This is a genomic window from Nocardia sp. XZ_19_231, from assembly GCF_015355705.1.
GTDB lineage: Bacteria > Actinomycetota > Actinomycetes > Mycobacteriales > Mycobacteriaceae > Nocardia > Nocardia salmonicida.
In genome coordinates this window covers 806,722-863,098 of the sequence record NZ_JACUZI010000001.1, presented here as the reverse complement: position 1 = coordinate 863,098, position 56,377 = coordinate 806,722, and the positions used below count along the sequence as shown (strand labels likewise).

The 56,377-nt window shown below is 68.2% G+C and carries 58 protein-coding genes (1 of these 58 cut by a window edge); 13 read left to right on the top strand and 45 right to left on the bottom strand.

What is annotated here, in order from left to right; translation table 11 throughout:
- The first annotated feature begins 16 nt into the window (after positions 1-16).
- A complete protein-coding gene (locus tag IBJ82_RS03800; protein WP_194824523.1) occupies positions 17-628 on the top strand; it encodes a GNAT family N-acetyltransferase in 612 nt (203 codons plus the stop codon).
- Positions 629-635: 7 nt separating this feature from the next.
- Here IBJ82_RS03800 and IBJ82_RS03795 read toward each other — a convergent pair whose 3' ends face one another.
- The 6 genes from IBJ82_RS03795 to IBJ82_RS03770 form a co-directional block, all read right to left on the bottom strand.
- Positions 636-1,208: an adenine phosphoribosyltransferase gene (locus IBJ82_RS03795; RefSeq protein ID WP_194824522.1), complete on the bottom strand. Its 573-nt coding sequence runs from the start codon at positions 1,206-1,208 to the stop codon at positions 636-638.
- A gap of 23 nt (positions 1,209-1,231) precedes the next feature.
- Positions 1,232-2,947, bottom strand: a complete 1,716-nt coding sequence (locus IBJ82_RS03790) for an ABC transporter substrate-binding protein (RefSeq protein ID WP_194824521.1) — start codon at positions 2,945-2,947, stop codon at positions 1,232-1,234.
- A gap of 25 nt (positions 2,948-2,972) precedes the next feature.
- Positions 2,973-4,157 (bottom strand): protein translocase subunit SecF, encoded by a 1,185-nt coding sequence (gene secF, locus IBJ82_RS03785; RefSeq protein WP_194824520.1) that lies wholly within the window; start codon positions 4,155-4,157, stop codon positions 2,973-2,975.
- On the bottom strand, positions 4,154-5,872 hold the full coding sequence (gene secD, locus IBJ82_RS03780) for a protein translocase subunit SecD (protein ID WP_194824519.1): 1,719 nt from the start codon (positions 5,870-5,872) through the stop codon (positions 4,154-4,156). Before secD ends, secF begins: the two co-directional genes overlap by 4 nt.
- Before the next feature lie 99 nt (positions 5,873-5,971).
- Positions 5,972-6,313 carry a preprotein translocase subunit YajC gene (yajC, locus tag IBJ82_RS03775; protein ID WP_194824518.1) on the bottom strand — a complete coding sequence of 114 codons (342 nt, stop codon included), beginning with the start codon at positions 6,311-6,313 and terminating at the stop codon, positions 5,972-5,974.
- Positions 6,314-6,419: 106 nt separating this feature from the next.
- Positions 6,420-7,910, bottom strand: coding sequence for an NAD(P)/FAD-dependent oxidoreductase (locus IBJ82_RS03770; protein WP_194824517.1), 1,491 nt, complete (start codon positions 7,908-7,910; stop codon positions 6,420-6,422).
- Positions 7,911-7,979: 69 nt separating this feature from the next.
- Here IBJ82_RS03770 and IBJ82_RS03765 point away from each other — a divergent pair, with 69 nt between their 5' ends.
- Together IBJ82_RS03765 and IBJ82_RS35175 are read left to right on the top strand one after the other, a co-directional pair.
- Positions 7,980-8,609, top strand: a complete 630-nt coding sequence (locus IBJ82_RS03765; protein ID WP_370585132.1) for a TetR/AcrR family transcriptional regulator — start codon at positions 7,980-7,982, stop codon at positions 8,607-8,609.
- A 36-nt stretch (positions 8,610-8,645) separates the two neighbouring features.
- Complete coding sequence (locus IBJ82_RS35175; protein ID WP_194824515.1) at positions 8,646-9,224, top strand: DivIVA domain-containing protein; 579 nt, start codon at positions 8,646-8,648, stop codon at positions 9,222-9,224.
- A gap of 133 nt (positions 9,225-9,357) precedes the next feature.
- Here the strand turns inward: IBJ82_RS35175 and IBJ82_RS03755 are convergent, their stop codons facing one another.
- From IBJ82_RS03755 to IBJ82_RS03710, 10 genes are all read right to left on the bottom strand, one after another.
- Positions 9,358-9,870 (bottom strand): GtrA family protein, encoded by a 513-nt coding sequence (locus IBJ82_RS03755; RefSeq protein ID WP_235569310.1) that lies wholly within the window; start codon positions 9,868-9,870, stop codon positions 9,358-9,360.
- Positions 9,871-9,924: 54 nt separating this feature from the next.
- Positions 9,925-11,013: a Holliday junction branch migration DNA helicase RuvB gene (gene ruvB, locus IBJ82_RS03750; RefSeq protein ID WP_370585131.1), complete on the bottom strand. Its 1,089-nt coding sequence runs from the start codon at positions 11,011-11,013 to the stop codon at positions 9,925-9,927.
- Positions 11,014-11,016: 3 nt separating this feature from the next.
- Positions 11,017-11,616, bottom strand: a complete 600-nt coding sequence (gene ruvA, locus IBJ82_RS03745) for a Holliday junction branch migration protein RuvA (RefSeq protein ID WP_194824514.1) — start codon at positions 11,614-11,616, stop codon at positions 11,017-11,019.
- On the bottom strand, positions 11,613-12,182 hold the full coding sequence (gene ruvC, locus IBJ82_RS03740) for a crossover junction endodeoxyribonuclease RuvC (protein ID WP_194825156.1): 570 nt from the start codon (positions 12,180-12,182) through the stop codon (positions 11,613-11,615). The genes ruvA and ruvC overlap by 4 nt, the downstream gene beginning before the upstream one ends.
- Positions 12,183-12,261: 79 nt before the next feature.
- Positions 12,262-12,708, bottom strand: coding sequence for a thioesterase family protein (locus tag IBJ82_RS03735; protein WP_194824513.1), 447 nt, complete (start codon positions 12,706-12,708; stop codon positions 12,262-12,264).
- A 54-nt stretch (positions 12,709-12,762) separates the two neighbouring features.
- A complete protein-coding gene (locus tag IBJ82_RS03730) occupies positions 12,763-13,896 on the bottom strand; it encodes an ABC transporter substrate-binding protein (protein WP_194824512.1) in 1,134 nt (377 codons plus the stop codon).
- A gap of 51 nt (positions 13,897-13,947) precedes the next feature.
- Positions 13,948-14,802, bottom strand: a complete 855-nt coding sequence (locus IBJ82_RS03725; protein WP_194824511.1) for an ABC transporter permease — start codon at positions 14,800-14,802, stop codon at positions 13,948-13,950.
- The gene (locus tag IBJ82_RS03720) at positions 14,799-15,611 is read right to left on the bottom strand and encodes an ABC transporter ATP-binding protein (protein ID WP_194824510.1); all 813 of its coding nucleotides are present in this window, start codon (positions 15,609-15,611) and stop codon (positions 14,799-14,801) included. The genes IBJ82_RS03725 and IBJ82_RS03720 overlap by 4 nt, the downstream gene beginning before the upstream one ends.
- A 73-nt stretch (positions 15,612-15,684) precedes the next feature.
- Positions 15,685-16,881: an amidohydrolase gene (locus IBJ82_RS03715; protein ID WP_194824509.1), complete on the bottom strand. Its 1,197-nt coding sequence runs from the start codon at positions 16,879-16,881 to the stop codon at positions 15,685-15,687.
- 49 nt (positions 16,882-16,930) lie between these two features.
- Complete coding sequence (locus IBJ82_RS03710; RefSeq protein ID WP_194824508.1) at positions 16,931-17,677, bottom strand: sulfite exporter TauE/SafE family protein; 747 nt, start codon at positions 17,675-17,677, stop codon at positions 16,931-16,933.
- Positions 17,678-17,881: 204 nt separating this feature from the next.
- On the opposite strand from IBJ82_RS03710, the gene IBJ82_RS03705 reads away from it, so the two are divergent.
- Both IBJ82_RS03705 and IBJ82_RS03700 read left to right on the top strand, forming a co-directional pair.
- Positions 17,882-18,553, top strand: a complete 672-nt coding sequence (locus IBJ82_RS03705) for a GntR family transcriptional regulator (protein WP_194824507.1) — start codon at positions 17,882-17,884, stop codon at positions 18,551-18,553.
- Between the two features lie 122 nt (positions 18,554-18,675).
- Complete coding sequence (locus tag IBJ82_RS03700; protein WP_194824506.1) at positions 18,676-19,941, top strand: amidohydrolase family protein; 1,266 nt, start codon at positions 18,676-18,678, stop codon at positions 19,939-19,941.
- 78 nt (positions 19,942-20,019) lie between these two features.
- On the opposite strand, the gene IBJ82_RS03695 is transcribed toward IBJ82_RS03700, so the two are convergent.
- The 5 genes from IBJ82_RS03695 to IBJ82_RS03675 are packed head-to-tail and all read right to left on the bottom strand — an operon-like array spanning position 20,020 to position 25,183.
- Positions 20,020-20,826, bottom strand: a complete 807-nt coding sequence (locus IBJ82_RS03695) for an ABC transporter ATP-binding protein (protein WP_194824505.1) — start codon at positions 20,824-20,826, stop codon at positions 20,020-20,022.
- 19 nt (positions 20,827-20,845) lie between these two features.
- Positions 20,846-21,715 carry an ABC transporter permease gene (locus tag IBJ82_RS03690; RefSeq protein ID WP_194824504.1) on the bottom strand — a complete coding sequence of 290 codons (870 nt, stop codon included), beginning with the start codon at positions 21,713-21,715 and terminating at the stop codon, positions 20,846-20,848.
- Positions 21,712-22,725, bottom strand: coding sequence for an ABC transporter substrate-binding protein (locus tag IBJ82_RS03685; protein WP_228536416.1), 1,014 nt, complete (start codon positions 22,723-22,725; stop codon positions 21,712-21,714). The genes IBJ82_RS03690 and IBJ82_RS03685 overlap by 4 nt, the downstream gene beginning before the upstream one ends.
- Before the next feature lie 14 nt (positions 22,726-22,739).
- Positions 22,740-24,044, bottom strand: coding sequence for an amidase family protein (locus tag IBJ82_RS03680; protein WP_370585130.1), 1,305 nt, complete (start codon positions 24,042-24,044; stop codon positions 22,740-22,742).
- On the bottom strand, positions 24,041-25,183 hold the full coding sequence (locus IBJ82_RS03675; RefSeq protein ID WP_370585129.1) for an acetamidase/formamidase family protein: 1,143 nt from the start codon (positions 25,181-25,183) through the stop codon (positions 24,041-24,043). The genes IBJ82_RS03680 and IBJ82_RS03675 overlap by 4 nt, the downstream gene beginning before the upstream one ends.
- Before the next feature lie 199 nt (positions 25,184-25,382).
- Between IBJ82_RS03675 and IBJ82_RS03670 the strand changes: the two genes are divergently transcribed.
- Complete coding sequence (locus IBJ82_RS03670; RefSeq protein ID WP_194824503.1) at positions 25,383-26,075, top strand: FadR/GntR family transcriptional regulator; 693 nt, start codon at positions 25,383-25,385, stop codon at positions 26,073-26,075.
- A gap of 20 nt (positions 26,076-26,095) precedes the next feature.
- On the opposite strand, the gene IBJ82_RS03665 is transcribed toward IBJ82_RS03670, so the two are convergent.
- Positions 26,096-26,605, bottom strand: a complete 510-nt coding sequence (locus tag IBJ82_RS03665) for an O-acetyl-ADP-ribose deacetylase (protein ID WP_194824502.1) — start codon at positions 26,603-26,605, stop codon at positions 26,096-26,098.
- A gap of 92 nt (positions 26,606-26,697) precedes the next feature.
- On the opposite strand from IBJ82_RS03665, the gene IBJ82_RS03660 reads away from it, so the two are divergent.
- A complete protein-coding gene (locus tag IBJ82_RS03660) occupies positions 26,698-27,198 on the top strand; it encodes an SRPBCC domain-containing protein (RefSeq protein WP_194824501.1) in 501 nt (166 codons plus the stop codon).
- Between the two features lie 60 nt (positions 27,199-27,258).
- On the opposite strand, the gene IBJ82_RS03655 is transcribed toward IBJ82_RS03660, so the two are convergent.
- From IBJ82_RS03655 to IBJ82_RS03645, 3 genes are all read right to left on the bottom strand, one after another.
- A complete protein-coding gene (locus IBJ82_RS03655; protein ID WP_194824500.1) occupies positions 27,259-28,014 on the bottom strand; it encodes a YebC/PmpR family DNA-binding transcriptional regulator in 756 nt (251 codons plus the stop codon).
- A gap of 92 nt (positions 28,015-28,106) precedes the next feature.
- Complete coding sequence (gene pdxT / locus IBJ82_RS03650) at positions 28,107-28,727, bottom strand: pyridoxal 5'-phosphate synthase glutaminase subunit PdxT (protein ID WP_194824499.1); 621 nt, start codon at positions 28,725-28,727, stop codon at positions 28,107-28,109.
- Between the two features lie 38 nt (positions 28,728-28,765).
- Entirely contained in the window at positions 28,766-29,593 is an 828-nt protein-coding gene (locus IBJ82_RS03645) for an acyl-CoA thioesterase II (protein ID WP_194824498.1), read from the bottom strand.
- A 79-nt stretch (positions 29,594-29,672) separates the two neighbouring features.
- On the opposite strand from IBJ82_RS03645, the gene IBJ82_RS03640 reads away from it, so the two are divergent.
- Positions 29,673-30,281: a hypothetical protein gene (locus tag IBJ82_RS03640; RefSeq protein ID WP_194824497.1), complete on the top strand. Its 609-nt coding sequence runs from the start codon at positions 29,673-29,675 to the stop codon at positions 30,279-30,281.
- 88 nt (positions 30,282-30,369) lie between these two features.
- Here the strand turns inward: IBJ82_RS03640 and IBJ82_RS03635 are convergent, their stop codons facing one another.
- The 3 genes from IBJ82_RS03635 to IBJ82_RS03625 form a co-directional block, all read right to left on the bottom strand.
- On the bottom strand, positions 30,370-30,867 hold the full coding sequence (locus tag IBJ82_RS03635) for a hypothetical protein (protein WP_194824496.1): 498 nt from the start codon (positions 30,865-30,867) through the stop codon (positions 30,370-30,372).
- 176 nt (positions 30,868-31,043) lie between these two features.
- Complete coding sequence (locus IBJ82_RS03630) at positions 31,044-31,832, bottom strand: inositol monophosphatase family protein (RefSeq protein ID WP_194824495.1); 789 nt, start codon at positions 31,830-31,832, stop codon at positions 31,044-31,046.
- Positions 31,833-31,928: 96 nt separating this feature from the next.
- The gene (locus IBJ82_RS03625) at positions 31,929-32,663 is read right to left on the bottom strand and encodes a sulfite exporter TauE/SafE family protein (RefSeq protein WP_194824494.1); all 735 of its coding nucleotides are present in this window, start codon (positions 32,661-32,663) and stop codon (positions 31,929-31,931) included.
- 164 nt (positions 32,664-32,827) lie between these two features.
- Here IBJ82_RS03625 and IBJ82_RS03620 point away from each other — a divergent pair, with 164 nt between their 5' ends.
- Complete coding sequence (locus IBJ82_RS03620) at positions 32,828-33,622, top strand: hypothetical protein (RefSeq protein ID WP_194824493.1); 795 nt, start codon at positions 32,828-32,830, stop codon at positions 33,620-33,622.
- 18 nt (positions 33,623-33,640) lie between these two features.
- Here the strand turns inward: IBJ82_RS03620 and IBJ82_RS03615 are convergent, their stop codons facing one another.
- Complete coding sequence (locus IBJ82_RS03615; protein ID WP_194824492.1) at positions 33,641-34,243, bottom strand: hypothetical protein; 603 nt, start codon at positions 34,241-34,243, stop codon at positions 33,641-33,643.
- Between the two features lie 139 nt (positions 34,244-34,382).
- Between IBJ82_RS03615 and IBJ82_RS03610 the strand changes: the two genes are divergently transcribed.
- Positions 34,383-35,546: a sensor histidine kinase gene (locus IBJ82_RS03610; RefSeq protein WP_194824491.1), complete on the top strand. Its 1,164-nt coding sequence runs from the start codon at positions 34,383-34,385 to the stop codon at positions 35,544-35,546.
- Positions 35,543-36,199, top strand: a complete 657-nt coding sequence (locus tag IBJ82_RS03605) for a response regulator transcription factor (RefSeq protein WP_194824490.1) — start codon at positions 35,543-35,545, stop codon at positions 36,197-36,199. The genes IBJ82_RS03610 and IBJ82_RS03605 overlap by 4 nt, the downstream gene beginning before the upstream one ends.
- A gap of 4 nt (positions 36,200-36,203) precedes the next feature.
- Here IBJ82_RS03605 and IBJ82_RS03600 read toward each other — a convergent pair whose 3' ends face one another.
- Complete coding sequence (locus IBJ82_RS03600; protein ID WP_194824489.1) at positions 36,204-36,776, bottom strand: TetR/AcrR family transcriptional regulator; 573 nt, start codon at positions 36,774-36,776, stop codon at positions 36,204-36,206.
- A gap of 107 nt (positions 36,777-36,883) precedes the next feature.
- Here IBJ82_RS03600 and IBJ82_RS03595 point away from each other — a divergent pair, with 107 nt between their 5' ends.
- Positions 36,884-37,711, top strand: a complete 828-nt coding sequence (locus IBJ82_RS03595) for an SDR family NAD(P)-dependent oxidoreductase (RefSeq protein ID WP_194824488.1) — start codon at positions 36,884-36,886, stop codon at positions 37,709-37,711.
- Positions 37,712-37,804: 93 nt separating this feature from the next.
- Here IBJ82_RS03595 and pdxS read toward each other — a convergent pair whose 3' ends face one another.
- The 13 genes from pdxS to IBJ82_RS03530 form a co-directional block, all read right to left on the bottom strand.
- Positions 37,805-38,725, bottom strand: a complete 921-nt coding sequence (gene pdxS, locus IBJ82_RS03590) for a pyridoxal 5'-phosphate synthase lyase subunit PdxS (RefSeq protein ID WP_194824487.1) — start codon at positions 38,723-38,725, stop codon at positions 37,805-37,807.
- A gap of 166 nt (positions 38,726-38,891) precedes the next feature.
- Positions 38,892-40,079 carry a Cmx/CmrA family chloramphenicol efflux MFS transporter gene (locus IBJ82_RS03585; protein WP_194824486.1) on the bottom strand — a complete coding sequence of 396 codons (1,188 nt, stop codon included), beginning with the start codon at positions 40,077-40,079 and terminating at the stop codon, positions 38,892-38,894.
- 274 nt (positions 40,080-40,353) lie between these two features.
- A complete protein-coding gene (locus IBJ82_RS03580; RefSeq protein ID WP_194825152.1) occupies positions 40,354-41,397 on the bottom strand; it encodes an NUDIX domain-containing protein in 1,044 nt (347 codons plus the stop codon).
- Complete coding sequence (locus IBJ82_RS03575) at positions 41,397-42,521, bottom strand: glycosyltransferase family 4 protein (protein WP_194824485.1); 1,125 nt, start codon at positions 42,519-42,521, stop codon at positions 41,397-41,399. The genes IBJ82_RS03580 and IBJ82_RS03575 overlap by 1 nt, the downstream gene beginning before the upstream one ends.
- Positions 42,518-43,441 carry a phosphatidylinositol mannoside acyltransferase gene (locus IBJ82_RS03570; RefSeq protein ID WP_194824484.1) on the bottom strand — a complete coding sequence of 308 codons (924 nt, stop codon included), beginning with the start codon at positions 43,439-43,441 and terminating at the stop codon, positions 42,518-42,520. Before IBJ82_RS03570 ends, IBJ82_RS03575 begins: the two co-directional genes overlap by 4 nt.
- A complete protein-coding gene (pgsA, locus tag IBJ82_RS03565; RefSeq protein ID WP_370585201.1) occupies positions 43,438-44,115 on the bottom strand; it encodes a phosphatidylinositol phosphate synthase in 678 nt (225 codons plus the stop codon). The genes IBJ82_RS03570 and pgsA overlap by 4 nt, the downstream gene beginning before the upstream one ends.
- Before the next feature lie 5 nt (positions 44,116-44,120).
- Positions 44,121-44,675: an HIT domain-containing protein gene (locus IBJ82_RS03560; protein WP_056810869.1), complete on the bottom strand. Its 555-nt coding sequence runs from the start codon at positions 44,673-44,675 to the stop codon at positions 44,121-44,123.
- Positions 44,672-46,744, bottom strand: a complete 2,073-nt coding sequence (thrS, locus tag IBJ82_RS03555) for a threonine--tRNA ligase (RefSeq protein WP_194824482.1) — start codon at positions 46,742-46,744, stop codon at positions 44,672-44,674. Before thrS ends, IBJ82_RS03560 begins: the two co-directional genes overlap by 4 nt.
- Positions 46,745-46,862: 118 nt before the next feature.
- Positions 46,863-47,534 (bottom strand): (2Fe-2S)-binding protein, encoded by a 672-nt coding sequence (locus tag IBJ82_RS03550; RefSeq protein ID WP_194824481.1) that lies wholly within the window; start codon positions 47,532-47,534, stop codon positions 46,863-46,865.
- Positions 47,531-48,022, bottom strand: coding sequence for a TIGR02611 family protein (locus tag IBJ82_RS03545; protein WP_194824480.1), 492 nt, complete (start codon positions 48,020-48,022; stop codon positions 47,531-47,533). The genes IBJ82_RS03550 and IBJ82_RS03545 overlap by 4 nt, the downstream gene beginning before the upstream one ends.
- Before the next feature lie 48 nt (positions 48,023-48,070).
- Positions 48,071-50,281, bottom strand: a complete 2,211-nt coding sequence (locus IBJ82_RS03540) for a SulP family inorganic anion transporter (protein WP_194824479.1) — start codon at positions 50,279-50,281, stop codon at positions 48,071-48,073.
- A gap of 235 nt (positions 50,282-50,516) precedes the next feature.
- Positions 50,517-52,742, bottom strand: coding sequence for a SulP family inorganic anion transporter (locus IBJ82_RS03535; protein WP_370585128.1), 2,226 nt, complete (start codon positions 52,740-52,742; stop codon positions 50,517-50,519).
- Positions 52,743-52,950: 208 nt separating this feature from the next.
- Positions 52,951-53,736 (bottom strand): tyrosine-protein phosphatase, encoded by a 786-nt coding sequence (locus tag IBJ82_RS03530; protein WP_194824477.1) that lies wholly within the window; start codon positions 53,734-53,736, stop codon positions 52,951-52,953.
- A gap of 235 nt (positions 53,737-53,971) precedes the next feature.
- Between IBJ82_RS03530 and IBJ82_RS03525 the strand changes: the two genes are divergently transcribed.
- Entirely contained in the window at positions 53,972-54,766 is a 795-nt protein-coding gene (locus tag IBJ82_RS03525; protein ID WP_194824476.1) for an MBL fold metallo-hydrolase, read from the top strand.
- Positions 54,767-54,769: 3 nt separating this feature from the next.
- Here IBJ82_RS03525 and IBJ82_RS03520 read toward each other — a convergent pair whose 3' ends face one another.
- Positions 54,770-55,978, bottom strand: coding sequence for a cytochrome P450 (locus IBJ82_RS03520; RefSeq protein ID WP_194824475.1), 1,209 nt, complete (start codon positions 55,976-55,978; stop codon positions 54,770-54,772).
- Positions 55,975-56,377, bottom strand: the 3' end of a protein-coding gene (locus IBJ82_RS03515) for a fatty acyl-AMP ligase (protein ID WP_370585127.1). 1,256 nt of this gene lie beyond the right edge of the window; the window shows 403 of its 1,659 coding nt (coding positions 1,257-1,659); its start codon lies off the right edge, out of view; its stop codon occupies positions 55,975-55,977. The genes IBJ82_RS03520 and IBJ82_RS03515 overlap by 4 nt, the downstream gene beginning before the upstream one ends.

The window sequence follows — 56,377 nt, the reverse complement described above, 5'->3', positions numbered from 1 at the left end:
CTAGTCGAGGAGTGCGATGTCGGAGACGATTGTGGTGCGGACGGCCGGTCAGGGCGACGTCGACGCGGCGGCGCGGACACTGGCCGAAGCCTTCCAGCACGACCCGGTGATGAGCTGGATCCTGCCGGACCCACACCGGCGCGCGCTCGGGCTGCCCCGATTCTTCGCCACCATGGCGCGCCACATCTTCGTCCCCAGCGGTGCGTCGGAGGTGGCCCTCCGCCCGGACGGCACGGTGGGCGGCGCCGCCCTGTGGACCCCACCACACACGGCGCAACCGTCGACGATCAGCGAACTTCGCACGATGCCCGGCATCTGGCGCGCCTTCGGCCGCCGCATCCTGGCGGGCAAGCAGGTCGGCGACCTGCTGAAGAAGAACCACCCCACCGAACCACACTGGTACCTGGGAATGATCGGCACCGCCCCCGATGCCAGAGGCGGCGGCTTCGGCCACGCCCTGCTGCGCACCCAACTCGAGACAGTCGACGCCGAGGGCGCCCTCGCCTATCTCGAATCCAGCAACCCGGTCAACGTTCCGTACTACGAACGCTTCGGCTTCGCGGTGACGGGAGAACTCCATCTCCCGGACGGCCCGCCGCTCTGGCCGATGCTGCGAACGCCGCGCTGAGAACGGGTCAGAGCTTGACGATCGAGGTCACCGGGTAGTCACCCTGGTGCTCGCGCCCCTGCAGGAACTCGAGCTCCATCACCACCGCGGCGGCCACCACCTCGGCGCCGACCTCCTTGAACAGGGCGGCCGCGGCGGCGAGGGTCCCGCCGGTGGCGAGGACGTCGTCGAGCAGCAGGATTCGCTTGCCCTCGAGGTCGACGCCGTCGGCGGGGATTTCCAGTGCGGCGGAACCGTATTCGAGCTCGTACTCGCGCGAGACGACCGGCGGCGGGAGCTTGCCGCCCTTGCGGATGGCGAGCACCCCGGTGCCGAGGGTCGCCGCGACGCCGGCGCCGAGCAGGAAGCCACGCGCGTCGACACCGGCCACGAGGTCTGCGTCGGGGGCGATGGCGGCGAAGCAGTCGATGACCGCGCGGAAACCGGCCGCGTCGGCGAAGACCGGGGTGAGATCGGCGAAACGCACACCCGGCGTGGGGAAGTCGTCGTGCCAACGAGTCAGCCGAGTGACCGCCTCGGCCGCCTCGGCGGTCCGCTCACTGGCCTGGTCCTCGGACTCGACCACCGCGTGCTTGCTCATCAACCCTCTTTCATCACGTCCACTCATCGCTGCAACACCCAGCGATCCATGTTCCACCCGGTACCGGCCTGTGTCGGCCCGGCGATCCCGTTCTGCATCCCGTTACCGAAAGCGATGATGCGCGGCGTCGCGAACAACGGAATGCTCGGTAGCTGCGCCCACAATAGGTTCTCGGCTTCGGTCAGCAAATTCAGCGTCGCGGTCGAATTGGCCTCGCCCGCAAGCTGATCGGTGATCGCATCGTAGCGACCGTTAGCAAAGCCACCGAAATCGAGGCCGCTACCTGCCCGCAACGCGGCGAATGCGACAACACCCGCGCTCGATCCCGCGGGCCCCGGCACCGCACCGGTGCCGCCGAGTACCGCGTCGACGACGCCCTCGGGCAGTCTGAACGGAGTGAAGTCGGGCGCACCCGCGTCGACCACGGTGATCCCCGCCCCACGGCACGACTCGGCGATCATCGCCACGGTCTGCGCACGGCGAGCGTCGGGCCCCTGGTAACCGATCCGCACCGTCGGCTGTGCCGTGCCCGCGGAGGCCAAGGTCGCGGTGGCCGCCGGGATGTCGGCGCCACGATACCGATCGGCGCCCCCGATCACCGCCGGGTAGTACAGCGAATCCTGCTGTACCACATGGGCATTCAGAACGCCCGCGCCGAGTCCTTGCTTCGGCGGCACCTCCCCCGCCTTGCCGAGGGTGTCGAACAGCGCCTGCCGGGGCACGCACTGCGCGAATGCCCGGCGCACCTCCACCCGCGAGAACACCCCGCCGGTGGCGAGCACGAGTTGTTCGGCGCTGCGGCTCGCGACCGTCTGCTCGTCGAAACCGTCGAGCTTCAGATCCGCGACCGACCCGGCCCCGAGATCGACGACCCCGAGCGCGTTCTCCTTCGCCTTGGCGGCGAAGTCGGTGCCCTTGGGCCACACCACGATCCGCTTGGTCTCGGGCGCGTCACCCCACCACTTCTCATTGGCGACCAGCACCAGACCGTCCTTCGCGCCGAAGGATTCGATCCGATACGGCCCCGACGACGGGAACTTGGTCAGGTCGAGGCCCCCGGCCTTCACGGTCCAGCCGCTGTTCCAGAAATCGGCGATCCGGCCGATCACCGCACCGTCGCCGGTCTGCAGGACGTTCACCACGTTCGGCACGCCGACCGCCTGCGCCACCACATGCGCGGGCATCACCTCGGTCGCGGTGAACAGCGTCCGCCACGGCAGGTAGTGCTTGCCCGGCCGGAACACCACGGTGGCGTCCTTGGATCCCGGTTGGCAGTCGATCCGTTCGATCTCGTCGTAGCCCACGGTGCTCGCCGCGTCGAACAGCGGGACGGGCCCGCGATCGCCCGGGCGGGTGAACTTGCCCGAGCGCGCCGACCACGCCAGCACCAGGTCGTCGCAGGAGGTCTTCACCCCGTCGGAGTACACCCCGTCCGGATTGAGCCGGTACTGCACCGTCTGGGTCTCGCCCGGCACTTCCTTGGCCGTGCCGAAGTCGGTGTCGGCCACCTGCTGACCGTCGGGTCCGGTGTAGAAGAACCCGGTCAGCACGCGGCCGAACACCGCGGCGGCGCCACTGCTGGCGCCGAGCGTGCTCGCGCCGTTGTAGCTGGCGATCGAGGCGTCGACGGCGTACCCGATGGAGGGCACCTGGTTCTTCGCCGAGCAGCCGACCACCATAGAGGTTGTCACGGCCGCCGTGGCGAGGACGGTGATCAGTCGAATCGTGCTGCGTCGCATGATGAGACCCCCTGCTTGTCGGTCGTCAGTGCCTTCTCTGCTGACGCTTTCCGCTCGGACGCGAACCCGGCCGCGGCGCACCACTGTCGGTCGGTCGGGCGCCACGGGCCCCCGAGGCGCCGGCGCCCACCGGAACCCGGGTGCCCGCGCCGACACCGGCGCGCTTGTCCAGCACCTTCCTGGTGTGCGCGGCCACCGGACCCCAGCGTTCCTTGATCGAGACCAGCACCGGCACGGCGAGGAAGATCGAGGAGTAGGCGCCGACGATCATGCCGACCAGCTGCACCAGCGCGAGGTCCTTGAGCGTGCCGACCCCGAGCAGCCACACCGCGATCACCAGCATGCCGATGATCGGCAGGATGCCGATGATCGTGGTGCTGATCGAGCGCATCAGAGTCTGGTTGGCGGCCAGGTTGGCCTGTTCTGCGTAGGTGCGTTTGTTCAGGTGCAGCACGCCGCGGGTGTTCTCCTCGACCTTGTCGAAGACCACCACGTTGTCGTAGAGAACGTAACCCAGAATCGTGAGCAAGCCGATCACCGCGGCCGGTGTCACCTCGAACCCGACCAGCGAATAGATACCCGCCGTCACGAACAGGTTGAAGAACAGCGACACGATCGCCGCGATGGACATGTCCCGTTCGAAGCGGATGGCGATGTAGATCATCGTCAACAACACGAACACCGCCAGCGCGATCAACGCCTTCTGGGTGATCTGCCCGCCCCAGGTCTCGCTGATCTCGGCGATGCTGATGGCGTTGCGGCTCACCTGCCCGGACGAGTCCTTGGGCTGGAATTCGTCGTAGAGCGCGGTCTGGACCTGGTCGATCTGTTCCAGGTTGAGGGTTTCCGACCGCACCTGGATGGTGGCCGCGTCCCCGGAACCGACCTTCTGCACCGACACCGGTCCGTGGCCGAGCGCCTGCGAGTAGACGTCTTCCACCTCCTGGGTGGTAACGCCCTCGGCCGCGGGGATCTGGATGCGCGAGCCGCCCTCGAAGTCGATACCGAGGGTGAAACCGCGCACCCCGATGCTGAGCAGCGAGATGAGCAGCAGCACCGCCGACAGCGTGTAGAAGAACTTGCGCCTGCTGACGATGGGGAAGCCGCCGGTGCCGGTGTAGAGACGCTCGAAGAAGCCGTGCTTCGGGCCCTGTGTGGGCTCGTACTTGTCCAGGTTCACCGATTCCTCGGTGGGGTTGTCATTGCTCATCGTGACATCTCCTTCGACCTGGCCTGGCCGCGTTCCCTGGCGATCTGCTGAACCGAGCCGAGTCCGTTCACCGACGGCTTGGCCCAGAACGGCGAGCGCGCGGCGAGCATCAGCAACGGTGCGGTGACCAGGTACAGCACGATCACGTCGAGGACTGTGGTGACACCGAGAGTGAAGGCGAAGCCCTTCACCTGACCGGCGGCGAGCAGGTACAGCACGACCGAGGCGATCAAGCTGACCGTCTTACCGGACAGGTTGGTGCGCTGAGCTCGCTGCCAACCGCGTGGCACCGCCGAGCGGAAGCTGCGGCCTTCGCGCATCTCGTCCTTGATGCGTTCGAAGAACACCACGAACGAGTCGGCCGTCAAACCGATACCGATGATCAGACCCGCGATACCCGCGAGGTCGAGGGTGAAGCCGATCCACCGCCCGAGCAGCACGATGATGCCGTAAACCGCGATACCGGCCGCGATCAGCGAGAACCCGGCCAGCAGGCCGAGCATCCGGTACACGAGCAGGCAGTACAGCAACACCGCGATCAGGCCGACGGCGCCGGCCAGCAGACCCGCCTTCAGCGAGGACAGACCCAGCGTCGCCGAGACCGTCTCCGCTTCGGAGGTCTGGAACGACAGCGGCAGCGAACCGTACTTCAGCGTGTTGGCGAGCTCGTCCGCGCTGTCGGCGGTGAAGCTGCCCGAGATCGAGGTACGACCACCCAGCTGCGGGCCCTGCTGCACCTGCGGCGCGCTGACGACCTTCGAGTCGAGCACGAACGCGACTCGCTTGTTGACGTACTCACCGGTCAGCTTCGACCAGGCATCGGCGCCCGCGGACTTGAACTCGAGGTTCACCTCGTGCCGGGCCTGCTGGGAGTTCAGGCCGGAGGTCGCGTCGGCGATCTCCTGGCCGTCGATGCGGCTCGGGCCGAGCAGGAACACCTCGGTGCCGTCCTGCGAGCAGGTGACCAGGGGAAGGGCCGGGTCGTCGTTACCGGTCAGCGGGTCGGGCTTGGTGCAGTCCATGGCCGCCACGGCGACCTGCTGAACCTGCTGATCGGTGCTCTGGCGCAGTGCCTTGGCGTCGGCGATCTCCTTGGCCTGCTGCTGCTGGGTGGTGAGCCCACCGGGCGGCGGCGTCGGCGTCGGCGGTGCCTGCGCGGGGAACACCCGCGACTGCGGAGCCGGGGTCGTCGCACCCTCGGCGGGCGGGGTCACGTCTTCGGCGGGCGCGGTCGACTCGCCGGGCACGGGTGCCGGAGTCTCCGTGGCCGCGGGGGGCGCGGTGCCACCCGGTGGCGCGGTGCCGGTCGCGGGCGGAGCCGCGCCGCCTGCCTGCGGCTCGGTCGCGAACAGCACCGGGCGGATGTAGAGCTTGGCGGTGGTGGCCAGCGCGCGTGCCTGCTGGCTGTCCTCGCCGGGCACCGTGATGACCAGGTTGTCACCGTCGATGACCACCTCGGAGCCGGAGACGCCGAGACCGTTGACACGGCTCTCGATGATCTCCTGCGCCTTCTTCAGGCTGTCCTGGCTCGGCTTGTTGCCGTCGGGGGTACGCGCGGTCAACGTGACGCGGGTACCGCCCTGCAGGTCGATGCCGAGCTTGGCCGACGGGGAATGGTCACCGGTGAAGAACACCAGCGCGTAGATCACGGCCAGAAGCGCGGCGTAGACGCCGAGCAACCGGAACGGATGCGCCGATCCTTGGGAAGGTGGCACAGCAGGTCATCTCCTAGGCGGGAAGTCGAGGCTGAATCGGTAGGCACAACGGTGCCCGGCCCGGAACGCAGTACGCGCCCGGGCGGGAAAAGGGACTGGTCAGTCCTTGGTCAGCCGGGTCTCGGTCTGTTCCACGGCTTCCTCGGCGGGGGCGTCGGTGACCTCGGCGGTCTCCTCGACCGTCTGCTCATCGGCGCGCACCTCGCGGATCGCCTGGCGCAGCCACGTGGTGACCACATCCTCGGCGATCTCCAGGTCGATGGTGTTCTCGTCGAGATCGACGATGGTGCCGTACAGACCCGAGGTGGTGACGACAGCGTCACCGACCTTCAAGGCCTCCTGCATCGTCGAGACCTTCTCGGCCTCCCGCTTCTGTTTGCGGATACCGAAGAACATCGGCACGAGCAGGGCCAGGATCAGCAGCGGAAACAGGAAGTCCATCGTCGAAGTCAGTCCCTAGTCAGTGGTGGACGTGCAAGTACGCCTGACAGTCTGCCAGTTCCCCGCCGCGGCGACACACCGGACACCGACGCGCGCGTGAAACAGCTCACGCGATGCTGCCGTAGGTGTAGTCGTCGAGCGGGAAGGTGACCGCCTCGCGGTGCGCCGCGGCGGTGCTGGTCGGGCGCAGCAGCGCCGCTTCACCGTGCTGGTTGAAGTAGTAGCTGCGCGCGGTGGCGCAGTCGCCGCCGTAGAACACCGAGGAACCCAGCTTGGCGGTCATCCGGTCGAGGAATTCGGTATTGGCATCCTCGGTGACCTCGAAGGTCTGCTCGCCGCGACGGAACAGCTCGGTGAACAACCTGCCCATGTGCTTCATCTGAGCCTCGATGGTGGTGAAGTACGACAGCCCGCTGTAGGAGTAGGGGCTGTTGAGGCTCAAGAAGTTGGGGAACTTGGGCACGGTGATGCCCTCGTAGGCCTGAAAACGGTTGTCGCGCCAGAACTTCCCGAGGTTCACGCCGTCGCGCCCGACGATCTCGATCGCCGGGAAGTTCACGTCCCAGAGATTGAAGCCGGTCGCGAGCAGCAGCGTGTCGATCTCGGTCTTGTGGCCGTCGGCGGTGACGATGCCGTCGGGCTCCACATGGTCGATCGAGTTCGTCTCCAGCCGCACGTGCGGCTGGTTGAACGTCTTGAAGTACTGATTGGAAAACGTCGGGCGCTTGCAGCCGAAGTCGTAGTGCGGGGTGAGCTTCTGCCTGGTCTCCGGATCGCGGACCTGCGCGAACAGATGGGCCTTCGCCATCGCGGCCGCCGCCCGGTTCAACGGTTTGGCCTGCTTGTAGTGCAGCACGCCGACGACCATCAGCGCCTCCAGCATGCCGGTGTTGACCAGCCGTGCCGCCTTCTGCGTGAGCGGAACCCGGTCGAACAGTTCCCGCACCACCCCCGGAATCGGGGCGTCGACCTTGGGCACCACCCAGATCGGGGTCCGCTGGAACACGGTCAGTGCGTCGACCTTCTTCGCGACCTCCGGCACCAACTGCACCGCGGTGGCGCCGGTGCCGATGATGGCGGCCTTGCGGCCGGTCAGGTCGTAATCGGCGTCCCAGTCGGTGGTGTGGATGATCTTGCCCGCGAAGGTCTCGATGCCGGGAAACGGGGGAGTGTAGGGCTGGGAGAGGAACCCCGTCGCCGCGAGCAGATAGCGCGCGGTCAGCGTCTCGCCGCCGGCGATCGTGACCACCCACTGCTGGTTCTCCGCGTCCCAACGCGCACCGTCGACGACGGTTCCGAACCGCATCCGCCTGCGTAGATCGTATTTGTCGGCCACGTGCTCGGCGTATCTCTTCAGCTCGGCGCCGGGCGCGAAGAGCCGGGTCCAGCGCGGGTTCGGCTCGAAGGAATAGGAGTAGGTCACCGAGGCGATGTCGACGGCCAGACCCGGATACCTGTTCACGTGCCAGGTGCCACCCAGATCGTCCTCACGTTCCAGGATGACGAAATCGCGCAGCCCGAGCCGGTCGAGTTCGATACCCGCGCCGATGCCACCGAAACCCGCTCCGACCACGACCGCGTCGAACTGAGGAACCACGTCGAACCTCCACACTGAGATTTGAGAATGACATGTCATTCTGGTTACGTCGACTGTAACATCGTCAATGTGACGAAGCCACCCTCGCGAATCGACCAGCGCAAAGCCGAATTGCGCAGGGAGATCATCGATACCGCGTTCGACTGCTTCGCCGAGAAGGGCTATCACGCCACCGGAATCGCCGATATCGCCACGCGTCTCGGCATCGGGCACGGCACCTTCTACCGCTATTTCGCGAACAAGCGCGACATCATCGACCATGTCATCGACGAGGTGAGCGGGCGCATCTTCGGCGCGCTCGACAAGAACATGGAGCCCGAGAGCGCCGCCACCATCGAGGAATACGCCGCGCTGATCGATCGGATCGGCGACTCGCTGACCCGCGTGCTGCTAGACGATCCGCGCACGGCGCACCTGCTGCTGTTCCACGCCACCGGTATCGACGAGGAACTCACCGCGCGGGTGTACGGCTTGGTCGACGCCACCGAGATCCTCATGACGCGCTACCTCGAACACGGTGTGCGCGTCGGTTACCTCCGCGCCGATATCGACACCGCCAATACCGCCAAGGCGGCATTGGGCATGATCGTCGCCGGGCTCGTCGCGGGCATGCGAACCCCTGATCCGGCATCGATGTCGGTGTACAGTCACGCCGTGCGGCGGCTTTTCATCGATGGCGTGCGCGCCGCTGCCCGATAACGAAAAGCCGTGGGATAGAAGGGCAATCCTGAGACAATGACCGCTGTGACGCCCGACGATGTGAGCCGCACCCACTTCGCCATGCCGACTCTGGGGCACCGCGGCTACCACGCAGACGAGGTCGACGCCTTCCTGGAACAGGTGTCGGCCACCCTCGACGGGCAGGGCGCGCTCACCGCCGACGACATCCGCCACGTGCACTTCGGCGCACCGCGTTTCGGCGGTCGCGGATATCAGGCCGACCAGGTCGACGACTTCCTCGACCGCGTGCGGACCGAGCTCGAACACCGTCAGAAGGGTGGCCCGCCCGTGCCGGCGGCGCGCGCAGGCGACGATGTCGCCGAGATGCTCACCCCCGACGACGTGCACCGCATGCGTTTCACCCAGTCCGCCGTCGGCAGGCGCGGCTACCACGAGGAAGAGGTCGACGCCTTCCTCGATCTGGTCGCGGCGACCCTGGCCCACAACGGCCCCGGCAGTCTCACCACCTCCGATGTGCGCGGCGTCCGCTTCAACGACACCCGTCTCGGCACCCGCGGCTATGCCCGCGAAGAAGTAGACGCCTTCATCGACCTGGTGATCACCGCTCTGGAGCACCCCGAACGCCGTCAATAGTTATGGCGGCTGGCGCCGCTGGGTTTCGGCCTGGGAACCTTGATCTTCCCTCCCTCCGGGCACTCCTTCGTCGCACCCTCCGGTCAGTCCAGATCAAGGCGGCCGAAACCCCCAGCGGCGAACCCGCCCGTTCCTACCCTTGGATGCTGTGGAGTTCGGCTTCGCGCAGGTCGTCGGGGAAGACGTAGCGGCGGAAGGCCCAGAAGCGGAACGCCATGGCCAGCAGGACGCCCAGGATCTGTCCCGAGATGAAGTTGGCGACCATCTGCACCGTCGGATCCACGTGCGGCACACGCAGATTCAGCGCATAGAGCGATATGGCCTGCGGGATCATGGTGACCACGATGCCCAGCGCGCTGACGGCGAAGAACAGGGCCGCTTCGTGGCTACGCTGCCTGCCGCCGCGCGCGCGGAACGACCACTCGCGATTGAGGATGTAGGAGGCGATGGTCGCGATCAGCGCGCCGAGCAGGCGCGCGGTGAGCGGCTTGTCCCCGAGCACGGTCAGTTTCACCGCGTACACGACCCCGGTGTCGATGAACCAGGTGATCGCGCCGACCACGGCGAATTTCAGAAGTTCCCGATGCTTCATCAGCAGGGAACGCAACGGCTCGGGGAGTCGTTGCACCACTTCTAGGACTGCCACCGAATCGACAGTAGACGACGTTGCGGCGCGATGCCCGTCCGGAGGCGGGGTATTTCAGTCCAAGCCCTCGACACTCGGTTGCGGTTCGCGCCCACGCACTTCGATGGCGCCGATGACCAGGTCGGGCGGTGGCACCAAGCCCAGATGTTCCCAGGCCCCCGCGGTCGCGACCCGGCCACGGGGTGTGCGGGCGACGAGCCCGGCGCGAACGAGGAACGGTTCGCAGACCTCTTCCACGGTGGCCGCTTCCTCGCCGACTGCCACGGCCAGGGTCGACACACCCACCGGTCCCCCACCGAAGCCACGCACGAGCGCGCCGAGGACAGCGCGGTCGAGCCGGTCGAGGCCGAGCGCGTCGACGTCGTAGACCTCGAGCGCCGCCATCACGATCGGGTGGGTGATGAACCCGTCCGCTCTGACCTCGGCGTAGTCGCGGACCCGGCGCAGCAGCCGGTTGGCGATCCGTGGGGTACCGCGGGAGCGCCCGGCGACTTCGGCGGCCGCGTCCTGGTCGATGTGCACGCCGAGGATGCGGGCCGAGCGGGTGAGGATCTGCAACAGCTCGGCGGGGTCGTAGAAGTCCATGTGGCCGGTGAAGCCGAAGCGGTCGCGCAGCGGACCGGTGAGCGCGCCCGAGCGGGTGGTGGCGCCGACCAGGGTGAACGGGGCGATATCGAGGGGGATCGAGGTCGCGCCGGGGCCCTTGCCGACCACCACGTCGACGCGGAAGTCCTCCATCGCCAGGTACAGCATTTCCTCGGCCGGGCGCGCCATTCGGTGGATCTCGTCGATGAACAGGACATCGCCCTCGACCAGGTTGGACAGCATGGCGGCGAGGTCGCCCGCGCGTTCCAGGGCCGGTCCCGAGGTGATGCGAAGGGCGGTGCCGAGTTCGCCCGCGATGATCATCGCCATGCTGGTCTTACCGAGGCCGGGTGGTCCCGACAGCAGGACGTGGTCGGGGGTGGCGCCGCGCTGGCGGGCGCCACGCAGCACGAGTGCGAGCTGTTCGCGCACGCGGGGCTGGCCGATGAACTCGTCGAGCGAGGTCGGACGCAGGCCGGTTTCGGCTTCGCCGTCGGTGCTGAGATACCGGGCGGTGAGGTCGGATTCGTCGGTCTCGTCGATGTCGTCGTCGAACACGGTCTACCTGTTCTTGCCGAGCAGGCCGAGAGCCGCGCGCAATGCCACCGAGGTGGTGGCGGTCGGCTGGTCGGCGAGGACGGTGTCGACGGCCTGTTCGGCCTGCTTCGCGGGGAACCCGAGACCGACCAGCGCTTCGGAAACCTGTTCGCGCACAGGGGTACTCGGTGTTTCCGCGCCGGGCGGCCCGGTGGGAACAGCCACCTGATTCACCTTGTCGCGCAGCTCGACGACCATCCGCTCGGCGCCACGTTTGCCGATGCCGGGGACCCGGGTCAGGGCGGAGACGTTGCTCTCGGCGAGCGCTTTTCGCAGCGCCTCGGGTTCGAGCACGGCGAGCACCGCCATCGCCAGGCGGGGGCCGACGCCGGAGACGGTCTGCAGCAGCCCGAACAGTTCGCGCGCTTCGGTGTCGGCGAACCCGAACAGGGTCATCGAGTCCTCGCGCACGATCATCGCCGTGTAGAGACGGGTCTGTTCGCCACGGGTGAGCCCGGCGAGGGTGGCCGGGGTGGCATTGAGGCGGTACCCGACGCCCGCGGCCTCGATCACCACGTGATCGAGCGCGATCTCGAGTACCTCGCCGCGTACCGACGCGATCACCCGCGCACCACCTTCCGTTGTTCGGCGAGCCGTTGTTCGTAGCGGCGGCGGACCTCCTCCGCCTGCGCCTGCGCGGCCGCCATCCGGTCCATCAGCGGCGCCCGCCAACAATGACAGATCGCCAGCGCGAGCGCGTCGGCGGCATCCGCCGGTTTCGGTGCGACCTGCAATCCGAGAATCCGCGTCACCATGGCGGTCACCTGCGCTTTGTCCGCCGTACCGTTCCCGGTGACAGCGGCTTTCACCTCGCTGGGCGTATGGAAGGCCACCCGGATCCCGCGCCGCGCCGCGGCCAGCGCGATCACCCCACCGGCCTGCGCTGTCCCCATCGCGGTACGCACATTGTGCTGAGCGAATACCCGCTCGATCGCGACGGCTTCGGGCCGATGGGTATCCATCCACTCCTCGGCGGCATCGGCGACAGCCATCAACCGCAATGCCAGCTCGGCGTCCGGCGGCGTCCGCACCACCCCCACATCGAGGGCGACCACCTTCCGGCCAGGTCCGCTGTCCACCATGCTGAGCCCGCACCGGGTAAGCCCCGGATCGACGCCCATCACCCGCACCGGCCACCCCTTCGAAGACACGAACAGTTGTTCGAAAGTCTAGAGCATCCGCAGGTTCGGACCGACCAACGACACGATCTCACGCCGGTCGCGGCGACAGCCCGAGCAGCGCGGGATCGCGGGCGTGCTCGGCCCAGACCCGCGCCGGATCCGCGACCAACTTGCGCGTGCGTAAGTCGAGCAGGCCGCTCACATAGGACACCGTCGCGGCAACCTCACCGTCGCCCCTGGTGAGGGTGTGCTCCACCCGATAGGTCTTGCCCTGCCCCCACTCCCACCGGCAGTCGACCTCGACGGTGTCGTTCGCGCGCAACTCCCGCAGATAGCGAACGTTCAACTCGAGATTGACCGGCCCCACCCCCGCCGCGAGGAAATCCGGCACCGAGACCCCCGCCTCGGTCACGCAGGCGAACCGCGCGTGGTCGGCGAACTGCTGATACGCCGAGCCGGTGACATGCAGTTGCGGGTCGAGATCGGACACCCGAATCGGGATCCGAACCCGAAACGGCACACTGGTTTCCGTCATGCCCGCGAGTGTGCCACCGGGGTCCGACACATTCGCGGGCTCTGGGACCGGCGACTACGGCGTGCTCTTCAGCCCGATCGCCGGGTCGATGAACCTGTTGGTGACGATCGCGTCGGCGGCGAGGCCGTCGGGAACCTCGACTCCACGCTTGCGCAGGATCGGGGTGACGGCACTGATCACCCGGTCGACGCGGGCGGTGTCGAAATCACCGAGGCTGTTGTCGGGGCCGTTGCCGACGATCTTCTGGGCGAGCTGGACTTTCACCGAGTCGGTGTTGCCGCCCGCCGTCATCGGCGGACCGTCGGGAATCGTCTGGGCGATGCGCAGCAGCGCCGCGTTGACCGGTTCCGGATCGCTGATGTAGTCGATCTGGGCCTGCTGCAGCATCGGCACCAGCTTGCTCAGGCAAGGGCCGAGTTTTTCCATCTCCCCGGTGCGCACCGACCAGGCGTGCGGGTAGATCTCGTAGCCGGACTCGTGGATCAGCAGCGATTTCACCGGCTTGAGCCACCCCTTCACGTCGTGTTCCCACCGGTAGGGCTCGTTGGAGACGTAGCCCTGCTGCATCACCCTGCCGCGTTCGGCGACGAACCGGCTCGGGGTGCCGTCGAAGGAGGCATCGGCCTGATCGGGTTTCACGTCGCCGTGGGCGATCAGATAGTCCATGAACAGTTTGCCCTCGCTGTAGACGACGGGTGCGCCCGATGCGGGAACGTCCTTCCATGACGCGATCTGCGGGTAGGTCGCCGGGTCGAACAGGACGATCTGTGGATTGACGTCGAGCGAGGCGAACACTCCGGTCACGGGGAATTTCGACTGTGCCCGCACCGCGTCGTCGGTCGGCACGAAACCGAGGGTGATGCTCTGGTCCTGATACATCTGCGCGGGCACCGGCTGGCCACCGAGGAACGGACCACCGAGGCGCACTTCGATATTCACCCCGGTGTCTCCGAGCGGGCCGGAGTAGGCGCCCTTCTTCACGTCGACCGTGCCGTCCGGTCCGACCAGCTGATAGGCCGCGGCCCGCTCCGGCGTGGCGAACCAGTCCGTCTGGATGACCACGGTCGACGGGCAGACACCCGCCAGGACACCCTGACCGGTGGGGCCGGGCACCGAGGTCGCGCTGTTGCAGGCGGTCAGCACTGTGGCGCCGGCGAATACGGCCGTGGCGAGGAGAGATTTGCGCACCGGAAATCCTTCGTGGTCGAGCGAATGTCGGAGTGGGACAGGGGAAGTGAGCTACTTGCCGCGACGTAGTCCGTGCGCGCGGTCCACGCGCCCGGCCAGGAAGTCGAAGAACCAGAACAGGATCAGGCCGACCAGCGAGGACATCAGCAGCGCGGTGAGTAATTCCTCGGTCGCGAGTTGCTGGCGGTAGACATCGATCATCCGGCCGATGCCGGGTTCGCCCTGGCGGAAGAAGAAGTCGGCCACGATGGAGCCGATGATGGCCAGGCCGCCGGAGATCTTGAAGCCGGAGATCATCGCCGGAAGGGCCGTGGGCAGTTGCAGTTTCACCAATCGCTGCCACCGCGAGGCGCCGTGCAGAGTGAACAGGTCGTGCTCGGCGGGCGCCACCGATTTGAGGCCGAACAGCGTATTGGTGATCACCGGGAACAGCGCCACCATCACGCAGACGATCACCCGGCTGGAGAACTCGTAGCCGAACCAGAACCCGAACAGCGGCACCACCGCGAGGATCGGAATCGTCTGCAGCACCACCGCGTACGGATACAGCGAGTATTCGGCCCAGCGTGCCTGGCTCATGACCACCGCGAAACCGACGCCGAGCGCGATCGCGATCACCAGCCCGACAAGCGCGACCTGCACCGTCGACCACAGCGCGGTCAGGATCGTCGACCGCGCCAGCGGATCGAGCAGCCCCTTGCCGATCACCTGTTCCGGCGCGGGCAGCAGGAACCGGGACTCCTCGGCCAGCAGTTGGTGGCTGACCAGCGACCAGAGTCCGAGGACGGCGACGAACACCAGGATCGGGGCGATGACACGGACCGGGGCGATCCGGAAAGGCCAGCGGTACTTCGGTGTCGCCGCCGATTCCGCGACGGCTCCCCCGGCGATGGCGACGGTGGTCATGCGGCGGTCTCCTGTCCACGCAGCGCTGCCGACACCTCGGCGCAGAGGCGGGCGAATTCGGGGGTGTAGCGCAGCTCCGGGGTGCGCGGGAAGTCGAACGGGACCGGAATGTCGGCGGCTACCCGGCCCGGCTGACCGGTGAGCACAACCACTCGCGTGGACAGGAACACCGCCTCCATCACCGAGTGGGTGACGAACACTCCGGCGAACCCGTCGCGGCGGAACAGGGTGCTCACCTCCTCGTTCAGCCGCTGGCGGGTGATCTCGTCCAGCGCGCCGAACGGCTCGTCGAACAGGAACAGCTCCGGCCGCGACGTGAGGGCGCGCGCGATGGAGGCGCGCATCCGCATGCCGCCGGACAGCTGGGCGGGTTTGTGCTTCTCGAACCCCGCCAGCCCGACCCGTTCGATGGCGTCCGCGGCGGCGGCGCGACGGGTGGTCTTGTCGACACCTTCCAACTCGCCGGGTAGTTCCACGTTCTGCCGCACCGATCGCCATGGCAGCAGGGTGGATTCCTGGAAGACGTAGCCGAGACGGCGGGTGCCGATCCCGACCGTGCCCGCCGTGGGTTTCTCGAATCCTGCGGCCAGGCGGAGCAGGGTCGATTTGCCGCAGCCGGAGGGCCCGACCAGCGAGACGAATTCGCCACTGCGAACGGCGATGTCGATGTCGGCGACGGCGGTGGTGCCGTTGCCGAAGGTCAACGTCACGTGATCGAAGGACAGGGCGGGGCCGGGCTCGTCGCGTTCAGCAGTCGTATACGAGTCCCGGCCCGATAGTGCGGGGGCGGTGGAAACCGTGGCGCTCATGCACTATTTCTAGTGGCATACCATTGCCGCCAGCAGTCGCCGCGATTACGCCCCTGTTTCGTATACGATCACTTCAGCTCTGCGGAACACCCGCCCGCGACACGATCCGGCCGCGCTTCACCACGAGCTGCCGGATGGGCAGTCGCACCACCGCGGCGGCGGGCGTCTCGGCCTCCACCACGAACAGATCGGCGGGTGCGCCGACCGCGAGGCCGTAGTCGTCGAGGCCGAGAATCCTCGCGCCGCCATAGGTTCCCGCGACGAGCGCGAGTTCGATCTCCGCGTCGGCGACAAGGCGGTCACGGTAGGCGACGGTGTTGACGCGGCGCAGCATGTCGCCGTCGCCGTAGGGCGTCCACAGGTCACGGATGCCGTCGTTGCCCAGCGCGAGGGTGGCGCCCGCCTCGTGCATCACACGGACGGGAACGACCGCCGCCTCACCGACCGCGCAGGTCACCATGGCGACACCGGCCTCGGCGAGCGCGTCGGCGATGCGACGCTGTTCGTCGTCGGATTGCTGGCCCATCGCGTAGGCGTGGCTGATGGTGACCCGGCCCGCAAGCCCTGTCGCCTTCGTGCGTTCGATGATCAGGCCGAACTCCCAGGCGCCCATGGCGCCACCGTCGTGCAGGTGGATATCGACCTTGGCGCCGAACTTGTCGGCGAGATCGAAGATCACATCGAGCTGGCCGACCGGATCGTTGTCGTAGCCCGCCGGATCCAAGCCTCCGACGACCTCGACGCCGTCGGCCAGCGCCGCCGCCATCAATTCGGCGGTGCCGGGGCGCGTGATCAGCCCGCCCTGCGGGAAGGCGACCAGTTCCACCTCGACCCGCCCCGCGTGGCGTTCGGCGGCGGCCCGTACCTGCTCGACGCCCCGCAACCCGATGTCGGGATCGATGTCGACGTGGCTGCGCACGTGGGAAGTGCCGTATCCGACCATGGCGCCCAGCAGGTTCGCGGCGTATTCAGCGTTCGGAATACCGAGTTCGGCGCGGCGGCGTTCCCCGTTGGCGATTCGCCCGGCCAGCGTTCGCCCGCCCGAGTTGGCCACCCACGGCGCGCTGTACAAGGTCTTGTCCAGGTGACAGTGGGTTTCCACCAGACCGGGCAGCACCAGCGCGCCACCCAGGTCGATGATCTCGGCGTCAGGAGCGCGGAGCCCGGTGCCGATCGCGGCGATCCGGCCGTCGACGAGATGGAGGTCAGCGAGTTCCGGTGTGGCGCCGGGCGTCCACGGTCGGCCACCGCGCAGGAGTAGGTCGGTCATCAGAGGTCCTTTCGGTCGCGGGGTGTGGCGGTCGTGCGGATGCTTGCGGTCAGCCGGTGATCAACATGGCGGACCCGGCGCCGACGCCGAAGACGATCACCACGGTCCTAAAGACGGCGGGTCGCAGGCGGTCAGCGAACTTCGCGCCGAGGACACCGCCGAGCAGACAGGCCGGTGCGAGGATCGCGACGACGAGCCAGTCCACCGGTCCGAACAGTGCGACGGCCACCATGGCGGTGGTCGAAACAGTCAGTGTGAGCAAGCTTTTCAGCCCGTTGAGCAATTGTGCGGAGGCATCGAGGCCGAGCGCGAGAGCGGTCAGCAGCACGATGCCCATGCCGCCGTTGAAGTAGGCACCGTAGACACTGCCGGCGAAAACCCCCAGGTAAAGGGTGGTGCGCGAATCCGGATGGCGGGCGCCGAGAGTGCGTGAGAGCCAGGGTTGCGCGGCGAACACCGCGGTCGCCCCGAGGACGAGGAACGGCACCAGCGCGGCGAACACCTCAGGTGGCGCGGCGAGCAGCGCGAGCACACCGAGCCCGGCACCGGCGACGCTGATCACGACGAGCCGCGGCAACAGCGCGCGGTAGTCCTCGGCGCGCTTGCGCAGTGCCGCCGCACCACCCAGGTAGCCCGGCCAGACCGCGACCGAATTGGTGACAGTGGCGGTCACCGGGGGCAAGCCGAGTGCGAGTAGCGCGGGGAACGAGAGCAGGCTGCCGCCGCCCGCGATGGCGTTGCAGAAGCCTGCGCCGAGTCCTGCGGCCAGCAGCAGCGCTAGATGCACGGGGTCCATGAAATCCTTCCGACAGAGCGTCGTGCGATCGTATACGAGAGTTGTCACGCGTTCGCGCCGAGCGATATCGGGGCAGAACCCCCGCCCGAATGCCGTAGATTTGGAGCAATTCCTCCGAAAGCTGGGCGCCGGTTGGTAGAAACGACCGGCGCCCGGCTCCGCCATTCGACCGTTGGGGGCGACGTGAGCAGCACCGTCCGACGCATGACACCGCAGCAGGTGTGCCGCGCGATCCGCGACGACATCATTCGTGGCGAGTTCCGGTCCGGCCAGCGCCTCACCGAGGACACCTTGGCCGAGCGGTACGGCGTCTCCCGTGTCCCGGTCCGCGAGGCGCTGCGCACCCTCGAAGCCGAGGGATTCGCCTGGTCACGCCCCTATTCGGGGACTTTCGTCGCCGAGCTCACCGAGGCGGAGGCCGCCGATCTGCTCGAGATCAGGGCGCTACTGGAACCGATGTGCGCCGGTCGCGCCGCGGTCCGCCGAACCCCCGAGCAACTGGGACGACTCAAGGAACTCACCTCGCTGGGCCAGGAAGCGGTGCGCGACGGCAGACTCGGTGAGCTCGCTCGGCTCAACAGCCGCTTCCACGAGGTGCTGGCCGAGGCGTCGGGCAGCGCGCTACTCAGCCAGCTGATCACCCAGCTGAGCTGGAAGATCGCCTGGGTGTACGCGGTCGAACTCCCCCGGCGCGCCGAGGATTCCTGGCACGAGCACGAGCAGATCTGCGCGGCACTGGAGGCGCAGGATCCCGACCGAGCGAGCACGGTGGTTGCCGAGCACATCGCCCACGCCACCTCGGCCTATCGCCTGCGACCCCGCGGCGACGCCGAGGCTCCACCCGAGCCCGCTTCCTCGCCTGTACCTACGCCCTAGCCGCCTCGCCCGCGCCTGTGCGTCTGCGCCGATGACGTAACACGCGCGCAGCAATCGCCGTCATCGCCTGAAACCTCGGAGTCGTATACAAACGGAGTCCCGTTTTGCGACTGGAGGTTTTCATGGCCGATCTGCTGCTGCGCCGCGCGTGTATCGCCGATGACGCCGACCTGGTCGATATCGCCGTCACCGACGGCGTCATCACCGCGATCGGTCCTGCGCTGCCGGAAATCGGGACAACCGAGATCGATTGCGCGACAAGGGTCGTCATTCCTGGCCTGATCGAATCCCATGTGCACTTGGACAAGGCGCTGCTCGATCGCCAACGGAGCGCGCCCGACGGCACCCTCGCGGGCGCGATCGAGGTGACCGGCGAACTCAAACGGGGGTTCACCGCCGACGGGGTGCGCGACCGGGCGCGCCGGGTCCTCGATCAGGCGATCACCCACGGCACCACCGCACTTCGCGCGCACCCGGATGTCGATCCGATCGTCGGGCTGCTCGGTGTCGAGGTGCTGCTGGGCCTGCGGGCGGAATATCGCGACCTGATCGACCTACAGATCGTGGCCTTTCCGCAGGAGGGAATCCTGCGCGCGCCCGGCACCCTCGACCTGTTGCGCGCGGCGCTTCGCCTCGGTGCCGACGTGATCGGCGGGTGCTCCTACAACGAAACCGACGTCACCGCCTGTCGCCGCCACGTCGACCTGGTCTTCGAGCTGGCCGCCGAATTCGGTGTCCCCGTCGACATCCACGCTGATTTCGCCGACGACGCCACCGATCCCCGCTTCGCGATGGCCGACTACATCGCCGATGCCACCCAGCGCGCCGGACTCGGCGGCCGGGTCGCCATCGGCCACGTCACTTCCCTGGCCGGCCGTCCACCGCGCGAGCGACAGGCGACCATGGCCCGCCTCGCCCGGGCCGGCGTCGCCGTGGTTCCGCTGCCTGCCACCGACATGCACCTCGGCGGGCGCGCCGATCAGGCCGCGGTACGTCGAGGCGTCGCGCCGGTCCGCGAGCTGTGGGCAGCCGGCGTGACAACCGCGTACTCCTCCAACAACATTCGCAACGCCTTCACCCCGTACGGCAACACCGATCTCCTCGACATCGGTCTGTTCCTGGCCCAGACCGGCCATCTGTCCGGCGATGCCGACCTGCGCCGGGTCCTCGACATGGCCACCACTGACGCAGCCACGGTGCTCGGCATCGCCGACCGCCACGGCCTGCGCGTCGGGGCCGGAGCCGACCTGGTCGTCCTGGGCACACACCGCCTCGCCGACGCCCTACTCGACCGCCCCGACCGCTGCTATGTCATCAAGGCGGGCCGAATTGTCGCGCGCACCACCCGAGTCACCGAAATCCTCGGCTCTGCGGTCCACGCACACTGATTCGGCGCTTCCTCGCGATGACGCACACGGCTCACCGACCTCGACCGCCTTCCGCATGGCAGATCGCGTGACGACGGATCAGGCCGCGCTGTGGTTGCCGCGATGGACGAGGGCATCGATGCGCCGTTTATAGGCGTTGAATTCCGGTGTGGTGGAGTCGCGTTCGCCGGGCAGGTCGATCTCGACGATCTCGCGCACGTGGCCCGCGTTGCCGTGGGCCGCGCCACCGGCCATCACCACGACGCGGTCGGCCAGGTAGACCGCCTCGTCGATGCTGTGGGTGACGAACACGACGGTCACGGCGGTCTCGTGGTGGATGCGTTTCAGCTCGACCTGCATGTCCGTACGGGTGAGAGCGTCGAGCGCGCCGAACGGTTCGTCCATCAGCAGGACGGCGGGGCTGTTCGCCAGCACCCTGGCGATCGCCACGCGCTGCTGCATTCCACCGGAGAGCTGGTGCGGGAACGACTTGCGCACTCGGGTCAGGCCGACGGTGTCGAGCCAGCGGTCGGTGATCTCGCGGATGTCGGGCCGGGTCATCCTGGCCTGCTTCGGTCCGTAGGCGATGTTCTCGGCGACCGTGAGCCACGGGAACAGCCCGTAGTCCTGGAATACGACGCCGCGCTCGGGGCCCGGCCCGTTGACCGGTTCGTCGGCGACGGTGACCGTGCCGGTGGTGGCTGCCTCCAAACCGGCGAGAATCCGCAGCAACGTGGACTTACCACAACCGCTGGCGCCGACGACACAGATGAATTCGCCTGCGGCGATGTCGAGTTCGACAGGATCGACGGCGAATCCCGGTGCGCTGGAATAGCGCTTACCGACGCTGTCGACGACGATGCGCGCGGGGCGCTGCGGGCGGCGGCGAGTGGAGTAGATCTTCATGAGGGTCCTGTCTGCGCGATCACGGAAGGAGCGGCCTACGGCCCGCGACAAGCTTGACCAGCAGCATCAGCAACCGGTCCGCGACGAATCCGGCCAGCCCGATCGCGATCATCACCGCGATGATCAGGTCGGTGCGTGACTGTTCTCTGGCCTGGGTGATCAACGCCCCCAACCCGATGCGGATGCCGACCGTCTCACCGACGACGAGGATCACCCACGACAGGCCGAGCGCGATCCGCAGCCCCGAGACAATGCTGGGCACGGCGGCGGGTAGTACCACCTTGTACAGCGTGTGCGCGGGGCGGGTGCCCAGCATCGCGGCGGCCTCGAGTAACCGCTCCGGCACCGCGCGCACTCCGGCGATCGTGTTCAGCAGGATCGAGAACACCGCGGCGAGGAACACCAGGAAGATCGTCGAGCGGTCGCCGAAGCCGATGATCAGCAACGACAGCGGGGCCCACGCGGTCACCGGGATCGGTCGGACCAGGTTGATGGTCGGTTCGAGCATCCGGTAGACCAGCCGAGAGCGACCCATCACGATCCCGAGCGGGATCGCGACGGCGGCCGCGAACAAGAACCCCTGCACCACCCGCAGTGTGCTGGCGTAGAGGTGCAACCACAGGGTGCCGCTGTAGGTGTCCCCGATCACTCCGCCGAACGCGAGGTCGGCCAAGCGCCGCGCCACCTCGAACGGTTTCGGCAGGAACTGCATCTGGATACCGAACGGGAGCGTCCACGCGCCTTCGACACCGCGATCCCACAGCAGCCCGAGCAGCAGCGGGACCGGGAGCGCCCACAACACCGTCAGCGCCCGGTCCGGAAACCGCCATCGACTGACGGGCGGCGCCTCGGTGCCGCGGACGACCGGCGGTGCGTCGAGCGCCGTCATCGCCCGATACCCGCGGGGGTCAGGAACCCGGTGTCGAACACCTTCGCCATGTCCGGCGCCTTGGACAGCTGGTCGAAGGCCCGCATCTGCTCGGCGAGGGCGACCACCCGGCCGCGATACTCGTCATCGAGTTCCCACCGCAACCAGACGTTCTTCGTCGCGGTGTCGACGATCGCGCGGTCGAGGCCGAAGGTGGTGACGAGCCCGTCGACCCAAGCGGTGTGATCGCCCTTCATGTACTCGATCGCCTGGACGAAGCTGCGCACCGTCTGCTGCACCCGGTCGCGATCCTGGTCGATCAGCGCGCCCCTGGTACCGAAGACGATGTTCACCGCGCCGATCGCGGTGTCGTACGGCGAGACGATCGGGCGCGCGCCGACCTGCATCACGATCGACGGCGCGGTCTCGGCGCTCAGGAACGCGTCGATCTGGCCGGACTTGTAGGCGTTGGCCATATCCGAGTAGGAGAGGTTGACCAACTGCACGTCGGTGGCCGGGTCGAGGCCGTGCGCGGTCAAGGTGAGCCGCAGCAAAATCTCCTGCGACGAGCCCTGCGGGAATCCGATCTTCTTGCCGCGCAAGCCGTTCACCGTGGCGATCTCGGGCTTGCCGACGAACGCCGACCCGCCGTCGGCGGCGGAGGCGACGATCTTCACATCCTGCCCCGCGGCACTGCCCGCCAGCATCGACGGTGCGCCGAGCACACCGAAATCGATGGCGCCCGAGGCGATCGCGTTCTTGATATCGGGTGAATTCTCGAACAGCACGATCTCGTACGTCGTGCCCGCGGGGGCGAAACGCTGCATGAAGTAGGGCGCGTAGAGGTGCGGCTGCCCACGCAGGGTGCCGATCCGCACCGACGCCGGGTCGCTGGCGCCGCCCGGTGTCGAAACGCAGGCGGTCAGGCCGGTCGCGATGAGCAATGCCGCGAACAGGGCCGAGAGCACCCGGCCGAGTGTGCGATGCATCGCGGGAGTGGTGGTGGTCCACGGCGTGTCGGAGGCAGGCATTGCGGGTCCATTTCTCATAGGTTCGCCAGTCGTGCGGCGCAACGTGTCGCGAGGTGGATGAGGAAACGGTCGGTGTTCGCGGCGCCGACCAGACACAGCCCGGCGGGGAGGCCGTGCCGGTTCGGCAGCGGCAGAGTGACCGCGGGGAGGCCGGCGATCGACGCCAGACAGGTCAGTCGCAGGGTCGCGGTGCGTACGGCATCGCGCGTGCGCTGGTCGGCCGCTCGCAAGGGTGGCGGTCCCGCCGTCGTGGGCAGGACCAGCACACGGTGTCCGACGGTCCCGCGAATCCGCGCGGCGGCCTCGGCCACGACCTTCCGCGCGGCGGCGGCACCGTCGGCGGTAACCGTTGCAGCCCAAGCGAAACGGTCGCCGACCTCGGGTTCGAGCGCGCCGGGATGCGCTCTGAGCCAGTCACCGTGCCCGGCCCAAGCCTCGTGCGCCTGTACTGTCCGAAACGCCGCGAACCAGCGGTCGAGTTCGCCACGCAGGGCAATCGGTCGAGCACCGAGTTCCACGGCGGCCCGCAGACACTGTTCGGCGATCTCGGGCTCCGCTGCGGCCGAGAGGACCGGGTCGAAGACGAGTTCCCTCCCCTCCATCCCGGCTCGCGTCGTCCAGCCGGACTTCGCCGCTGAGGGGCGCTGGGCGGACTCGCGGACATCAGGCTGCGCCGAGTCGGAGACCGGGCCCTGTTGGAGCACGACGGAATTCGCGTACAGCGCATCGGCCACCGTGAGCAGGGCGACGGCGTCACGGGCGAGCCAGCCGATGGTGTCGAACGAGGGTGCCAGCGGCAGCAGGCCGGTGGTGTCGATGCTCTGGTGGGTTGTCCTGATGCCCCAGAGCCCCTGGTAGGAAGCGGGTACGCGGATGGAACCCGCCGTGTCGGTGCCCAGGCCGATGCTTGCCTCGCCGCGGGCGACCGCTACCGCCGGACCGCTCGACGAACCACCCGGAACTCGTTCTGGGGCAGCTGGATTGACCGGCATGCCGGTGCGTCCGTTGCCGCCGGTGATGCTGTAGGCGAACTCGTCGGTCCGGGCGATGCCGGTGATGGTGGCGCCCGCCGCGAGCAGGGCGGCGACGACCGCGGCGTGGCGGGGTTCGGGGGCGCGCTCGGCGAGAAAGTCCTCGACACCCGCGCCGATGGGATGTCCGGCGACCGCGAACAGGTCTTTCACGGCCACCGTGTGCCCGGCGAGTGGGCCTGCCGATGTCGCCCCCACCAGCGGCGAACCGACCACGCGCCACACCGTGGCGTCCACCCCACGGGACTCCCCGATGCCGAACCGCGCCTCACGCGCCGTCGCGGTCACCGCGCCCGCTCCAGGATGTAGCGAGCCAGATCGGTGCCGGTGGTATGCGCGAAGTCGGCGACGCGGATCTTGCCGTGTACCCCGCGGGTCAGATCGACGGCCTGCGAGATGGTGAAATCGGCGGCGGCACTGAGGTAGAGGTAGGCACTGCGCGGATCGGTGTCGAACAGCGCGCCGAGCAGCTCGACAGCGTTGCCCACACACAGCGACAGCGCGGTGTCCAGATCGGGATCGAGCCCGGTCGGGATGACGAGGCCGTGCCCGGCGGCGAACGGCCCTGTGCCCGAACCGATGTCGGTGACCTGTTCCGCCGGAACGAGGTCCAGGGTCACGGTCGCCCGCAGCGGCGCCTCCAGCGCCGTGAGTGCCACCTCCCCGTCGCCCTGCGCGAAATGCGGGTCACCTACGTAGAACAGCGCGTCGGGCACCTGCACCGGCAGGAACAGGGTGGCGCCGGGAGTGAGCAATTTGACGTCGATATTGCCGCCGTGCGCGCCCGGCGGCACGGAGTGCGCGCGATTTTCGGTGTCGGTGGCCACGCCCATGATGCCGAGGAACGGGGCGAGCGGGAAGCGCGCCCGGTGCGGGCTGCCCGGCCCGATCGGCATGCTGCCGAACCATTCGTCGTCCCGCCCGGTCACCGTGCAGAACTGACCGTAGGAACCGTCGTGTGGTGTTCCGGCCAGCATGCCGCGGCCGTGCCGGGTCGAGATGACACCGTAGGGCGCGCGCAGGGCGAGGTGCTCGATCCGCACGGCGAGCAGATCGCCGGGCCTGGCGCCGTCGACGGCGATCGGGCCGGTCACGATGTGCGGCCCGGCTCCGGCCTCGCGAACGCGCCGGGCGACCACCTCGACCGTGTCGTCGAGGATCTGATCGCGGGCCACGCCGTGCCCGCGAAAGTAGGCGACCGGGTCCGAGCCCTGATCGTCGAGGATGCCCTCGTGACTGATCGTGTCGATGACCACGCTCGTGCCCGGCGCGACGGTGGTGACCGGCGTATCACCGCGACGCGGCAGCCTGCCCCACAGCACCTGATCGGGATCGGCGGGCACATAGGTGGTTCCCTGCGTGATGCCGATGCCCTGCTGCAACACCGGGAATGCGGTGGCGATCTGGTCCCCAGCCAACGAGGTCACAGTGGTTCCTCCGGTCTCCGCGACACTCGGCCGAACATTGGTCCGACCATCTGATGCGGTAACGGTATTCCACTATAAACAGTGCGTCTACCGGGAGAAACGTGCGTAACCGAGGCTTTACACCCCGGCAATATCGGGCCGAATACCCTCGTTCGGATATGATTGGCCGGACCAATCAACAAGTGTCGAGAGGAGTCAGGTGTCCGTCGCGCCGATCCCCCCGCTCCGTCGCCGCACCGGCAGCGTCAGCGCCGAAGTCGCCGCGCATCTGGAGCGGCTGATCATCGACGGCGCCCTGCGCGCGGGCGATCGGCTGCCACCCGAACGCGAGCTCGCGGCGCAGTTGAACGTGTCGCGTTCCTCGCTGCGCGAAGCCATGTTCGAGCTGGAATCCAAGAAACTGGTCGACCGCAGACAGGGCCGCGGCAGCACCGTCACCGATCTCCCCCGCGGCGTCGCCGAACTACACGGCAACCTCGCCGACCTCGACACCGAACTCGCCTACGCGACCGAGCTCCGCGAGCTGGTCGAACCGCGCATCGCCCAGCTCGCCGCCCTCCGCGCCGTCGAATCGAATCTGCTGTCGCTGCACGAGATCATCGATCGCTCCGACGAAGCCCTCAGCCCGGAGGACTCGATGGCCCTCGACATCGAATTCCACACGCTCCTGGCGCATTCCGCCCAGAACCCGCTCCTGGTCACCCTCTGCACGATGACCACGGAGTGGACCCGCCACACCCGAGTCCTCTCGCACCGCACTCCGCTCGGTCGCCGCGTCTCCGTCCACGGCCACACCCAGATCCTGCTCGCGGTCGACGACCGAGACGGCCCCGCCGCCGCTGCCGCCATGGAACAACACCTGCGTGAAGTTCGCGAGATCAGCACCCGCTAGCGACACCACAGGACAGACACCTACCCCACAGCGGCGGTGAAGACCTCGAGCGCACGATCGTCGAACAGCACGAACCGCACCTGTGTCACCGCTGTCTCGGCCGCGCGTACCGTCTCGACCGCGATCCGCGCGCCGTCCTCCATCGGCCAGCCGAAGATGCCGGTGGAGATCGCCGGGAAAGCGACCGTCGCCGCCCCCAATTCGTCTGCCACGCGCAGGGATTCGCGGTAACACGAGGCGAGCAGTTCGAAGCGGTCCTCGGTGGCCGACCACACGGGGCCCACCGTGTGGATCACCCAGCGGGCGGGAAGCAGCCCCGCAGTCGTCGCCACCGCCTGCCCGGTTCGCAGACCCTTGCCGTAGTGCGACGCGCGCAGATCACGGCATTCGGACAGGATCTGCGGGCCGCCTTTGCGATGGATCGCCCCGTCGACGCCACCGCCGCCGAGCAGCGAGGAGTTCGCGGCGTTGACCACCGCGTCCACCTGCTGTTCGGTGATGTCGCCTCGGACCGCATCGATTCGCGTCATGATCCCCATTGTGCCGGGGGCAGGCCTTCGACCACGGGTACCGTCGAGGAAGTCAGGCATGGTCGGTCCGTCCGAGACGAGGAGAACCCCACATGGCCATACCCACCGGTGACATCGTGCCGACGACCGACGGGCGGGATCTGGTGATCACCCGGTCGTTGGGGTGGCCGATCGAGGAGGTGTGGGCGCGGTTGACCGACCCGCATCTGACCGCGAGCTGGTACGGCACCTGGGAGGGCGACGCGGGCACCGGCAACACCATCCGGGTGCAGATGCGGTTCGAGGAAGGTGAGCCGTGGTCGTCGATGCGCATCGACGACTGCACCCCGCCGATCCATCTCGGCCTCTCCTCGACCGACCAGATCGGCGTGTGGCGACTCGAGGTGACCTTGCTCGACACCGGCGCGGCCACCGAACTGCGCCTGGTCCACCACCTGACCTCGGAATATCAGCTGGCGGAGATCCCGCAGATCGGTCCGGGCTGGGAGTACTACGCGGACATGTTCGTCGCCGCGAGCACGCACACCGAACTCCCCGATTTCGCCGACTACTACCCGTCGATGTCGAGCTACTACCAGAAGCGCGCATCGTAGCCCGAACGTGAACCGCCCCGGCCGAATTCACGGCCGGGGCGGTTCAACGGGCGGGGGAACCTACTCTTCGTCGAGTTCCGCGGCGACCTCGTCGGAGATGTCGACATTGGTGTACACGTTCTGCACATCGTCGCTGTCTTCGAGCGCGTCGACCAGCTTGAACACCTTGCGAGCGCCCTCGGCGTCCACCGCGACCGAGACCGATGCCTGGAAACCGGACTCGGCGGAGTCGTAGTCGATGTTCGCGGCCTGCAGGGCCGAACGCACCGCGATCAGATCGCCGGGCTCGGAGATGATCTCGAAGAGATCGCCGTGGTCGTTGACGTCTTCGGCGCCCACGTCGAGGACGGTCTCGAGGATGTCGTCCTCGGACAGGCCGTTCTTCTCGAGGGTCACCACGCCCTTGCGGGCGAACAGGTACGACACCGAACCCGGATCGGCCATGTTTCCGCCGTTGCGAGTCATGGCCAGTCGGACCTCGCCCGCGGCGCGGTTGCGGTTGTCGGTGAGGCACTCGATCAGCACGGCGACACCGTTGGGCCCGTAGCCCTCGTACATGATCGTCTGCCAGTCGGCGCCGCCGGCCTCTTCACCACCGCCGCGCTTGCGGGCGCGCTCGATGTTGTCGTTGGGGACCGATGTCTTCTTCGCCTTCTGGATGGCGTCGAACAGCGTCGGATTGCCCGCAGGGTCACTACCACCAGTGCGGGCCGCCACCTCGATGTTCTTGATCAGCTTGGCGAAGAGTTTGCCGCGCTTGGCGTCGATCCCCGCCTTCTTGTGCTTGGTGGTGGCCCATTTGGAGTGGCCGCTCATGCCCTACTTCCTTCAAGTCGGTTGCGCGTCTGCCCGGGCGGACAAGCTCGATCCAGCCTACTCACCGTCCGCCACGCCCGCTGACGCGGGCTTTAGCGCGCTGCGCGAACCAGGTCGACGAACAGTTCGTGCACCCGAAGATCGCCGGTCACCTCGGGGTGGAACGAGGTCGCCACCACGTTGCCCTGCCTGGCAGCCACGATGCGGCCCTCGGCGGGCCCGTGCGGCACCCGCGCCAGCACCTCGACACCGTCACCCACCCGCTCCACCCACGGGGCGCGAATGAACACCGCGCGCACGGGCGTGTCGAGGCCGGCGAAGTCGAGATCGGTCTCGAAGGAATCGACCTGCCGACCGAACGCGTTGCGCCGCACCGTCATATCGATGCCGGACAGGTGCTGGGCGTCGGCCCTGGTGTCGAGGACCTCCGAGGCGAGCAGGATCATGCCCGCGCAGGACCCGAACGCGGGCAGCCCGTCGCGCAGCCGCGCCCGCAACGGTTCCAGCAGGTCGAACGCCTGCAACAGCTTGGAGATCGCGGTCGACTCGCCGCCGGGCAGCACGAGCCCGTCGACCGCCGCCAACTCCGACTCGCGCCGCACCAGCACCGGATCGGCTCCGCAGTGCTCCAGCGCGGCAACGTGTTCGCGCACGTCACCCTGCAACGCGAGGACGCCGATGGTCGGCCGGGTGGTGGTCGAGGTTGCGTTCACAGCCGTTGAGCTTACGAGCGCGCCCGATGTGGGCCCGCTCACGCTCGCTTCTGGCGCGGTGTGCGGATCAGACCTTCCTGGACGACAGCGGCGACCAGGTTGCCCGCGCGGTCCCAGATCTTGCCGCCGGTCAGCGCGCGACCGAAACCGGCCGAGGGTGAGGACTGGTCGTAGAGCAGCCATTCGTCGGCACGGAACGGGCGCAGGAACCACATCGCGTGGTCGAGCGACGCGTTCTGGGTCGGTTCGTCGGGGTGGATCACCTTCGACGAGCCGAGCAGCGTCATATCGCTCATGTAGGCCAGCGTGCAGACGTGGAACATCGGGTCGTCGGGCAGCGGGTGCCGGTACCGGAACCACACCTGCTGCGGCGAGACGGCGCCGTCGCGCGCGACGACCTGCTCCTGCGGGACCGTGCGGATGTCCCAGTGCTCCCATTCACGCATGGCCCACAGGCGCTCGGGGGTCATGGTCACGCTGGCGTCGGGCAGGTCGTCGGGACCGTCGACCGAGGGCATCACGTCCTGGTGTTCGGGCCCTTCGTCACCGTGATGGAACGAGGCCGACATCGTGAATATCGCCTGCCCGTCCTGCACGCCGGTGACCCGCCTCGTGCAGAACGACCGGCCGTCGCGGATGCGTTCCACCAGGTAGACGGTGGGTTCCTCTGGATTGCCCGGTCGCAGGAAGTAGCCGTGCAGGGAATGCACCTGGAAGCTGCGATCAACGGTGCGGACCGCCGAGACCAGCGCCTGCCCGGCCACCTGACCGCCGAAGGTGCGCGGTAGCTGAGACTCCGTGGAAGCACCGCGGAAGATGTCGCGCTCCAGTCGCTCGATCGCGAGCGCCTCTTCGATTGTCGCCATGCGCTCGAGATTATCGCCTTGCCGACCGGGCGGTATGTCCGGCTCTGCGCAGCGGCCCGGAATTTGCTGAGATGGTCCGGTGCCGACGTTCACTCCCACCTCCCCCGCCGCCCTCGCCCGGCTCGTCGCCGACCGGCTCGTGGCGCTGCCGGGGCGACGGCTGCTCGCGGTGGACGGTGCCGATGCCGCGATGCCTGTCGAACTCGGCCGCGAGATCGCGCAGACGCTCTCGGATCGGGGCCGATCGGCGGCGGTGGTATCGGTGCACGACTACGTGCGCCCCGCGTCGCTGCGCATGGAATACGGACGCGATGACGAATGGTCCTATCGCACAGCATGGTTCGACTACGAGGCGATACGGCGCGAGATCGTGGACGCGATGCGCACCGAGGGGCGTTGGCTGCCCGCGCTGTGGGACGAGCAGCGAGACAGGTCCGCTCGGGCGGCGATTCGCGCGGCGCAGGCCGATCTGGTGCTGGTGCTCGCCGGGCCGATGCTGCTGGGTCGCGGTCTGGATTTCGATCTCACGGTCCGCTTGGAGCTCAGTGCGCCAGCGGCGCTGCGGCGCACGCCCGCCGAGCAGCACTGGACGTTGCCCGCTGTGCGCGATCACACAGCCGACCATCCCGAGGAAGCGACGTGGACCGTTCGCTGGGATCATCCCGATCGGGCGGCGCTGCGCAGCTGAGATCGCGGAAACCGAGGCGGACCGGGCGCGCGGGCGCCGACGCGAAAGCCCCGTCCGCGAAGAGCGAACGGGGCTTCGGCGAGAACGATCAGGCGCAGGCGACCGAGGTCTGACCCAGGTTGGTCAGCATGCCGCAGGCCCACGACTTCTGGACCTTCCACTTGCCCTCTTCGGCCACGAACGGCACGTCGACGACATTGGTCTGACCGTTGACGGTGAAGTTGGCCTTGGCGTTGACGCTGTCACCGAAGGAGGTCACCTCGGTGACCTGCACCTGGACATTGTTGTCCTGCACGGCTTGCGCCAGGCGGTTCGGCAGCTCGGGATCGGCCTCGATGCCCTGGACGAAGTCCAGCTTCTGGTCGTTGGGGACCGCCGGATCCAGCGCGGTGCCGAGCTGTGCGTTGAGCTGCTCGACCGTCGGCACGGCGGGCAGGTTCGCGGCTGCCGAACCCTGAGCCTTGGCGCTGGTGGTGGTTTTGGCGGCGGGCTTGTCACCCTTGTCGTCACTGCACGCACTCAGGCCGAGGGCGGCGACCACAGCCAGTCCTGCGATCGCGACTCGTCCGGTCCTACGAAACTTCATCCACTCGTCCTTACGTCGGGTCGGAATCTCGCCCTCTGGGCGACGGCGTCGTACCGGCGCCACACAGCGCAGGCCTCGATGCCACGGCCCGGACGCTACCCAGTGATGTTGAGGAAACTCTGAGACACACACAACGTGGGTATGTGAGAAGCATCCGATTGTGATGCACCCCAGTGCTACCCGGCGCGCAGACCCACTACCGCGTCGACCAGTCGAGCATGGGTCGGCGCGTCCGCTGCCGCGATCAGTCCGTGTGGTGCGGTGTGCAGTGGTTGCCCGGCGAGGCCGGTGACCACGCAGCCCGCCGCCTGGCACACCGCGATCGCGCTGCTGAAATGCACGCTGTCGCGGAGATCGCCGCCGGTGATGTAGGCGGCGCGCCGTCCCGCCGCGACCCAGACGAGGGCCAGAGAGGTCGATAACACCCGCGGATGGAATTCGCCCGCGAAGCCTTCGGCGTCGAATAGTCGGGCCGGGGTCGACCACGGGAACGGGTGGTCGAGATCGACATCGACGAGGTGGCTTCCCGAGTGCGGCCGTAACGGCTCGTCGCGACCTTCGGCGCGCAGGAACGCACCCTCCCCCGCTGTCCAGAACACTTCCTCGGCGAACGGGTCGGCGGTCGCCGCCGCCGTCACGGTGTCGCCGTCGCGCAGGGCGACATTGACCGCTACGAACGTGGTGTCGACAGCGAAATTTCTTGTGCCACAGAGTGGATCGACAAACCACGTGCGGTCGCTACGAGCCGGACCGGTGACTCCCGATTCCTCGGCGACGAACCGGTCGCCCGGGCACGCGGTGGCGAGGACATCGAGGATGGCTTTCTCGGCCGCGATATCGGCCTGCGTGGCGAAATCGTCGCCCTTTTTGGCGTAGCGAGTGAGCGGAGCGCGGAACGCCGACCGAATCACTTCCGAAGCGACTTCTGTTGCGTGGATTGCGATTTCACTATCCGATTGGTGCACCGTCTCCAGGCTACGGACCGCACCACACCCCGGTGTGCGAACCAGCGGCCCTGATGGGCACAGACGTGCAACGGTCCTCGACTGCCGGAGGAACGCCTATCGAGCCAGGTATACGGCGAGACCGAGTCCGCAGATCCCGACCGTCACCCGCAAGACGCTCGGTGGGATCACTTTCACCACCGGTGGACCACACCAGCCACCTGCCAGCGCACCCGCACCGAGAGCCAGCGCCGCACCCCAGTGCACCGGTCCGAAGGCCGCGAACCCGATCGCGGCGACCAGGTTCGCGATGCCGAGCAGGAAGCTCTTGAGAATCGATGCGCTCCAGAGGGATTCGGAGGTGCACAGCAGCATCATCGACAGGTAGATCACCCCCGCGCCCGCGCCGAAATACCCGCCGTACACCGAGGTGAGCAGGATGCCGACCGGCACGATCCAGGGCGCGCCGAGCTCGCCGATGTGGCGGCGCACCAGTGGTTGCACCAGCAGCGCGATCGACGCCATAGCCACCAGGAACGGCACGACCACCTCGAACGCGCCGTCCGGGGCGACCAGCAGGGCGAGCGCACCGAGCAGCCCGCCCACCGCCGCCAACACCGCCCAGCGCACCAGCGTGGACCCGCGTCCGACGAGTTCGCGTCCGGAATTCGCGGTCGCCCCGACGCCGACGGCGACCATGGCGACAGTGTTGGTGACATTGGCCGCGACGGGCGGCAGACCGGCGGCCAGCAGCGCCGGATAGGAGACGATCGAGGCCATCCCGGTGACGAAACCGATCAAGCCGGTGAAGAATCCCGCGACGACCAGCAAGGAGAAGTCGAGCGCGGTCACGGACCGACTGTACGGTATGCCCAATTGGCAGCAAATCCTGGGCCAACCGACGCCGACATCGCACAACGACGGCACAGCGCACGGCGCAAACGCGGCCCACATCGCCCACCGGCGCCGGGATCACTCCGACGCGCCGAAGGCCGTGCCAGGATGACGGGGTGCAGATGACGACTTTCGAGCCGGGCGAACCACCCGTTCGACGTAACCGGCTGGACTCCAACACCGTTGCCCGCCTCGACGACGTCACCACCTTCGCCCAGTTGCTCGACGCGTTAGAGCTCGTCCGCATGGACCATCCCGACGCACGGATCCTGTGCACGCTCGACGATCTCGGCCAGTGCGCGTACACGAGCATGCACGCCACCCTCGGACTCGTGGAAGGCGACGGCGCACGCCACGACGACCCGGACGATCCCGCCGCCACCCACCACGCCGAGAACGCCACGGTCTCCCGGATCGCCGCACTGCTCGACAAACCGTCCGCGCGCGTCCCGTGGGAATCCTTGCGCGACACCCGCAACGCGTCCGAGGACGAACTCGCCGCGCTCGTCGCCGCCAATCGCTCCCCCGACCGCGTGGTCGACGACGTCGTCCTGATCCAGCGCGTCCCGGTGGACCGCGACGACCTCGCCATCGCCGGCATCCCGAACGGGTACTTCGCCGACGACTGGAGCACCTACGACAACCACACCGTCATCCGCCGCATGACCCTGCACGGCTATCGCCACATCGCCATCGGCGCCTCCCTGCTCGCCTTCGCCCGCCCCACCACCCCCACCCCCGAACAGGCCGCGGCCCTGGTCACCGACCTGACCCACCTGTACGGCTCCCCCACCGCCATCGCCTGGCACGAGCTGGCCGTTCTCCTGCCCACCCAGCGCCAGCTCATCCTCGGCTACGCCGAGAACTTCGCCGATGCCCTCACCACCGATACCGAAGGCGCGGCGGGTCAGCCGTAGACCGCGGCCCTGGCAGCGCTATCGCGCCGGCTGCCGAGTGCGAGCGGTAGCCGCCGGGTTCACGGTCACGCTCGACCACACGGCCCAGGCCAGCCACACCATGCCGAATCCGGCCGCGATATGCCCGACGCGGACCAGCGGCGCCGGGAGCAGGAAGGTCAGGCAGAGCACGGACAGGCCCGCGGTGTAGAGGATCACCGCGCCGCGCGGGACCGCCGCGCTACGCAGCAGCGCTGTGCCGAACAGCAGCGTTCCGCTCAGCGCGAGGACCGCGGTGGCGAGGAAGGCGAACTTGGCCGGGCTGGTGAGTAATTCGTCGACCACCGACTTGTCCAAGTACACCAGCACGAAATTCATGGCGAAGGCGATACCCGCGAAATAGCCGAAGCCGAGGAATTGCACGACGAAGGCGAGTGCTCCGAAGCGGCCGAGCCGCTGGTGCAGCAGCGCGTACAACGCCACCAGCAGACCGATCCCGAAGGGGACGGCAGCCCCGTTGAGAACCTGGGTGATCGGTATCTTGCCCGCGGCGATCAGTTCGATCACGCCGGCCGCCGCGATAGCCCCGCCGCAGAGAAAGCCGGAGACGCCGCCCAGTCGCAGTAGTGCTCGTGTGTCCATGTCGAAATCCCTTCTCGATGTCGAGCTCGACGGTAGGAATCCGGTGGTCACGGCGGAAAGTGCCGCGCGACCCATGACCTTCGGCCAGATTCGCCGCGCGACCATGGCCGTGCGACGAATCTGGCCATACGCTCAGCGAATGCATCGACCGCGCGCACTGACCTGGGTCGCGTGCTTCCTGTATGTCTCCGTGCTGGTCGCCGGGCTCGCCGTCGCCTCGACCGGACCTGTCGACCCTGCCCGGTCGAGCGCGTTCGCCGGGGCCCTCGTGCTCGCGGGAGGGCTGGAGATGGCCGCGGGGTGGTTCTCCCGGTCTAGGGCCCTCGCGATCGCCGGACTGGTCGTCCGCGCCGTTCTGTACACGGTGATCACCCTGCTCGACAGCAGCGGCAATGCGAAGGTCCTGTTCGTCCTGCTTCCGCTCACTGCCTATTTCACCGTCGGGCATCGTGTCGCCTACGCACTCGCCGGTGGCGGTCTACTCCTCGCCGGGATCATCGTTCTCGGGCGCCCGGCGCTGCGTACGAATCCCGAAGCGCTCTCGGATCTGCTGATGTTCACGATCGGCGTCGTTTTCGCCCTCGCGATCGCGGTGATCGCCGAACGCGAGGAAACCGGGCGGCGCCGCGCCGAAACACTGCTCACCGAACTGTCCGACGCGCACGCCCGGCTCCGGGAATACGCCGATCAGGCGGTCTCCCTCGCCACCGTCGCCGAACGAACCCGGGTAGCCCGCGATATCCATGACAGCGTCGGCCACCACCTCGTGGTTACCGCGATCCAACTGGAGAAATCGGCCGCCTACCGGCCGTTGGACACCGATATCGCCGACCGGGCACTCGCCGAAGGGCGTCATTCCACGCGCCTGGCCCTCGATGAGGTGCGGCGCGCGGTCGGCACCCTGCGCGCCGACGACACGCAATTCACCCTCGCCACCGCGTTGCGAGCGCTCGCGACCCGGCTCGACGACACCGGCTTCGCCGTGTCCCTCGACCTCACCGGCACCGAGGACACCGTCGGCGAACCCGTCCGCCTCGCCCTGTACCTCGCCGCGCAGGAAGCACTCACCAACGCACGCCGCCACTCCGGCGCCACCGCCGTCGCGGTTCGCGTCGACCTCACCGCGAGCACCGGCGTCCTCGATATCGCCGACAACGGAACAGGTTTCGCGCCCGGCGCGACGGAAGGGCAGGGGCTGTCCGGAATGCGTGAACGCCTGGACCTGGTCGGCGGCGAGGTGCGCATCACCTCCGGTGCCGACGGAACTCGTCTGCTCGCCACGATTCCCGTGGTGGGGCGATGACCGGACGCGATCCCGCTGTGTCGGGCACTGCCCCGAACGTCCGCGTGTTGATCGCCGACGACGAGCGCCTGGTTCGTGAAGGGATCGCCGCGCTGCTCGCCCTGCAACCCGGCATCGAAGTACTCGGTGCGGCCGAAAGCGGTTCCGAGGCAGTCGAACTCGCTAACGCACTGGAGCCGGATGTGGTGCTGATGGATGTCCGCATGCCGGGAACGGACGGCGTGGAGGCGGCCACCAGGCTGCGTGGGCGGGTCACAGTGTTGATGCTCACCACCTTCGACGACGACGGCTACATCGTCGCCGCCCTGCACGCGGGCGCGTCCGGCTACCTGCTCAAAGATCTCCCCGCCGCCGAACTCGCCCAGGCGATCCGCCTCGCGCACGCGGGCGTCGACCAGTACTCCGCCGCCGTCACCACCCGCCTCGCCGCCATGGTGCGCTCCCGTATCCCACGCCCCACCATCGACCTCACCGGCCGCGAAACCGAGGTCCTTCGCCTGCTCGCCACCGGTGCCGCCAACCGCGAAATCGCCCGGTCCCTCTACCTCAGTGAGGGCACCGTGAAGAACCACGTCTCGAGCATCCTCCATCGCCTCGGCGTCCGCGACCGCACCCAAGCTGCGATCTACGCCCACGAACAGGGAATCCTCTGAGCCGTCAGGTCAGGGCGTTCACCATGCGGGCCGCGAGCACCCGGGTTCGGTCGAACGGAGCCGCGCTCACGGCGGGCGTGCCGATCACCGAGCGCATCACCCCGAGGCCGATCAGCAGCGCTCCGATCAGCTCCGCACGCAATTGCGCGTCGGGACCGTCGAGTCGGTCGGCGAATTCGCGCAGGTAGCCGTCGCAGAGTTGGGCGCGTAGCTGATCGCGCACGTCGTCGTGGCCTGCCGATCGGAGCATAGCCAGCAGCGGGTGTTCTCCGCCGTACTGCGACCAGTCCTGGTACACGACGTCATGGAGCAGGGCGTCGGCGATGCTGACGACCGGCCGGTGCGGATCCGCGGCCACTCCGGTCGGGATCTCCATGTGCATCGCCTCGGCGTAGAGCCGCTTCTTGGAACCGAAGTAGCGCGACACCAAGGCGGGGTCGACGCCGACCTCGGCGGCGATCTCGCGCAGGCCGGTGCCGTCGAAACCCTGTGCGGCGAAACGGATACGCGCGACGTCGAGCAGCGCGGCGCGGGTGGCCGCGCGATCGCGGCGACGTGGTTCGGCCTTAGGTTCCATGAAGTCATGCTAAGTCATCAGATGTTGACTTGGTGGCGTCCCCGTTTCTAGCCTCGAGATATCGGCCGATGACACAGTCCAGAGTGATTCGAGGAGAACGGGATTCGATGCGCACATATGTCATCACCGGCGGCACCGACGGCATGGGCAAGGGGCTCGGCCTACATTTTCTGCGACGCGGCGACCGGGTGATCGCCCTAGCCAGCGGAGCCGCCAAAGGCGAGGCGTTCGTCCGGGAGGCCGACGCGATCGGCGCGGGCGAGCGCGCCGTGTTCTTGCGCGCCGATCTGAGCACCCTGGCCGGAATGCGGACCGCACTCGACGGGATCACCGCGCGAACCGAGGTGGTCGACGGCCTGATCTTCGGTGCGCAACGGTTCCAGCCGCGACGTACCGAAACCGAAGACGGCATCGAGTTCACCTTCGCGCTGCACTACCTGAGCCGATACGTCCTCGGACACGGCCTGGTTGCAGCGCTGGAACGCACGAGCGCCCCGGTGATCATGAACATCTGCGGCCCCGGCGGCTTCCCCGGCCGAATCCACTGGGACGACCTGACGTTGAGCCGGGGCTACACCGGCACCCGCGCCGCCATGCAGGCCTCGCGCGCCAACGACCTGCTCGGCATCGCCTTTCCCCAGCGCTACCCGACCGCACGCACCCGCTACGTGCTCTACAACCCGATGATGGTGCGCACCGCAATGGCCGACCCCCTGCCCGCACCGCAGCGAATCCTGACCAAGGCCGCCGGATTCGTCTTCGGCCGATCGGTCGACAAGTCGGTGCCGCCGATCGCCCGGCTACTCGACGAACCGCCCGCGGATCCGGTGAGCGCCTTCCGACTCCGGACCCGACTCCCCTTGACGCGCAAGGACTTCGACCCGGACAACGCGATCCGCCTCGACGCCCTCACCACCGAACTCCTGCGGCGCTGAGCCCTCGCCCGAAAACGCCTCGGCGGGCGTCGCGATCATCACGACGCCCGCCGAGGCGAATTCTTCAGTGCCCGAACGGTATCGGGACCGTGATCACCAGCCGCGCTCGGCCAGACGGTGCGGCTGCGGGATCTCTTCGACGTTGATGCCGACCATGGCCTCGCCCAGGCCACGCGAGACCTTGGCCAGCACGTCCGGGTCGTCGTAGAAGGTGGTGGCCTTGACGATGGCGGCGGCGCGCTGTTCGGGGTTGCCGGACTTGAAGATGCCCGAGCCGACGAACACGCCTTCGGCGCCGAGCTGCATCATCATGGCGGCGTCGGCGGGGGTGGCGATGCCACCGGCGGTGAACATCACGACCGGGAGCTTGCCGGTCTGAGCGACCTCACGGACCAGCTCGTACGGTGCCTGCAACTCCTTGGCGGCCACGAAGAGCTCGTCCTCGGACAGCGAGGACAGGCGACGGATCTCGCCGCGGATGGTGCGCATGTGAGTGGTGGCGTTGGACACGTCACCGGTGCCCGCCTCGCCCTTCGAGCGGATCATGGCCGCGCCCTCGGTGATACGGCGTAGCGCCTCACCCAGGTTGGTGGCGCCACAGACGAACGGGACGGTGTAGTTCCACTTGTCGATGTGGTTGGCGTAGTCGGCGGGGGTGAGGACCTCGGACTCGTCGATGTAGTCCACGCCGAGGCTCTGCAGGATCTGCGCCTCGACGAAGTGGCCGATACGGGCCTTGGCCATGACCGGGATGGAGACGGCGGCGATGATGCCGTCGATCATGTCCGGGTCGCTCATCCGGGACACGCCGCCCTGGGCGCGGATGTCGGCGGGCACCCGCTCGAGCGCCATCACGGCCACGGCGCCGGCGTCTTCGGCGATCTTGGCCTGCTCGGCGTTGACCACATCCATGATCACGCCACCCTTGAGCATCTCGGCCATGCCGCGCTTCACGCGGGCGGTGCCGACGGTGTTGGTGGTCTCAGGCGTAGTCACGAATGTCTCCTGTGTCATGGGCGCCAATCAAGTCGCTCGGGTTCGGGTCACCGTCGATTCTAGATCTGCCCGAATTCGGCCTTCATAGCCAGTTGAGCACCACTGGCCTTGTCACGACCAGCGGCGATGCGAACTCCGCCCCCAGCTGGCCTGGTCCGAGGGCACCGCCGGGCTCCGACGTGATTCACCGCACGTCGACTCCGACCTCGTCCGGCGCCGGATGACGCCCGCGCCGACCGACCAGCACGATCACCGCCGCGACGGCGGCCGATGCGGCGCCGCACCACAGCGCGGCGACCGGATCGCCGACCCGATCGACGATCACCCCGGCGGTGACAGGACCGAGGACCGCACCGATATTGAGCGCGGTGGTAGCCAACGCACCGGCCAGGCGAGGTGCCGTCGGTGTGGCCGACCGCACGATCGTCGCGATCAGCGTCGACCCGACACCGAAAGCGACAGCACCGACGACGAACGTCATGATCGCCACCGCGGCGATCGACTGTGCCGTCAGCGCGGCCAGCGCCCAGACGCCGACGAGCCCGACCGTGCCGACAGTGACGATGGACCCGCCGTGGCGGTCACTGTGGCGACCGGCCAGCGTGACGCCCGCGAAGGAGCCGATCCCGAACACGGCCAGCACGAACGGAACCCACGCGCTGTCCTGTCCCGCGAGCTGCGCGGTGATCGTGCCGAGATAGGTGAAACCGGCGAAAGTGGCGGCATTGACCAGAATCCCGACGACGACAGCCGCCCGCACCCGCCGCACGCCGAGCACGGCCCACTCCGACCGCACCGAGGGAATCGACACCGTCGACCGGTCTCGGTCGTCGAGCGGGAGCGTCAGCACCATCGCGACGAGCACCCCCGCACCGACCACGGCCACCGCCCAGAACGCCGAGCGCCACCCCCACAGCTGACCGAGCACTGTTCCGGCGGGAACGCCCGCGATGCAGGCCACGGTCACCCCTGACACGATGACCGAGGTGGCCCGCCCGATCTGCGCCGCACCGACCAACCGAGGCAGGGCGGCCAGTACGACCGCCAGAAACCCCGCGTTGGCCACCGCGGCGATCACCCGCGTCGCCACCAGCACCCCGAACTCGCCGGTGACGGCACCGACGACGTGCGCGAGACAGAACAGCGCGAGAAACGTTGTCGCCGAACGCCGTAGCGGCCGGCGACCCGCTGTGGCCGCCATCGTCGGCGCGCCGAGCACCATACCGACGGCGTACAGCGAGGTCAGCAACCCCACGGTCCCGAGCGAGACCCCGAAGTCGGCGGCGGTCCGCGCCACCAACCCCGACATCATGAATTCCGATGTGCCCTGCGCGAAAACGGCGACAGCCAGCACGAAAACCCCGATGGGCATGAATATCAACTCTCCGGATACCGGGACACCACACCGCGAGCGCGGCGTCCGAGACGATGGCGAAACCAGGCGGAAAGTGGCCTGGCCGCGAGAAATCGACGATCATCCGGCGTTGCGAAAGACACGTCGCACCGGTTACCCGGCCGACAACGCGCACCCGCACAACGCCGCCCAGCCTGTCGGCCGGACGGCTACCTTCTCGACGCCTCCGGAGAATTCACGCCCTCACCGTAACAACGGCACGGCGCAGTCGCACGGGGTTATCGCGTGCGTGTCAGCGGATGGAGCGGACCACGTGCTGGGTGTCGTCCTCGGCCGCGGTGACAGCCTCGATGAGCAACTCGTCGAGGTGGTACGGGTACACCGCTTCGCCCGCGGCGTCGAGCGCGCGGATGTCGTCGGCGGTGCACCAGCGGTGGTCGGTGATCGTGCGTCGCTCCAGGGCGGTGAGGTCGGCCGGGCGCCATTGGAATCCCGGCGAGCGCAGGGTGAAGAACAGTTCCTCGGAGCGGATCAGTTCGCCGTTGAACGGGAACACCGCCACGCGACGCCACAGCGGACCGCGCAGCGACGCGGGGTCGACGCGCTGACCGGTTTCCTCGTAGATCTCGCGGACCGCGGCGTCGCGCAGGTTCTCCCCCGGTTCGACCCCGCCGCCGACGGTGAACCAGAAGGCGACCTCGGGGATCATCGGGTCGTGGCCGCGCAGCAGCAGTACCCGGTTCTGCTCGTCGAGCAGCATCACCCGTGCGGAGGTGCGGGTGGTGTGCACGACGAGGCCGGTCGCGGCGGCGGGCGTCGCGCGCTCGGTGATCTCGAAGTAGTGCGGCAGCGGTGCGGTGCCGCCGAGGTGCAGGATGCGCACGGGCCTGCGGGTGCGCAGGGCCAGGGTGTCGCGCACGGCGTCGTTGTGGAAGCGGCGCGCGATGAGCACGCGTGCCTCGGCGTCGGCGAGTTCGGCGACCAACTGGGGTCGCAGGTGGTCGATGTCGACCAGGGACAGCGCGGCGGAGAGCTGGTTCTCGATCGTTTCCCGGTCACCGCGGTCGGCGCGTTCGGCGCGATCGGCCAGCGAGGCGAGGTGCGCGGCCCGTTCCCGGCGTGGATCGGCGCTCACCGGCCCGGCCTCCGACATGGCCACCGCGCGGGCGACCACGGCACGACGGGCGAGTGCGGCATCGAGTGCCTGCCAGGATTGATCGGAGCGAACGTGCAGCCGGTCCAGGCGGTTCGCGGTGGAGTAGGCCCACACGCCGAGGGCGAGCACGAGCAGGGCGATCAGCCCGAGAACGAGGACGGTGGTCGCGGAGAAGGTGATCATCCGGCGGCACGCACCCGGTTGTCGCCGACCGTGACCGTCTCGTACACCCGCAGGATCTGTTCGGCCACGACCGGCCAGTCGTAGCCCGCGACCACCTGGGTGGCGGTGCTGACCAGGCGTTCGCGCGTCTCGTCGTCGGTGAGCAGGGTGTCGATGGCGGTGGCGAGCGCGGCGGAGTCACCGATCGGGGTGAGCATGCCCGCGGTGCCGTCGCGCAGCACCCGCCGGAAGGCGTCGAGTTCGCTGGCGACCACCGGGGTGCCCGCGGCCATCGCCTCGATCAGAATGATGCCGAAGCTCTCGCCGCCCAGATTCGGCGCGACGTACACGTCGGCGCTGCGCAGCGCGGCGGCCTTCTCGGCATCGGAGACCTGCCCGAGGAACCGCAGGTGCCCCGCGTGCTCGCCCGCCTCGCGGCGCAGCCGGTCCTCGTCGCCGCGCCCGACGATGAGGATCTCCACGTCGGGATGGTGTTCGATGAGCGCGGGCAGCGCGCCCAGCAGCACATCCATGCCCTTGCGCGGTTCGTCGTAGCGACCGAGGAACAGCACGGTGCGGCCCGCGCGCGGATATCCGTCGAGCGGCTCACCCCGCGCGAACGCGGACACGTCGACCCCGTTGGGGATCTCCACCGCGTCGGATCCGAGGGCCTCGACCTGCCAGCGCCTGGCCAGTTCGGATACGGCGATCCGCCCGCTGATCTTCTCGTGATACGGGCGGAGCACACCCTGAAAAGTGCTGAGCACCAACGACTTCGTGGTCGAGGTGTGGAACGTCGCCACGATCGGACCCTCGGCGATCTTGAGCGCCAGCATCGACAGGCTCGGGGCGTTGGGTTCGTGGATGTGCAGTACGTCGAAGTCGTTGCTGTCGATCCAGCGGCGGATCCTGGTGTAGGCCATCGGGCCGAACGACAACCGCGCCACCGACCCGTTGTAGGGAATCGCGACCGCACGACCCGCCGAGACGACGAAATCGGGCAGTGGTGTGTCGTCGGAAGCCGGGGCGAGCACGCTCACCTTGTGCCCGCGTTCGATGAACACCCGGGCGAGCTCGACCACATGAGCCTGCACGCCGCCCGGAACATCGAACGAGTACGGGCAGATCATGCCGATCTTCACCGCTGGCCCCCTGTGTCCTGCGCGGTGATCCGCGACAGTCGTTCGGGCGACAGGTCGCCCTCCCAGAGCGGTTGCAGCATGTGCCAATCGGCCGGATGCTCGGCGATATTGGCGGCGAACCGGTCGGCGAGCGCCTGCGTCGCGGCCGCCACGCCACCGGAAACATCCAGTGCCGGTTCGGCTTTCAGTCCCCATCCTTCGGTGCCGTCCTCGTCGACGGTGAACCAGCCGTGCACCGGGACCAGCGCGGCGCCGGTCTCGATGGCCAGCTTCGCGGCGCCGCCGGGCATCCAGGTGCGTTCCCCGAGGAAGTCGACCGGCACACCCTTGCCGGTGAGGTCGCGCTCGCCCATCAGGCACACGATCCGGTTCTGGCGCAGTCGTTCGGCGAGTGCGGCGAACGGCGGCTGCTCACCACCGGTCAAGGGGAACACCTCGAATCCGAGGCTCTCGCGGTAGGCGACGAACCGCTCGAACAGCGATTCCGGCTTCAGCCGCTCGGCCACGGTGGTGAAGTTGTCGTAGTGCTGCACCAGCCAGACACCGGCCATATCCCAGTTGCCCGAGTGCGGGAGCACCAGAATGAGGCCGCGACCCTGTTCCAATGCGGCGTCGACATTCTCCAGGCCACCGACGTAGTAGTCGATCGCGGTGTGGTCCATCGTCGGCAGCCGGAACGCCTCACGCCAGTAGCGCGCATAGGAGCGCATGCTCGCCCGCATCAGGTCGTCGGGCACCTGGTCGGCGGGCACACCGAGGACACGGGCGAGGTTGCGGCGCAACTGTTGCGGTCCGCCGCCCTTCACCGCACGATCGGCGCCGAGGTCGAAGACCTTGCGCACCAACCCTTCCGGTGCCGAACGCACGAGACCCCAGCCTGCGGCGTAGCCCCAGTCACTGATTCGATCTTTGAGGCTCACGACGCCGACCCCTCCGCCGTGTCCGGCTGCGGCGCCGGTGGAATGACCACCCTGGCGCCAGGTGAATTGCGCACCGCGAGCACCCGCTGGAACACCGTCACGATGCTCAGCACCGCCAGTACCCACATCGCCACGTAGATGGCCCAGGTCAGCCAGTCGATCCCCCAGTGCCCGCCGATGCCGGTGAGTCCGGCGCCGGCCAGCACGAGGACCAGGCGGTCCGGGCGTTCGATGAGTCCACCGTCGGCGGACAGGCCACTGGCCTCGGCCCGCGCCTTGGCGTAGGAGATCACCTGCGAGGTGACCAGCACGATCAAGGTCAGCGCGAACAGGTGCTTGCTCTGCTCGTGATAGACCGCCCACCAGGCGAGTCCGGCGAAGATCGCGCCGTCAGCCATCCGGTCACAGGTGGCGTCGAGGACCGCGCCGTACTTCGTGCCGCCGCCGCGGGCGCGCGCCATCGCCCCGTCGAGCATGTCGAACATGACGAACAGCCAGATGACCATCGTTCCCCAGAACAGGTGCCCGGAGGGGAAAAGGGTCACCGCGGCGGCGATGGTCGCCGTGGTACCGATCAGTGTCATCGCGTCCGGGGTGAGCCCCGTCCCGACGAGCGCTTTGCCCAGCGGCGCAGTCGCTTTCGCAAACGTCTGGCGGCCGAAGAAGCTGAGCACGGTCCTTATTCCTCCCATGCCTCCGCCAGCAGCTGCCGCGTCTCGCGCAACAACTGAGGCATCACCTTCACCCCGCCGACCACGGTGATGAAGTTCGCGTCCCCGCCCCAGCGCGGAACGATGTGCTGGTGCAGGTGGTCGGCGAGCGAACCACCGGCCACGCCGCCGAGGTTGAGACCCACGTTGAATCCGGCAGGCCGCGAGACCTGCTTCATCACGCGAATGGCCCGCTGCGTGAAGGCCATCAGTTCCGCGCTCTCGGCGGTCGTGAGGTCCTCCAGGTCGGCTACCCGGCGGTACGGCACCACCATCATGTGCCCTGGGTTGTACGGGTACAAGTTCAGCACGGCGTAGACATTCTCGCCGCGCGCGATGATCAGGCCGTCTTCGTCCGACATCTTCGGGATATCGGTGAACGGATGCCCGGTCGCGTCCTTGGGCTTGACCTCACCGGTGATGTAGGACATCCGGTACGGCGTCCACAACCGCTGGAGGCGGTCGGGCTGGCCCGCCCCGGCGTCGACGATCGAGCCGGCGTCGGGGGCGAGGTTCTCGCTCATGACCCGACCGCCGCCGAGACGACCTCGAACCCCTCGGCAGTGGGTGAGGCGTTCTCGCGGTGGGCGATCCACGTGGTGATGGTGGCGACCGCGTCGGCGACGGGCACCCCGTTGACCTGAGTGCCGTCGCGGAACCGGAAGCTCACCGCGCCCGCTTCCACGTCGCGCGCGCCCGCAAGCAGCATGAACGGCACCTTCTGCGCGGTCTGGTTGAAGATCTTCTTCTGCATCCGGTCGTCGCTGCGGTCCACCTGGGCCCGCACGCCTGCGTCGCGCAACCGCTCGATCACCGAATCCAGGTGCGGGACAAAGTTTTCCGCGACCGGAATCCCGACGACCTGCACCGGCGAGAGCCAGGCGGGGAACGCACCGGCGTAGTGCTCGGTGAGCACGCCGAAGAAGCGTTCGATCGAGCCGAACAGGGCGCGGTGGATCATCACCGGGCGCTGCTTGGTGCCGTCGGAGGCGGTGTACTCGAGGTCGAAACGATCGGGCAGGTTGAAGTCGAGCTGCACGGTCGACATCTGCCAGGTGCGGCCCAGCGCGTCCTTGACCTGCACGGAGATCTTCGGACCGTAGAACGCGGCGCCGCCGGGGTCGGGCACCAGATCCAGGCCGGAAGCCTCGGCGACCTTCTCGAGGGTCTCGGTGGCCTCGGCCCAGAGCTCGTCCGAACCCACGTACTTCTTCGGGTCCTTGGTGGACAGCTCGAGGTAGAAGTCGTCGAGGCCGTAGTCCTTCAGCAGGCCGAGGACGAACTGCAGGGTGCTGGTGAGCTCGCCGTGCATCTGCTCTTTGGTGCAGTAGATGTGCGCGTCGTCCTGGGTCATGCCACGCACGCGGGTCAGGCCGTGGATCACGCCGGACTTCTCGTAGCGGTACACCGAGCCGAACTCGAACATCCGCAGCGGCAGCTCACGGTAGGAACGACCGCGCGCGCCGAAGATCAGGTTGTGCATCGGGCAGTTCATCGGCTTGACGTAGTAGTCCTGGCCGGGCTTGCGGACGGTGCCGTCCTCGTTGAGTTCGGCGTCGAGGTGCATGGCCGGGAACATGCCGTCCTTGTACCAGTCGAGGTGGCCCGAGATCTCGTACAGATGCCCCTTGGTGAGGTGGGGAGTATTGACGAACTCGTAGCCCGCGTCGACGTGGCGCTGACGCGAGTACTCCTCCATCTCCTTGCGGATGATGCCGCCCTTGGGGTGGAACACCGGCAGACCCGAACCGAGCGCGTCGGGGAAGGAGAACAGGTCGAGCTCGAGGCCCAGCTTGCGGTGATCGCGGCGCTCGGCCTCGGCCAGCAGCTCCAGGTAGGCGTCCATCGCCTCGGTGGATTCCCACGCGGTGCCGTACACGCGCTGCAGGTCCTCGCGGTCCTGGTCGCCACGCCAGTAGGCGGCCGAGGAGCGGGTCAGCTTGAAGGCCGGAATGAACTTGGTGGTGGGGATGTGCGGGCCGCGACACAGGTCGCCCCACAGCTTCTCGCCGGTGCGCGGGTCCAGGTTGTCGTAGATGGTCAGCTCGTTGCCGCCGACCTCCATGATCTCGGGGTCCGCGGCAAGTTGGGCGCCGGACTTGTCGCTGATCAGCTCGAGCTTGAACGGCTCGTTCGCCAGTTCGACGCGGGCGTCGTCGATCTCCACGACGCGACGCGAAAAGCGTTGCGCGCCTTTGACGATCTTCTTCATCCGCGATTCCAGCTTGGCCAGATCCTCGGGGGTGAAGGGTTTGTCGACCTGGAAGTCGTAGTAGAAGCCGTCCTTGATCGGCGGGCCGATCCCGAGTTTCGCGTCGGGGAACTCCTGCTGCACCGCCTGGGCGAGCACGTGCGCGGCCGAGTGCCGGATCACGCTGCGCCCGTCCTCGCTGTTCGCGGGAACCGGCTCGACGTCGGCGTCCTCCTCCGGGATCCAGGACAGATCCTTGAGTGCGCCGTCGACATCACGCACGACGACGACCGTGTCCGGGCCCTTCGTGGGCAAGCCCGCTTCCCGCACCGCTGCGCCCGCGGTAGTCCCGGCCGGCACCCGAACGAGAGCGACGGGACTGATGGGTGCAGAGGTGGTCACGGGAATGTTCTCCTTGACGTCGGTGCCGGGTCATCCGGCAGGTCGCACAGCGTCGGTCACGCAGGGGATCCTGCGCCGCCCATGCTATCGGGACCGCCGACGGGGCGTGTCGATGGACCTAGGACCGAGCGCGCGCGGCGGCGGCCAGCTGTTCGGCTCGATCGGCGGGCGCGCGCTTCGGGCAGCTCGTGCACATCTGTCGACCGGGCGCCTCGTAGACCAGGCAACACGACGCGCGGCGGACGAAAGTACGGCCCCCCACCGTGACGAACCGTGGCGCGGGCAGGCACGGGCCCACGTCCGCCGCCAGCCGGGTCGCGGCCTCCGGGGCGCCCGCGTCGAGTGCCCGGTTGCCGATGGCATCGGCGACGACCGCCCACAGCGCGGGAATCCCGGCCCCGGAAACCGCCGCGACCTGGGAGATCACGGCGGTCAAGGTGTCGCGCAAGGCGGTCGCGACCTCCTCGGCCGCTGCCGCGCCGGTCTCGCCACCCACGTCGGAGCGCACGGAGCGCCCGGCGGCATCGACCGGCATCCGGCGGAACTGCGCGTGCTCGACACCGCCGTCCGGACGGACCACACAGTCGAATTCGCCGAGCGCGGCGACCGGAGCGGGCGTGCCCGCCGCGTAGGCGAACGCGATCTGCTCGACCAAGGTCGAGGCGACCATGCACCACCACAGGGTGCCCGCGACCCGGGGCACATCGGTGCCCCAGGAATGGCTCATCGCGTCGATCCGGGCCGCGACCCAGGCCGGGTCGGTGAGTAGCAGGCCGGGAACCGTGCTCACGACATCAGGGGACTGTGCAACCATGGCCAATCGACTCCGATCCACCCTGCGACCATCGAAAATGTACCGAGCAGCCACAACGTCACCAGGACGAGGGCGAAGGTGCCCACCGCGCCGAGTACCTTGATGAACCAACCGCGCGAGGTGTACCAGTCCATGACGATCCGGTATTTGCCGCGCACCCAGTTCAAGGTGTGATGGGCCCAGACGAATTCGGTGGCCAGGATGCCGAATCCCGCGAACACCAGCGCCCAGCCGGGTCCGGGGTACGGGATCGTGACGATCCCGACGATCAGCACCAACCCACCGACCACGCCGACGACGATGCGGTAGACGAGGTTGAGGGTAGGGCGCTGGGCAATGTGTTCCCGGAAGGCGCGCCAGCGTTCCTTGAACCCGTCCCACCGCCCCGACCCGGCGGCGGACTCGTTGTCCGCGGAATCGGAGCCGTCGGTGACGCGCTCGGCGGCGGTCGGATCGCTGGTCATGAAGTCCAGACTACGAGTCCGATCGCCGCCGAGTCGCCGCGTGCCCGTTCACCCACCGGTGACAGCGAGTGCGGCGTGATCGTCGATCGCGCCGACCCCGTCGACGGTCACCTCGAGCACCCGGGCACCCGCGATGTCGAAGAACAGCCCCGACAGCACCAACCCGCGCTCGATCACCGCGCGTCGCACCGCGGGATTGCGTCCCAGCGTCTCGAGCTGTACGGCGACATTGACCATGCTCAGCTGATCCACCTCGCCGTACCCGGCCGCCGCGGCGGCCACGGCGACGGGATGACCGGCGCGGAACCGCAGCAGCGCCGGTTCGGCGTGGCGCAACCAGGAGCCGAGCCCACCGCCGGTGTCGGCGGCGGAGTGCACCGCTTTCATCGCGCCGCACGAGGAATGCCCGCACACCACCACCGAGCGGACCGCGAGCGAGTCCAAGGCGAAAGTCAGCGCCGCTTCGACCGAATCGTCGCCGCTGACCGGGACCAGGTTGCCGACATTGCGCACCGTGAACAGGTCACCCGGGCCGCTGTTGGTGATCACATTGGGCACGATCCGCGAATCCGAGCAGGTGAGGAAGAACGAATCCGGGTCCTGGTGCTTACCGTCCAGGTGCGGGCGCACCACATGCGCGGAGCCGCGATGGAAGGCCGCGATACCCGCCGTCATCGCGTCGCCGCCGGACTTGTGGTGGCGCCACGGACGGAGCATGTCGTCGATCGCGGCGCGACCGAATCCACGCGTCGGCGGCGCGCCCGGGGTGTCGGCCATCCGGGCGTGCCCGATCTCGACGAAATCGATACGGCCACCGCTGCTTTCGTGCTGACGCTGCCAGTCCTCGATCGCCTCGAACGCGGCGTGGTCGAGGAAGTCGACGGTCATCTCGACTGTCACATCGACGCCGGCGGGCACCTTCGCCAGTTCGCCCGACAGTTTCGGCAAGGCCAGGAAGGTGCACGATCCGTCGATGTGGACCTGCCAGCGCCCGTCGGGCAGCGGCTCCGCCGTCACCTGCACGCGCACGACCCGCCACAGCAGCAGCCCGAAGGCCAGTCCCAACCCGATGACCACGCCTTCGAGCAGATTCGTGAACACCACGCCGAGCACGGTCACCACATAGACCAGCAGGTCGCCGGTGCGCTGGGCCAACCGGATGTGGGCCAGTTTCACCAGCTGCATGCCGATGACGATCAGCAGGCCCGCCAGCGCGGCCTTGGGAATCTGTTCCACCAGACCGACCAGCGCCACCGAGAACAACAGAATCCAGAGTCCGTGCATGACGGCCGAAGCTCTGGTCCGCGCCCCCGCCTGCACGTTGGTGGCGCTGCGCACGATCACGCCGGTGATCGGCAGGCCGCCGGCCAGGCCCGAGATGACGTTCGCCGTGCCCTGGCCGATCAGTTCCCGGTCGAATCCGGTGCGCGGACCGGTGTGCATCTTGTCGACGGCGACGGCCGAGAGCAGGCTCTCCACGCTGGCGATCAACGCGATGGTCAGCACCATCATGGCCACGGCCGACCAGTTGCCCGACGGCAGTTCCGGCAGGCCGAGCGCGTCGAAGACCGACCCGCTCAGCGCGATGCGCTCGATATCGGGCAGGCCGAGGGAGAGCACGGTGCCGACGAGCACCGCGATCAGCGGGCCCGGGACCGCGCGCAGCTTCGGCGGGACGTACTTCCAGCCGAGCATCACCGCGATCACCACGGCGCCGACGAGCGCGTCACCACCGTGCAGCGACAGCATCTGCCCGGGTAGTTCGGTCAAGTTGCGCAGCGCGGTGCTGTGCGAGGAACCGCCGAGCAGGACATGGACCTGCTGCAGGGCGATGGTGATGCCGATACCGGCCAACATGGCGTGGACCACCACGGGAGCCACGGCGAGGGCGGCGCGCGCGATCCGGCTGAGCCCGAACAGGATCTGCAGCACGCCTGCGGCGACCACGATGAAACAGGTGACGCGCCAACCGAATTGCGCGATGGACTCGGCGACGACCACGGTCAGACCCGCGGCGGGGCCACTGACCTGCAGGGCCGACCCGCCGAGCAGGCCCACCACCACACCACCGATCACGGCGGCGACGAGACCGGCGGCGATCGGCGCGCCGGAGGCCACCGCGATGCCGAGCGACAGGGGCAGCGCGACCAGGAAAACTACGATGGAAGCGGGTAGATCATGCCGTAGCAGCGTCTGCTGCCACGCGGGGCGGGATGACTCGTCCGCACGGGGCGGAGCAAGGTCGTTCTCGATAGACATGACTCTCCTTCGCCGGCTCTCGGCGCTGGGCCGAGGCCGATCATCACGAGGACGGTGAAGCAAAGGGGCAGGAGCATTGAAAGAGGCCGGTGCGACGGCGAACCGGGTACGGGGTACGGGGTACGGGGTGAATCCAACCTATTGGTAAAGAATTGGCAAAGCCAGTGTGCCGCACAAACAGTGGGCGTCGCCATAACGGCAGGCAGTCTGTGGTGTGACCCACAACTACCCCCCTTTACACGGGCTCGGCGGCAGCACGACGGGCGTCGTCGAAGTCGGCGATCCCGTCGGCGGTGATCTCGATGACGCGCGCGGTCGCCAGGTCGAAGAACAGTCCCGACACCGCCACGCCGCGCTCCTGGATGCCGCTTCGCACCGCCGGATAATCGATCAGGGTCTGCACCTGCCTGGCCACGTTCACCATGCCGAGTTGGTCGATCGGGCCGAAGCCCGCCAGCCTGGCGGCCTCGGCGACGGGGTGGCCACCGTGGAACGCCGTCAGGGTCGGCTGGGCATGGGCCAGCCAGTCGTCGAGGCCCGGCCCGGCCTGCACCTGCCGGTACAGCGCTTCCATCGCCCCGCAGCCGCTGTGCCCGCACACCACCACCGAGCGCACATCGAGCTTGTCGAGCGCGTAGATCAGCGCCGCCTCCACCGAGACGTCGGAGCCGCCGACCGGCACCAGATTGCCGACATTGCGCACCGTGAACAGGTCGCCGGGGCCGCTGTTGGTGATGACGTTGGGCACGATGCGGGCGTCGGCGCACGCCAGGAAGAAGGTGTCGGCATCGGGCCGGTGCTGCAACCCGGCCAGGTGCGGCCGCATCCGGTGCGCGTGCTCGCGATGATAGGCCGCGATGCCCGCGGCGATCGGGTCGACGCCGCCGCTGCGCCGCCACGGCCGAATCGGGTCGACGACCGCCTTGCGCGCGTGCCCGTGGTCGGGCGGTCCGTCCTGGGTGCGGGCCATCCTCGCGGCGCCGAGTTCCACGAAATCGACTGTGCTGCCATTGGATTCACGGACATCGGCCCATTCCGAGAGCAACTCGCACGCGGCGTGGTCGAGAAAGTCCACGCTCAGTTCGACCGTCACGTCCACCCCCGCGGGCACCTTCGCCAGTTCGGTCGTGAGCCGGGGCGCGGCCAGGAAGGTGCAGGTGCCCGCGATCCGCACCAGCCAGGTCCCATCGGTGCGCGGCGCCGCGGTGATGGTGAACTTCACGACCCGCCACAGCAGCAGGGCGACCGAGGCGAGTAGTCCGATCACCATGCCCTGCAACAGGTTCAGCGCGACGACCGCGATCACGGTGACCAGGTAGACGTAGATGTCGCCGGTGCGGCGGGCACGTTTGATATGCGCCAGCTTCACCAACTGCACCCCGATCAACACCAGCAACCCGGCCAGCGCCGCCGTCGGGATCTGGCGGACCAGGCCGACCAACGCGACCGAGAACACCAGGATCCAGCCACCGTGCAGCACGGTGGCCGCCCTGCTGCGAGCGCCCGCGTTGGCGTTGGTGATGCTGCGCACGATGACCGCCGCGATCGGCAGACCGCCCAGCACGCCCGAGACCATGTTCGCCGCGCCCTGACCGAGCAGTTCCCGGTCGAAGTCGGTGCGCTGGTCGGGGCGCAGCTTGTCGACCGCGACGGCCGAGAGCAGCGTCTCCACGCTGGCGATGAGCGCGATGGTGAGCATGGTGAGCACGAGCGGCAACCACCCGCCGTGCGGCAACGCGGGCAACCCGATGCCGTCGAGCAGCGAGCCGTCCAGGCGCACCCGTTCCACCGTCACCGGCAGGACCAGCGAGACCACCGTCGCCACCACCACCGCGACCAGCGGGCCGGGCACCACCCGCACCCGGCGCGGCAGATACTGCCATCCGATCAGCACGGCGATCACCAGCAGCCCGACGAACAAGTCACCCTTCTGCGCCGACATCACCTGACGCGGGAGCGCGACGATGCTGGCCAAGGGCGAGCTGACCGTCGTTCCACCGAGCAGCACGTGCACCTGCTGCAGGGCGATGACCACCCCGATGCCGGCGAGCATCGCGTGCACCACGACCGGCGCGATCCCCAGCGCGGCGCGCGCAACGCGACTGAGCCCGAACAGGATCTGTAGTACACCCGCCCCGACGGTGATGAAACACATGGCGGCCCAACCGAATTGCTGGACCGCTCCCGCCACCACGACGGCAAGACTCGCGGTCGGCCCACTGACCTGAACCTTCGAGCCGCCGAGCAACCCCGCCACCACGCCGCCGACGGCGGCCGCGATGAGCCCGGCGACGACAGGCGCGCCGGAGGCCAGCGCGACCCCGAGCGACAGCGGCAACGCGACTAGGAACACCACGATTGACGCTGGAAGGTCTTGCTGGAGAACCGATTTCAGTGAAGCATGCGACAGCGTGCGCGCTGTCGCATCGGTAGTGGTGCCCGGATCATTGTCGGTCATCATTCTCCTTCGCCGGGACAGATGAGGTCCCGGTTCATCGGTCGAACATGCACTGGCAATTGATGCTGAGCTGCGAGCGAACGGCGGATCTGCAGCACTGCTCGGAAGAGCTCGGACTCCAGACACAGAGTCCTGACAATAGTAAAGAACTTCCCAAGCAATAGAAAACGTTCGGGGAAGAATGGGACGAAATCGCCGTCGATCTGTGACCTCAGTCACAGAGCAGGTTGTCGGCCAACTGTCGTTGCGTCGCCTGGTCGAGACCGGCGTCGGTCGCCCACACAGTGGGGCCGCCGTACTCGGCGTCCAAGTGGGCCAGGAACTGGCGCATGGTGTTCGCCTCGGCGGCGAAAACCCAGGCGGGCAGGCGGTCGGCCGCGTCGCCCTCCGGTCCAGCGGCTCGTCCCCCGCGGGCCCGCAGCGCCGCGATATTCGGGGTGGTGGCGGCATAGTCGGCGATGATGTCGTCCGCGCGCACTCCGGCGACGGCGAGCAGCAGGGCGATCACCACCCCGGTGCGGTCCTTGCCCGCGGCGCAGTGGACCAGCGCGGGCAACTGACCCGGCGCGGCGAGCAGGCGCAGCACGGCGGCGAGGTTCTCGCTGCTGTGCTCGAGGTATTCGCAGTACCTATCGAACATGCTCCCGTCCGGCGAGACCTCGGTGAGGTCGAGGCGCACCCGGTCCGCGCCGTAGACGTGCACGTTGCGGTAGTCCGCGACGGCGTCGACCACCGCACCTGTTCCGTCCGTGACGATCTCGCTCGGCGCACGCAGGTCGACGATCGTGCGAAGCCCGCATTCGGTGAGCAGGAACGACACATCCGCGGCGTCCAGCGAGGTCAGCATGTCCGACCGCAGCACCCGCAAGCGGCGCACCTGCCGCCCGTCCAACGTTCGCAACCCACCCAGGTCCCGCGCGTTCACCGCACCGCGCAGCGGCAATTCCCGGCCCATCGAAGAACTCACACCGTTGGTCATCACAATCCCCGTTCTCATTTTCGCAGCACCTACTCGCACCGTTTGGTCAACGGTATTCGGTGTCGGATACCGCAAATTCCGAAATTCGCTCTCACCGAACGATCTTCCGGACATTTCCACAGGTCAGAGCGCTGACGTCGTCGATTCGATCAGGAAATGCGATGGACGGATCGGAATGTTCGATACGAGTCGGCGGCGCCGGTTTCCCTCGATACCGTCGGGCTCGAAACTTCCGTGTCGAAAGGTATGTCGAATGCACCTGACAATCGTCGGAAATCGAGCAGGCATGCCCGCCGACGGCGGCGCCAGCTCGGGCTATCTTGTCGAAACCGGCCAGTCGAGAGTTCTGCTCGACTGTGGCCCCGGAATCGCGGTGATGCTCGGCAATTACGTGCACGCGAGCCTGCTCGACGCGGTGGTCATCAGCCACCTGCACCTGGATCACTGCTACGACGTGCTGCCCATCGGCAAACAGGCGATGCGCAAGGCGGCCGACGCCCCGGACCGCCGGATCAAGCTGTTCGTGCCGAAAGGGGCTCGCGCGAAACTGGATCAGCTCGCCGCGCTGTTCCCGGTGAAGACCTTCCCCGATCTGAACCGGGCGTTCGACCTGGCCTACGAGGTCATCGAATACGAGCGCGGCGCCACCTACGCGCTCACCGACTGCAGCATCGAGTTGGTGCCCATGGTGCACACCGAACCCGCCTGCGGCATCCGCATCGAAAGCCCCACCGGCAGTCTCGCGTTCACCGGCGACACCGGATGGAACGACAACCTGGTCGCCCTCGCCGCCGACGTCGACATCTTTCTCGCCGAGTCCACCCTCGCCGAGCCCGATCGCACACCGCACGGCCATCTTTCGGGCACCGAGGTCGGGCAGGCCGCCGCCGCCGCGGGTGCGCGCTCGGTGGTGCTGACCCATTTCGGTTCGGCACAGGACCAGTGGCAGCAGGCTCGGCGCGACGACGTGTCCGCCGAATTCGACGGACCCGTGCACCTGAGCCGACCGGGCATGCGGTTCTCGGTGCCTGCCGAACAGCCGCGCTGAGCGCTACACCGCCACCGTCAGGGTCGCGAGGCCGCGCAGGTTGATCCGACCGTTCCACGTCTGATCGACCACCGCGGCCTCGGGAAAGCGGGTCACGAAGCGCGGGAACACGATCCGAGCTTCCATCCGGACCAGCGCGGCACCCAGGCAGTGGTGGATGCCCGCGCCGAGCGAGACGTTCTGGTGCGCGTTGGGCCGGTCCAGACGCAGCTGGTCGGCGTCGGCGCCCCAGAATTCCGGGTCCCGGTTGGCGGCGGCCAAGGCGCCGATCACCCAGGAGCCAGCGGGGATCTCGTGGTCACCCACGCGCAACGGCGCGAGGGTGATCCGGCGCATCAGGTGCACCGGAGTGTCGAAACGCATCAGCTCGTCGACGGCGCCTGCCGCCAGTTCGGGCTCGGTCCGCAGCCGCCGCGCCTGGTCCGGATGCCGCAGCAGCGACAGGATTCCGCTGCCGAGGTGGGTCACCGTGGTCTCGTGGCCCGCGATGTAGAGGAACATCACCTGCGAGATCAGCTCGTCCTCGCTGAGCATGTCGCCGTTGTCCTCGGCGCCGATCAGCGCCGTGAGCAGATCGTCACCGGGGTTCGCGCGTTTCCAGCGAATCAGTTCACGGACCATCCCGAACAGTTCCTGGTTGGCTGCCCGGATCCGGTCCTGGGTCTCGGGGCTCGCGAACGGCTCGAACACCAATACGACGATCTCGGTGAGCTCGCGCAGCCGGGTGTGCTCGCCCACCGGGATGCCGAGCATCTCCGAGATGATGGTGAAGGGCAGCGGAAAGGCCAGTTCCGCAATGACATCTGCGGTGCCCGCCGCGGCGATGCGGGCCAGCGCCTCCTCGACCAGTTCCTCGACGCGCGGCTGCAGCGCTTCGATGGAGCGGGGCGTGAAGGCCTTCGACACCAGTCGCCGCAGGCGGGTGTGGTCGGGCGGGTCCTGATCCAGCATCGACAGCCCGCCCATCACGCGGCTCTCCTTGCGGACCTCGGTGCTGCCGCTCTTCCACGCGGGCAGATGCCGCAGGTGCTGCTCGTCGACGGAGTGCGGGGAGCGCTGCAGGGCAGCCACGTCGGCGTGCCGGGAGATGATCCAGAATCCCATCGGGTGCTCTTGCGCGGGTCCCGCGGCGCGCAACTGGGCGTAGTGCGGATAGGGGTCGTCGGCGAATCCCGGTGCGGTGGGATCGAAGACGAAGGTCTCGGTGCTCATTGCAGGTATCGCTTTCTTGCCGCTGATCGCATGATTTTTCCGCTGCTCGTCTTCTGCACGGTGTCCGGCGCGGCCAGGACCACGTCCGCGACGGCGAGTTCGTGTTCCTGCAGCACCGCCGCACGGATAGCGCCCGCGATGTCGTCGGTGTCTGCGTCGGTGTCGCGCTTCAGCTCCTGGACGACGACGAGCTTCTCGCCGTTGCGCCCCGGCACCGCGAACGCCGCGCCGCTACCGGGTCGCAGCGCCGAGTGCGCGCGCTGCACGGTGTGCTCGATGTCGTGCGGGTAGTAGTTGCGGCCCCGGAGGATGATGATGTCCTTGAGGCGGCCCACCACATACAGTTCATCGTCGACGACCACTCCGAGGTCGCCCGTGCGCAGGTAGGTGCGCTCGGGA

Bases quoted from the DNA above. Each gene is read 5' to 3' on its own strand.
- IBJ82_RS03790 (WP_194824521.1), bottom strand. From the start codon at position 2,947: ATGCGACGCAGCACGATTCGACTGATCACCGTCCTCGCCACGGCGGCC.
- IBJ82_RS03615 (WP_194824492.1), bottom strand. From the start codon at position 34,243: ATGGACACACGAGCACTACTGCGACTGGGCGGCGTCTCCGGCTTTCTC.
- IBJ82_RS03560 (WP_056810869.1), bottom strand. From the start codon at position 44,675: ATGAGCGAGAACCTCGCCCCCGACGCCGGCTCGATCGTCGACGCCGGG.
- IBJ82_RS03715 (WP_194824509.1), bottom strand. From the start codon at position 16,881: ATGACCGACCTACTCCTGCGCGGTGGCCGACCGTGGACGCCCGGCGCC.
- IBJ82_RS03635 (WP_194824496.1), bottom strand. From the start codon at position 30,867: ATGAAGTTTCGTAGGACCGGACGAGTCGCGATCGCAGGACTGGCTGTG.
- IBJ82_RS03685 (WP_228536416.1), bottom strand. From the start codon at position 22,725: ATGCCTGCCTCCGACACGCCGTGGACCACCACCACTCCCGCGATGCAT.
- IBJ82_RS03705 (WP_194824507.1), top strand. From the start codon at position 17,882: ATGACACCGCAGCAGGTGTGCCGCGCGATCCGCGACGACATCATTCGT.
- IBJ82_RS03655 (WP_194824500.1), bottom strand. From the start codon at position 28,014: ATGAGCGGCCACTCCAAATGGGCCACCACCAAGCACAAGAAGGCGGGG.
- IBJ82_RS03735 (WP_194824513.1), bottom strand. From the start codon at position 12,708: ATGACGGAAACCAGTGTGCCGTTTCGGGTTCGGATCCCGATTCGGGTG.
- IBJ82_RS03595 (WP_194824488.1), top strand. From the start codon at position 36,884: ATGCGCACATATGTCATCACCGGCGGCACCGACGGCATGGGCAAGGGG.
- IBJ82_RS03600 (WP_194824489.1), bottom strand. From the start codon at position 36,776: ATGGAACCTAAGGCCGAACCACGTCGCCGCGATCGCGCGGCCACCCGC.
- IBJ82_RS03720 (WP_194824510.1), bottom strand. From the start codon at position 15,611: ATGAGCGCCACGGTTTCCACCGCCCCCGCACTATCGGGCCGGGACTCG.
- secF (WP_194824520.1), bottom strand. From the start codon at position 4,157: ATGAGCAATGACAACCCCACCGAGGAATCGGTGAACCTGGACAAGTAC.
- IBJ82_RS03665 (WP_194824502.1), bottom strand. From the start codon at position 26,605: ATGACGCGAATCGATGCGGTCCGAGGCGACATCACCGAACAGCAGGTG.
- IBJ82_RS03700 (WP_194824506.1), top strand. From the start codon at position 18,676: ATGGCCGATCTGCTGCTGCGCCGCGCGTGTATCGCCGATGACGCCGAC.
- IBJ82_RS03530 (WP_194824477.1), bottom strand. From the start codon at position 53,736: ATGAGAACGGGGATTGTGATGACCAACGGTGTGAGTTCTTCGATGGGC.
- yajC (WP_194824518.1), bottom strand. From the start codon at position 6,313: ATGGACTTCCTGTTTCCGCTGCTGATCCTGGCCCTGCTCGTGCCGATG.
- IBJ82_RS35175 (WP_194824515.1), top strand. From the start codon at position 8,646: ATGACCGCTGTGACGCCCGACGATGTGAGCCGCACCCACTTCGCCATG.
- IBJ82_RS03585 (WP_194824486.1), bottom strand. From the start codon at position 40,079: ATGCCCATCGGGGTTTTCGTGCTGGCTGTCGCCGTTTTCGCGCAGGGC.
- IBJ82_RS03545 (WP_194824480.1), bottom strand. From the start codon at position 48,022: ATGACCAGCGATCCGACCGCCGCCGAGCGCGTCACCGACGGCTCCGAT.
- IBJ82_RS03795 (WP_194824522.1), bottom strand. From the start codon at position 1,208: ATGAGCAAGCACGCGGTGGTCGAGTCCGAGGACCAGGCCAGTGAGCGG.
- IBJ82_RS03725 (WP_194824511.1), bottom strand. From the start codon at position 14,802: ATGACCACCGTCGCCATCGCCGGGGGAGCCGTCGCGGAATCGGCGGCG.
- IBJ82_RS03535 (WP_370585128.1), bottom strand. From the start codon at position 52,742: ATGATGACCGACAATGATCCGGGCACCACTACCGATGCGACAGCGCGC.
- IBJ82_RS03520 (WP_194824475.1), bottom strand. From the start codon at position 55,978: ATGAGCACCGAGACCTTCGTCTTCGATCCCACCGCACCGGGATTCGCC.
- IBJ82_RS03605 (WP_194824490.1), top strand. From the start codon at position 35,543: ATGACCGGACGCGATCCCGCTGTGTCGGGCACTGCCCCGAACGTCCGC.
- IBJ82_RS03695 (WP_194824505.1), bottom strand. From the start codon at position 20,826: ATGAAGATCTACTCCACTCGCCGCCGCCCGCAGCGCCCCGCGCGCATC.
- IBJ82_RS03660 (WP_194824501.1), top strand. From the start codon at position 26,698: ATGGCCATACCCACCGGTGACATCGTGCCGACGACCGACGGGCGGGAT.
- IBJ82_RS03800 (WP_194824523.1), top strand. From the start codon at position 17: ATGTCGGAGACGATTGTGGTGCGGACGGCCGGTCAGGGCGACGTCGAC.
- IBJ82_RS03710 (WP_194824508.1), bottom strand. From the start codon at position 17,677: ATGGACCCCGTGCATCTAGCGCTGCTGCTGGCCGCAGGACTCGGCGCA.
- IBJ82_RS03645 (WP_194824498.1), bottom strand. From the start codon at position 29,593: ATGGCGACAATCGAAGAGGCGCTCGCGATCGAGCGACTGGAGCGCGAC.
- IBJ82_RS03690 (WP_194824504.1), bottom strand. From the start codon at position 21,715: ATGACGGCGCTCGACGCACCGCCGGTCGTCCGCGGCACCGAGGCGCCG.
- IBJ82_RS03610 (WP_194824491.1), top strand. From the start codon at position 34,383: ATGCATCGACCGCGCGCACTGACCTGGGTCGCGTGCTTCCTGTATGTC.
- pdxS (WP_194824487.1), bottom strand. From the start codon at position 38,725: ATGACACAGGAGACATTCGTGACTACGCCTGAGACCACCAACACCGTC.
- IBJ82_RS03620 (WP_194824493.1), top strand. From the start codon at position 32,828: ATGACGACTTTCGAGCCGGGCGAACCACCCGTTCGACGTAACCGGCTG.
- IBJ82_RS03540 (WP_194824479.1), bottom strand. From the start codon at position 50,281: ATGTCTATCGAGAACGACCTTGCTCCGCCCCGTGCGGACGAGTCATCC.
- IBJ82_RS03525 (WP_194824476.1), top strand. From the start codon at position 53,972: ATGCACCTGACAATCGTCGGAAATCGAGCAGGCATGCCCGCCGACGGC.